Origin of the sequence: Phaeovulum vinaykumarii, from assembly GCF_900156695.1 — a bacterium.
GTDB classification, from domain to species: domain Bacteria; phylum Pseudomonadota; class Alphaproteobacteria; order Rhodobacterales; family Rhodobacteraceae; genus Bieblia_A; species Bieblia_A vinaykumarii.
Genome location: NZ_FTOM01000003.1, coordinates 56,397 through 113,506, shown reverse-complemented (window position 1 = coordinate 113,506; position 57,110 = coordinate 56,397). Strand labels below are relative to the sequence as shown.

52 protein-coding genes and 1 tRNA gene (2 of these 53 cut by a window edge) are annotated in these 57,110 nt (G+C 67.2%); 32 read left to right on the top strand and 21 right to left on the bottom strand.

Features of this window, described 5'->3' with window-relative positions:
- Positions 1-315: the final stretch of an RNA polymerase sigma factor RpoH gene (rpoH, locus tag BW949_RS08600; protein ID WP_076365142.1), read on the top strand. The gene continues 591 nt to the left of window position 1, outside the view; 315 of the gene's 906 nt are visible here — the last part of the coding sequence; its start codon lies off the left edge, out of view; it ends in the stop codon at positions 313-315.
- A 151-nt stretch (positions 316-466) separates the two neighbouring features.
- Here the strand turns inward: rpoH and BW949_RS08595 are convergent, their stop codons facing one another.
- The 6 genes from BW949_RS08595 to BW949_RS08570 form a co-directional block, all read right to left on the bottom strand.
- Positions 467-1,762 (bottom strand): branched-chain amino acid ABC transporter permease, encoded by a 1,296-nt coding sequence (locus BW949_RS08595; protein ID WP_076365140.1) that lies wholly within the window; start codon positions 1,760-1,762, stop codon positions 467-469.
- Complete coding sequence (locus tag BW949_RS08590; RefSeq protein ID WP_076365138.1) at positions 1,759-2,769, bottom strand: branched-chain amino acid ABC transporter permease; 1,011 nt, start codon at positions 2,767-2,769, stop codon at positions 1,759-1,761. The genes BW949_RS08595 and BW949_RS08590 overlap by 4 nt, the downstream gene beginning before the upstream one ends.
- A 122-nt stretch (positions 2,770-2,891) precedes the next feature.
- Positions 2,892-3,602: an ABC transporter ATP-binding protein gene (locus tag BW949_RS08585; protein WP_076365136.1), complete on the bottom strand. Its 711-nt coding sequence runs from the start codon at positions 3,600-3,602 to the stop codon at positions 2,892-2,894.
- The gene (locus BW949_RS08580) at positions 3,595-4,377 is read right to left on the bottom strand and encodes an ABC transporter ATP-binding protein (RefSeq protein ID WP_076365134.1); all 783 of its coding nucleotides are present in this window, start codon (positions 4,375-4,377) and stop codon (positions 3,595-3,597) included. Before BW949_RS08580 ends, BW949_RS08585 begins: the two co-directional genes overlap by 8 nt.
- 135 nt (positions 4,378-4,512) lie before the next feature.
- The gene (locus tag BW949_RS08575; protein ID WP_076365132.1) at positions 4,513-5,697 is read right to left on the bottom strand and encodes an ABC transporter substrate-binding protein; all 1,185 of its coding nucleotides are present in this window, start codon (positions 5,695-5,697) and stop codon (positions 4,513-4,515) included.
- A gap of 119 nt (positions 5,698-5,816) precedes the next feature.
- Positions 5,817-6,923, bottom strand: a complete 1,107-nt coding sequence (locus BW949_RS08570) for a GlxA family transcriptional regulator (protein WP_083947674.1) — start codon at positions 6,921-6,923, stop codon at positions 5,817-5,819.
- Between the two features lie 291 nt (positions 6,924-7,214).
- Here BW949_RS08570 and BW949_RS08565 point away from each other — a divergent pair, with 291 nt between their 5' ends.
- Positions 7,215-8,585, top strand: a complete 1,371-nt coding sequence (locus BW949_RS08565) for a class II 3-deoxy-7-phosphoheptulonate synthase (protein WP_076365130.1) — start codon at positions 7,215-7,217, stop codon at positions 8,583-8,585.
- Between the two features lie 178 nt (positions 8,586-8,763).
- Here the strand turns inward: BW949_RS08565 and BW949_RS08560 are convergent, their stop codons facing one another.
- The gene (locus tag BW949_RS08560) at positions 8,764-9,567 is read right to left on the bottom strand and encodes a PAS domain-containing protein (protein ID WP_076365128.1); all 804 of its coding nucleotides are present in this window, start codon (positions 9,565-9,567) and stop codon (positions 8,764-8,766) included.
- A 181-nt stretch (positions 9,568-9,748) separates the two neighbouring features.
- Between BW949_RS08560 and BW949_RS08555 the strand changes: the two genes are divergently transcribed.
- Genes BW949_RS08555 through BW949_RS08545 form a run of 3 tightly spaced genes read left to right on the top strand, consistent with a single transcriptional unit; the run spans position 9,749 to position 11,849 of the window.
- Complete coding sequence (locus BW949_RS08555) at positions 9,749-10,687, top strand: YicC/YloC family endoribonuclease (RefSeq protein ID WP_076365126.1); 939 nt, start codon at positions 9,749-9,751, stop codon at positions 10,685-10,687.
- Between the two features lie 2 nt (positions 10,688-10,689).
- Entirely contained in the window at positions 10,690-11,331 is a 642-nt protein-coding gene (gene gmk, locus BW949_RS08550) for a guanylate kinase (protein ID WP_076365124.1), read from the top strand.
- The gene (locus BW949_RS08545; RefSeq protein ID WP_076365122.1) at positions 11,328-11,849 is read left to right on the top strand and encodes a gamma carbonic anhydrase family protein; all 522 of its coding nucleotides are present in this window, start codon (positions 11,328-11,330) and stop codon (positions 11,847-11,849) included. The genes gmk and BW949_RS08545 overlap by 4 nt, the downstream gene beginning before the upstream one ends.
- A 60-nt stretch (positions 11,850-11,909) precedes the next feature.
- Here the strand turns inward: BW949_RS08545 and BW949_RS08540 are convergent, their stop codons facing one another.
- Complete coding sequence (locus BW949_RS08540; protein ID WP_143524427.1) at positions 11,910-12,293, bottom strand: response regulator; 384 nt, start codon at positions 12,291-12,293, stop codon at positions 11,910-11,912.
- 214 nt (positions 12,294-12,507) lie between these two features.
- Between BW949_RS08540 and BW949_RS08535 the strand changes: the two genes are divergently transcribed.
- A complete protein-coding gene (locus BW949_RS08535; RefSeq protein WP_076365118.1) occupies positions 12,508-13,560 on the top strand; it encodes an ATP-binding protein in 1,053 nt (350 codons plus the stop codon).
- A 54-nt stretch (positions 13,561-13,614) separates the two neighbouring features.
- On the opposite strand, the gene BW949_RS08530 is transcribed toward BW949_RS08535, so the two are convergent.
- On the bottom strand, positions 13,615-15,231 hold the full coding sequence (locus BW949_RS08530) for an alpha-amylase family glycosyl hydrolase (protein ID WP_076365116.1): 1,617 nt from the start codon (positions 15,229-15,231) through the stop codon (positions 13,615-13,617).
- Between the two features lie 146 nt (positions 15,232-15,377).
- On the opposite strand from BW949_RS08530, the gene BW949_RS08525 reads away from it, so the two are divergent.
- The 8 genes from BW949_RS08525 to BW949_RS08490 all read left to right on the top strand — a co-directional run bounded on the left by BW949_RS08525 (position 15,378) and on the right by BW949_RS08490 (position 27,782).
- Entirely contained in the window at positions 15,378-17,774 is a 2,397-nt protein-coding gene (locus BW949_RS08525) for a glycogen/starch/alpha-glucan phosphorylase (protein ID WP_076365114.1), read from the top strand.
- A gap of 12 nt (positions 17,775-17,786) precedes the next feature.
- Positions 17,787-19,970: a 1,4-alpha-glucan branching protein GlgB gene (gene glgB / locus BW949_RS08520; RefSeq protein ID WP_076365112.1), complete on the top strand. Its 2,184-nt coding sequence runs from the start codon at positions 17,787-17,789 to the stop codon at positions 19,968-19,970.
- A gap of 58 nt (positions 19,971-20,028) precedes the next feature.
- Positions 20,029-21,300, top strand: coding sequence for a glucose-1-phosphate adenylyltransferase (gene glgC / locus BW949_RS08515; RefSeq protein ID WP_076365110.1), 1,272 nt, complete (start codon positions 20,029-20,031; stop codon positions 21,298-21,300).
- Positions 21,301-21,305: 5 nt separating this feature from the next.
- Positions 21,306-22,742, top strand: coding sequence for a glycogen synthase GlgA (gene glgA, locus BW949_RS08510; RefSeq protein ID WP_076365108.1), 1,437 nt, complete (start codon positions 21,306-21,308; stop codon positions 22,740-22,742).
- Between the two features lie 2 nt (positions 22,743-22,744).
- Entirely contained in the window at positions 22,745-24,781 is a 2,037-nt protein-coding gene (gene glgX / locus BW949_RS08505) for a glycogen debranching protein GlgX (protein ID WP_076365452.1), read from the top strand.
- A 13-nt stretch (positions 24,782-24,794) separates the two neighbouring features.
- Positions 24,795-26,420 carry an alpha-D-glucose phosphate-specific phosphoglucomutase gene (locus tag BW949_RS08500; protein WP_076365106.1) on the top strand — a complete coding sequence of 542 codons (1,626 nt, stop codon included), beginning with the start codon at positions 24,795-24,797 and terminating at the stop codon, positions 26,418-26,420.
- Positions 26,421-26,467: 47 nt separating this feature from the next.
- A complete protein-coding gene (locus BW949_RS08495) occupies positions 26,468-26,881 on the top strand; it encodes a hypothetical protein (protein ID WP_076365104.1) in 414 nt (137 codons plus the stop codon).
- A gap of 103 nt (positions 26,882-26,984) precedes the next feature.
- Complete coding sequence (locus BW949_RS08490; protein WP_076365102.1) at positions 26,985-27,782, top strand: sulfotransferase family protein; 798 nt, start codon at positions 26,985-26,987, stop codon at positions 27,780-27,782.
- A 163-nt stretch (positions 27,783-27,945) separates the two neighbouring features.
- Here the strand turns inward: BW949_RS08490 and BW949_RS08485 are convergent, their stop codons facing one another.
- From BW949_RS08485 to cbbR, 3 genes are all read right to left on the bottom strand, one after another.
- Entirely contained in the window at positions 27,946-28,920 is a 975-nt protein-coding gene (locus BW949_RS08485; RefSeq protein ID WP_076365100.1) for a quinone oxidoreductase family protein, read from the bottom strand.
- A 12-nt stretch (positions 28,921-28,932) separates the two neighbouring features.
- Positions 28,933-29,343, bottom strand: a complete 411-nt coding sequence (locus BW949_RS08480) for a carboxymuconolactone decarboxylase family protein (protein WP_076365098.1) — start codon at positions 29,341-29,343, stop codon at positions 28,933-28,935.
- A 182-nt stretch (positions 29,344-29,525) separates the two neighbouring features.
- Positions 29,526-30,506, bottom strand: coding sequence for a LysR family regulator CbbR (cbbR, locus tag BW949_RS08475; RefSeq protein WP_076365096.1), 981 nt, complete (start codon positions 30,504-30,506; stop codon positions 29,526-29,528).
- Between the two features lie 168 nt (positions 30,507-30,674).
- Here cbbR and BW949_RS08470 point away from each other — a divergent pair, with 168 nt between their 5' ends.
- The 12 genes from BW949_RS08470 (at position 30,675) to BW949_RS08415 (ending at position 42,403) form a co-directional block, all read left to right on the top strand.
- A complete protein-coding gene (locus tag BW949_RS08470) occupies positions 30,675-31,673 on the top strand; it encodes a class 1 fructose-bisphosphatase (RefSeq protein WP_076365094.1) in 999 nt (332 codons plus the stop codon).
- 15 nt (positions 31,674-31,688) lie between these two features.
- Positions 31,689-32,561, top strand: coding sequence for a phosphoribulokinase (locus tag BW949_RS08465; RefSeq protein ID WP_076365092.1), 873 nt, complete (start codon positions 31,689-31,691; stop codon positions 32,559-32,561).
- A gap of 13 nt (positions 32,562-32,574) precedes the next feature.
- Positions 32,575-34,542, top strand: coding sequence for a transketolase (gene tkt / locus BW949_RS08460; RefSeq protein WP_235816250.1), 1,968 nt, complete (start codon positions 32,575-32,577; stop codon positions 34,540-34,542).
- Positions 34,543-34,561: 19 nt separating this feature from the next.
- The gene (gene gap, locus BW949_RS08455) at positions 34,562-35,563 is read left to right on the top strand and encodes a type I glyceraldehyde-3-phosphate dehydrogenase (protein ID WP_076365088.1); all 1,002 of its coding nucleotides are present in this window, start codon (positions 34,562-34,564) and stop codon (positions 35,561-35,563) included.
- A gap of 15 nt (positions 35,564-35,578) precedes the next feature.
- Positions 35,579-36,643 (top strand): class II fructose-bisphosphate aldolase, encoded by a 1,065-nt coding sequence (gene fba, locus BW949_RS08450; RefSeq protein WP_076365086.1) that lies wholly within the window; start codon positions 35,579-35,581, stop codon positions 36,641-36,643.
- 18 nt (positions 36,644-36,661) lie between these two features.
- Complete coding sequence (locus BW949_RS08445; protein WP_076365084.1) at positions 36,662-38,038, top strand: ribulose-bisphosphate carboxylase; 1,377 nt, start codon at positions 36,662-36,664, stop codon at positions 38,036-38,038.
- A gap of 88 nt (positions 38,039-38,126) precedes the next feature.
- Positions 38,127-38,819: a ribulose-phosphate 3-epimerase gene (gene rpe, locus BW949_RS08440; RefSeq protein WP_076365082.1), complete on the top strand. Its 693-nt coding sequence runs from the start codon at positions 38,127-38,129 to the stop codon at positions 38,817-38,819.
- A 227-nt stretch (positions 38,820-39,046) separates the two neighbouring features.
- Complete coding sequence (locus BW949_RS08435; RefSeq protein WP_076365080.1) at positions 39,047-39,595, top strand: thioredoxin family protein; 549 nt, start codon at positions 39,047-39,049, stop codon at positions 39,593-39,595.
- A complete protein-coding gene (gene gph / locus BW949_RS08430) occupies positions 39,595-40,251 on the top strand; it encodes a phosphoglycolate phosphatase (RefSeq protein ID WP_076365078.1) in 657 nt (218 codons plus the stop codon). Before BW949_RS08435 ends, gph begins: the two co-directional genes overlap by 1 nt.
- Positions 40,242-40,937 carry an HAD-IA family hydrolase gene (locus BW949_RS08425; RefSeq protein WP_076365076.1) on the top strand — a complete coding sequence of 232 codons (696 nt, stop codon included), beginning with the start codon at positions 40,242-40,244 and terminating at the stop codon, positions 40,935-40,937. Before gph ends, BW949_RS08425 begins: the two co-directional genes overlap by 10 nt.
- A 101-nt stretch (positions 40,938-41,038) precedes the next feature.
- On the top strand, positions 41,039-41,473 hold the full coding sequence (locus BW949_RS08420; RefSeq protein WP_159440055.1) for a protein tyrosine phosphatase family protein: 435 nt from the start codon (positions 41,039-41,041) through the stop codon (positions 41,471-41,473).
- Between the two features lie 147 nt (positions 41,474-41,620).
- Positions 41,621-42,403, top strand: a complete 783-nt coding sequence (locus BW949_RS08415) for a helix-turn-helix transcriptional regulator (RefSeq protein ID WP_179747538.1) — start codon at positions 41,621-41,623, stop codon at positions 42,401-42,403.
- A 341-nt stretch (positions 42,404-42,744) separates the two neighbouring features.
- Here the strand turns inward: BW949_RS08415 and BW949_RS08410 are convergent, their stop codons facing one another.
- The 3 genes from BW949_RS08410 to BW949_RS08400 form a co-directional block, all read right to left on the bottom strand.
- A complete protein-coding gene (locus BW949_RS08410) occupies positions 42,745-43,056 on the bottom strand; it encodes an H-NS histone family protein (protein WP_328585814.1) in 312 nt (103 codons plus the stop codon).
- 175 nt (positions 43,057-43,231) lie between these two features.
- Positions 43,232-43,750 (bottom strand): disulfide bond formation protein B, encoded by a 519-nt coding sequence (locus BW949_RS08405; RefSeq protein WP_076365074.1) that lies wholly within the window; start codon positions 43,748-43,750, stop codon positions 43,232-43,234.
- Positions 43,747-44,325 carry a YqaA family protein gene (locus BW949_RS08400; RefSeq protein WP_076365072.1) on the bottom strand — a complete coding sequence of 193 codons (579 nt, stop codon included), beginning with the start codon at positions 44,323-44,325 and terminating at the stop codon, positions 43,747-43,749. Before BW949_RS08400 ends, BW949_RS08405 begins: the two co-directional genes overlap by 4 nt.
- A 195-nt stretch (positions 44,326-44,520) precedes the next feature.
- Here BW949_RS08400 and BW949_RS08395 point away from each other — a divergent pair.
- Together BW949_RS08395 and BW949_RS08390 are read left to right on the top strand one after the other, a co-directional pair.
- Positions 44,521-44,604: transfer RNA gene (locus BW949_RS08395), tRNA-Leu, on the top strand.
- A gap of 278 nt (positions 44,605-44,882) precedes the next feature.
- Entirely contained in the window at positions 44,883-45,329 is a 447-nt protein-coding gene (locus tag BW949_RS08390; RefSeq protein ID WP_143524426.1) for a hypothetical protein, read from the top strand.
- Between the two features lie 150 nt (positions 45,330-45,479).
- Here the strand turns inward: BW949_RS08390 and BW949_RS08385 are convergent, their stop codons facing one another.
- The 6 genes from BW949_RS08385 to BW949_RS08360 all read right to left on the bottom strand — a co-directional run bounded on the left by BW949_RS08385 (position 45,480) and on the right by BW949_RS08360 (position 54,329).
- The gene (locus tag BW949_RS08385) at positions 45,480-48,245 is read right to left on the bottom strand and encodes a methyl-accepting chemotaxis protein (protein WP_076365068.1); all 2,766 of its coding nucleotides are present in this window, start codon (positions 48,243-48,245) and stop codon (positions 45,480-45,482) included.
- 67 nt (positions 48,246-48,312) lie between these two features.
- Positions 48,313-49,653, bottom strand: a complete 1,341-nt coding sequence (locus BW949_RS08380; protein WP_210187214.1) for an ABC transporter substrate-binding protein — start codon at positions 49,651-49,653, stop codon at positions 48,313-48,315.
- A gap of 49 nt (positions 49,654-49,702) precedes the next feature.
- Positions 49,703-50,137 (bottom strand): nucleoside deaminase, encoded by a 435-nt coding sequence (locus BW949_RS08375; protein ID WP_076365066.1) that lies wholly within the window; start codon positions 50,135-50,137, stop codon positions 49,703-49,705.
- 26 nt (positions 50,138-50,163) lie between these two features.
- Complete coding sequence (gene guaB, locus BW949_RS08370) at positions 50,164-51,612, bottom strand: IMP dehydrogenase (RefSeq protein WP_076365064.1); 1,449 nt, start codon at positions 51,610-51,612, stop codon at positions 50,164-50,166.
- 226 nt (positions 51,613-51,838) lie between these two features.
- Positions 51,839-53,068 (bottom strand): TDT family transporter, encoded by a 1,230-nt coding sequence (locus tag BW949_RS08365; RefSeq protein WP_083947668.1) that lies wholly within the window; start codon positions 53,066-53,068, stop codon positions 51,839-51,841.
- Between the two features lie 295 nt (positions 53,069-53,363).
- Positions 53,364-54,329 carry a GNAT family N-acetyltransferase gene (locus tag BW949_RS08360; RefSeq protein ID WP_076365062.1) on the bottom strand — a complete coding sequence of 322 codons (966 nt, stop codon included), beginning with the start codon at positions 54,327-54,329 and terminating at the stop codon, positions 53,364-53,366.
- Between the two features lie 154 nt (positions 54,330-54,483).
- Between BW949_RS08360 and BW949_RS17550 the strand changes: the two genes are divergently transcribed.
- The 4 genes from BW949_RS17550 to BW949_RS08345 form a co-directional block, all read left to right on the top strand.
- Positions 54,484-54,618: a hypothetical protein gene (locus BW949_RS17550; protein WP_268875845.1), complete on the top strand. Its 135-nt coding sequence runs from the start codon at positions 54,484-54,486 to the stop codon at positions 54,616-54,618.
- Positions 54,619-54,720: 102 nt separating this feature from the next.
- The gene (locus BW949_RS08355) at positions 54,721-55,860 is read left to right on the top strand and encodes an outer membrane protein transport protein (protein ID WP_076365060.1); all 1,140 of its coding nucleotides are present in this window, start codon (positions 54,721-54,723) and stop codon (positions 55,858-55,860) included.
- A gap of 213 nt (positions 55,861-56,073) precedes the next feature.
- Positions 56,074-56,952, top strand: coding sequence for an ATPase (locus tag BW949_RS08350; protein WP_076365057.1), 879 nt, complete (start codon positions 56,074-56,076; stop codon positions 56,950-56,952).
- 121 nt (positions 56,953-57,073) lie between these two features.
- Positions 57,074-57,110 carry the beginning of a homoserine O-succinyltransferase gene (locus tag BW949_RS08345; protein ID WP_076365055.1) on the top strand. It continues 884 nt past the right edge of the window, so the window shows 37 of its 921 coding nt (coding positions 1-37); it begins with the start codon at positions 57,074-57,076; the stop codon falls past the right edge of the window.

Here is a 57,110-nt window from a genome sequence, read left to right as displayed (position 1 = left end):
GGGGCGACGCAATGGCAGGACTGGCTTGAGGATACCGAGGCCAACACCGCCGAAAGCTATGCCGAGGAAGACGAGCTGCGCGCCCGCCGCGAGATGCTGGGTGCGGCGATGGATGTGCTCAACGAACGCGAACGCGACGTTCTGATGGAACGGCGGCTGCGCGACGATCCGCTGACGCTCGAGGATCTGTCGGCGCGCTATGGCGTCTCGCGCGAGCGGATCCGCCAGATCGAGGTCCGCGCCTTCGAGAAGCTTCAGGCCCGCATGCAGGAGATGGCGCGCGAGAAGGGCATCCTGGAGAGCGCCGAGGCCTGAGGCCCGCGCCGCGCGCGCCCCAATCCCGCACGATCTGACGCGCGCGCCTGTCCCGGCGCGCGCGTTTTTCCGTGTCCGGCCCGCCCCAAGGAAAAACGCCGCGAGGGGGGGGAACCCTCGCGGCGTTTCGTTTCGGGACAGGGCGCTGGCCTCAGCGGCCGGGGATCAGCCCGCGCGGCGAGAAGCGCAGCACCAGCAGCAGGATCAGCCCCATCGTCATCAGCCGCATATGCGCCGCCGAGGCCAGCAGATGCGCCTTGAGCGCCGAGCCATCGGCCATGCCCGAGGTGATCAACTGCATCAGCGCCTGGCCCCAGGGTTCGACCTTGACCCACAGGAACCACACCAGCATGCCGCCCAGCACCGCGCCCCAGTTCGAGCCCGAGCCGCCCACGATCACCATCACCCAGATCAGGAAGGTGAAGCGCAACGGGTTGTAGGTGCCCGGCGTCATCTGCCCGTCCAGCGTGATCAGCATCGCGCCGGCCAGCCCGCAGACCGCCGAGCCCAGGATGAAGATCTGCAAGTGGCGCGCGGTGACGTTCTTGCCCATGGCGGCGGCGGCGGTCTCGTTGTCGCGGATGGCGCGCATCATGCGTCCCCAGGGCGATTTGAGCGCCATTTCCGACAGCCAGATCAGCGCCCCCAGCACCACGATGAACAGCGCCGCATAGCCCAGCTTGACCGCCAGCGTCGAGGCCGTCACCGGATCGAGCCCGAAGGCCGCGGCGCGTTCGACGAAGGCGGGCGAATTCTGGAGGTCGATCTCGTAGGGGACGGGCCGCGGGATGCCGTTGACGTTCTTGACGCCGCGGGCCAGCCAATCCTCGTTGCGCAGGATCGACACGATGATCTCGCCGATGCCCAGCGTGGCGATGGCCAGATAATCCGAGCGCAGCCCCAGCGCGGTCTTGCCGATGACCCAGGCGCCGCCCGCAGCCAGAAGCGCGCCAACCGGCCAGGACAGCAGGACCGGCAACCCCAGCCCGCCCAGATAGCCGGTGCCGGCCGGGTTGATCGCCTCGACCAGGGCGACGGCCGGATCGAAGATCGCGCGATAGAGGAAGAAGCCCGCCCCCAGCACCGCGATCATCGCCAGCGCGCGGGCCGCGCCCCGAAGCCTGCGATTGAGCCAGATCGCCACCGCCAGCGTGACGATGGCCACCGCAAAGGCCAGCAGGATCCCCCAGCCGCCCGCCGAAAAGGCGCCCGGCGTCGGCGGCATGGCAATCAGCACCGGCGCCAGACCGCCCAGCGCCACGAAGCCCACGACGCCGGCGTTGAAGAGCCCGGCATAGCCCCATTGCATGTTGACCCCGAGCGCCATGATGGCCGAGATCAGCCCCATGTTCAGAAGCCCGAGCGCGGTGTTCCAGCCCGAGATCATCCCCTCGAGCACGATCAGCGCCGCCATGGCGGCGAACATCGAAACGGCGCGCAGGTTCATACCGATTTCCCCTTGAAGATGCCCGTCGGCCGGAAGAGCAGCACCACCACCAGGATGGCGAAGCTGACCGCGAACTTGTATTCGGTGGACAGAAGCTGGACCAGGCCTTCGGGTTCCCAGCCCTCGGGCGCCAGATACCCCAGCACCTTCTTGAAGGCATAGGTGATCGAGACCTCGGAATAGGCGATCAGGAAGCCGCCGGCGATGGCGCCGAGCGGGTTGCCCAAGCCCCCCACGATCGAGGCCGCGAAGATCGGCAGCAGCAGGTGGAAGTAGTTGAAGGCCTTGAACGCCTTGTCCAGACCATAGAGCGTGCCCGCCGTGGTGGCCAGCGCCGCGGCAATGATCCAGGTCACGGCCACCACGCGCTCGGGGTCGATGCCCGACAGAAGCGCCAGATCCTCGTTGTCGGAATAGGCGCGCATCGACTTGCCGGTGCGGGTGTGGTTGAGAAACCAGAACAACGCCCAGACCATCAGCCCGGCGGTGACCACCGTCAGAACCTGCGTGCCGCGCAGCGCCAGCCCTTCGGAAAGGCCGGTCGCCTGCTTGAATTCGCGCGCCGAGATCAGGAAGCGCACGCCATCATCGAAGCGGATCTCGTCCACGCCGATGACAAAGCGCGTCAGCCCGTTCATCACGAACATGACGCCGACCGAGACCATCACCATGACCACCGGCGCGGCCTTTTCGCGGCGGTAGAAGCGATAGACCGTGCGGTCGGTGCCCAGCACCAGAAGCGCCGTGGCGGCAATGCCAAGGGGCAGCGCCAGCAGCGCGGTCGGCAGCGGCCCGGCCGAGACGCCCAGCGCCTGCAAGCCCCAGGTGGCCAGGATCACCATCGCGGTGCCGAAGGCCATCGTGTCGCCATGGGCAAAGTTCGAAAAGCGCAAGATGCCATAGACCAGCGTCACCCCCAGCGCGCCCAGGGCAAGCTGTGCGCCATAGGCGGTGGCCGGGATCATCACATAGTTCAGCAGGGCAACGAATGCGTTCAGGATATCCATCAGTTCTCCTCCCGCCGGGCGCGCGCGGGGATGGCGGCCGGGGCCGGGCGCGGGGCGCAGATGTCGGGGCAGGGGTGGTGCGGCGGTCGTGCCGCGCGCGGCGTCAGGGCGCGGGTCATCGCTCAGCCCCCCAGGAAGGTGCGCCGGACCTCCGGGTCGGCCAGAAGGGCCGCGCCGGTGTCGGTATAGCGGTTGGCGCCCTGCACCAGCACATAGCCGATGTCGGCGATCTCGAGCGCCTGGCGGGCGTTCTGCTCGACCATCAGGATCGAGATGCCGGTGCGCGCCACCTCGATGATCCGGTCGAACAGCTCGTCCATCACGATCGGGCTGACGCCGGCGGTGGGCTCGTCCAGCATCAGAAGCTGCGGCTGGGTCATCAGCGCCCGGCCCACGGCCACCTGCTGGCGCTGCCCGCCGGACAATTCGCCCGCCGGCTGGTTGCGCTTGTCGCGCAGCACCGGGAACAGGTCATAGACCTGCTCGATCGTGGGGCGGAAATCGTCCTGGCGCAGGAAGGCGCCCATCTCGAGGTTTTCCTCGACGCTCATCGAGGGAAAGACGTTGTGGGTCTGGGGCACGAAGGCCATGCCCTGGGCCACGCGTTCCTGCGGGCTGAGCCGGGTGATGTCGCGCCCGCCCAGCCGCACATGGCCCCCGCGCAGCTTCAGCATGCCGAAGACGGCCTTCATTGCCGTCGACTTGCCCGCCCCGTTGGGGCCCACGATCACCGCGATCTGGCCCTTCTCGACCTTCAGCGTGCAGCCGTGCAGGATGTCGGCGGCGCCATAGCCCCCGGTCATGCCCTCGGCCAGAAGATAGGGCTCAGCCATTGGCCACCACCTTGTTCTTGAGCCCGGTGCCCAGATAGGCCTCGATGACGGCTTCGTTTTCCATGATGTGATCGGCGCTGCCCTGCGCCAGAACCTTGCCCTCGGCCATGACGATGACCGGGTCGCACAGGCGGGCGATGAAATCCATGTCGTGCTCGATCACGCAGAAGGTATAGCCGCGCTCCTTGTTGAGACGCACGATCGCATCGCCGATGGTGTTGAGAAGCGTGCGGTTCACGCCGGCGCCCACCTCGTCGAGGAACACGATCTTGGCATCCACCATCATCGTGCGGCCCAGCTCCAGCAGCTTCTTCTGGCCGCCCGACAGGTTCCCCGCCAGCTCGTCACGCAGATGCGAAATGGTCAGGAAGTCAAGAACTTCGTCGGCCTTCTTGAGAAGCTCGGCCTCCTCCTGGGCGATGCGGCGGCGCGCGGTCCAGGCGTTCCACAGCGTCTCGCCCGACTGGCGCGCGGGCACCATCATCAGGTTCTCGCGCACGGTCATCGAGCTGAATTCATGCGCGATCTGGAAGGTGCGCAGCAGCCCCTTGTGGAACAATTCATGCGGCGCCAGCCCGGTGATCTCTTCGCCATCCATCATGACGCGCCCCGAGGTTGGTTTCAAAACCCCGGCGATCACATTGAAAAGCGTGGATTTACCGGCCCCGTTCGGACCGATCAGGCCGGTGATCGAGCCGGTCTGGATCTCGAGGCTCGCGCCGTCTACGGCACGGAAACCGCCGAAATGGCGGTGCAGGTTCTCGACCCGGATCATGTTTTCCCCTGATTTCTCGCACGCGGAGACCCACCGCGCGAGCCTTGCCCTTGACGGGCTTGTTCTTCCAAGTTCTTCCAAGACGAACAGCCCGGATCGCTCCGGGCTGTTCGGGGGTTTGGGGAGGGGCGCCGCTCAGCGGTAGCCGACCACCTTCATCTCGCCGTTCTCGAAGGTGACCTCGCGGAACGAGCCGGCGCTTTCGCCGCCGCCGATCATCTCGACCGAGGCGCCGCCGACATAGTCGACATCGCCGCCGTTCTTGAGGATCTCGAGCGCCTTGGCCAGCTCGCCGGGCAGGATCTTCTCGCCGGGGGCGTTGGCCACATCCATGACCTTGTCCTTCCACACGGCCGGATCGGTCGAGCCCGCGGCCTGCATGGCCAGCATCATCAGCGCCGCCGCGTCATAGGCTTCGGCCGCATAGGCCGAGGTGCCGTCGAAGCCCGCTGCCGAGGCCAGTTCGAGGAAGCGGTCGCGGCCGGCATCGCCCGAGGCCGGGTTCTGGCCGAACGAGCCGTCGATCTCGGAGCCGAAATCGTCGACCAGCTTCTGGCCGACCATGCCGTCGGGGAAGGCGAAGGTGTCAAAGGCGCCGGTGTCGAGCGCGCCGCGCAGCACGCCCGAGCCGCCCTGGTCGACATAGCCCGCAATCACCAGCGCATCGCCGCCGGCCGCGGCCAGCGCGCCCACTTCGGCCGAATAATCGGCCTTGCCGTCGTCATGCGCGGCGTTGATCGTGACCGTGCCGCCCTTGGCTTCGAAGGCCGAGGCAAAGCTGTCGGCCAGGCCCTTGCCGTAGTCGTTGTTGGTGTAGGTCACGGCCACCGAATTGATGCCGTGTTCCAGGATGATGTCGGCCATCACTTCGCCCTGACGCGCATCCGACGGCGCGGTGCGGAAGAACAGGCCGTTGTCTTCCAGCGCCGACAGTGCCGGCGAGGTGGCCGAGGGCGAGATCATCACGACGCCGTTCGGCATGGCGACGTTTTGCAGGCTGGCCGTGGCCTCGCCCGAGCACATGCCGCCGACGATGCCGTTGACCTTCTCGACGGTGATCAGGCGCTCGACGCCCGCGGTCGCGGCGGCGGCGTCGATGCAGGTGCTGTCCGAGCGCACCGGCACGATGGTGTCACCGCCCAGCAGCAGACCCGAGTCCGACACTTCCTTGAACGCCAGTTCCGCACCCTGCGCCATCGGGCCGGCCATCGATTCAAGCGGGCCCGTGAAGCCCAGCGAGATGCCCATCTTGATCTCTTCGGCCGAGGCTGCGCCCACAAGCGCCAGACCGGCCGCCGAGGCCATCAGCAGCTTCTTCATCACGTCACTCCCATGTTGACCCGGCTGGAGCCGGTGTTCTGGGCCGCGAGGTTATCCCGCGTGCCGGCAAAAGAAAAGATCGCCGCGACGGGGAGACGGGCAATAACCTGTCCGTTCAGTCAGGAAAAGTCCGCCTCCGGCTGCGGCGCATCGTCCCATTCGGGGTCGAAGGCGCCCTCCCAGGTTTCCTCGGCGTCCGGCATGCCGCCCTGACCCGCCGAGGTGCCGCGCTCGCGGTAGGGGGTGGTCGAATATTGCGCCCGGTAACACTTTGAGAAATGGGACGGGCTGGCAAAGCCGCAGGCCAGCGCCACGTTGATGATCGACATGTCGGTCTGCATCAGAAGGTTGCGCGCCTTCTGCAAGCGGATCTCCATGTAATAGCGCTTGGGCGAGCGGTTCAGGTAGCGGCGGAACAGGCGCTCGAGCTGGCGGGTGGACATGCCCACTTCGGTGGCCAGACGTGCGGGGCTGACCGGGTCTTCGATATTGGCCTCCATGCGCCCGATCACCTGCGCAAGCTTGGGGTGGCGCACGCCGATTCGCGTCGGGATCGACAGGCGCTGGCTGTCCTGATCGGTGCGGATGGCGGTATAGATCATCTGGTCGGCCACGGTATTGGCCAGCCCCTCGCCGTGATCGGCGGCGATGAGGCGCAGCATCAGGTCGATCGCGGCGGTGCCGCCGGCCGCCGACAGCCGCCCGCCATCGACCACGAAGACCGCCTTGGACAGGTCGACCTCGGGGAAGGCCTCAAGGAAACTGTCGTGGTTTTCCCAGTGGATCGTGGCGCGCCGCCCGTCCAGAAGGCCCGCCTTGGCCAGCGCCCACGCGCCGGTGCACAGCCCCCCCACGGCGGCCCCGCGGCGGACTTCGCGGCGCAGCCAGTTGACGACCGGGCGGGTGGTGGCCTCGGCCACGTCGACACCGCCGCAGACCAGGACGGTATCGTCGCGCCCGATCTCGTCCAGCCCCATGTCGAGCGCCAGCCGCACGCCGTTCGAACAGCTGGCCTCGAGCCCGTTCGGCCCGGCCAGCGTCCAGGTGTAAAGCGTGCGCCCCGCCACCCGGTTGGCCAGGCGCAGCGGTTCGAGCGCGCCAGCAAAGCTCATCATCGTGAACCGGTCGAGAAGCAGGAAGACGAAGCGGCGCGGCCGTGTCTCCGGCGCGGCGCGCAGCGGGCGTGAGGCGGAGGAACGGGGCGAGGAGGAACGCGGAGCGGTCATGGCGAACGGTTCGGCTGGAGTGAGTTCATCAAGCAGCCTTTCCAGGCACGCGCAAGCACAGTCTGTTCCGGCTGTCGAAAACTTGTCATGTGTGCCTTTCCGCCTTGGTGAATGCTCATTTCCTGATCACGCAGAAAACTCGGCCTCTGACCGGCCGCCCGGTGCGGGATTTCCGGTGGACCGGCCCTGCGGCGTCTTGCGGGCTTTCCAATGTTTACAGCCCCGCGCGCGGGCGTGTAAGGACAGGCAACCGCCGCACTGCGGCGCCGAGAGGCAAGGGAGAGAGACGAGATGACCGAGGTCTGGCAGAAATCGGACTGGCGCGCGCGGCCGCGGGTGCAAATGCCCGATTATCCCGATCCGCAGGCCGTGGCCGCCGTCGAGGCGCAATTGTCGAAATACCCGCCGCTGGTCTTTGCCGGCGAGGCGCGCCGTCTCAAGGCCGATCTGGCCGCCGTGGCCGAGGGCAAGGGCTTCCTGCTTCAGGGGGGCGATTGCGCCGAAAGCTTCACCGAATTCTCGGCCGACAATATCCGCGACACCTTCAAGGTGATGTTGCAGATGGCGATCGTGCTGACCTGGGGCGCCAAGGTGCCGGTGGTCAAGGTCGGGCGCATGGGCGGCCAGTTCGCCAAACCGCGCTCGGCGCCGACCGAGGTCATCAACGGGGTCGAGCTGCCCTCCTATCGTGGCGACATCATCAACGGCTTCGACTTTACCGCCGAGGCCCGCGTGCCCGATCCGGGCCGGATGCTCCAGGCCTATACCCAGGCCGCGGCCAGCCTGAACCTGCTGCGCGCCTTCTCGACGGGCGGCTTTGCCGATATCCACCGCGTGCAGAGCTGGATCACCGGCTTCACCGATGTCGACGAAGCCGAACGTTATCGCGCCATTGCCGAACGCATCTCGGATGCGATGGACTTCATGGCCGCGGCGGGGGTGACCTCGGCCACCGCGCATGAGCTGGGGGCGGTGGATTTCTACGTCAGCCACGAGGCGCTGCTTCTGGAATACGAGGAAGCGCTCTGCCGTGTCGACAGCACCACGGGCCTGCCGATCGCGGGGTCGGGGCATATGCTGTGGATCGGCGATCGCACCCGCCAGCCCGACGGCGCCCATGTCGAATTCTGCCGCGGCGTGCAGAACCCGATCGGGCTCAAATGCGGCCCCTCGATGACGTCCGACGATCTCAAGCGCCTGCTCGAGAAGCTGAACCCGCACAACGAAGCCGGGCGGCTGACGCTGATCGCGCGTTTCGGCGCGGGCAAGGTGGCCGAGCATCTGCCGCGGCTGATCCAGACCGTGCAAGCCGAAGGCGCCAATGTCGTCTGGACCTGCGATCCGATGCACGGCAACACGATCAAGTCGGCCAGCGGCTTCAAGACCCGGCCCTTTGATGCGGTGCTGCGCGAGGTGCGCGAATTCTTCGCCGTCCACAAGGCCGAGGGCACGATCCCCGGCGGCGTGCATTTCGAGATGACGGGCCAGGACGTGACCGAATGCACCGGCGGCGTGCGCGCGGTCACCGACGAGGATCTGTCCTCGCGCTATCACACCGCCTGCGATCCGCGTCTCAATGCCTCGCAATCGCTGGAGCTGGCCTTCCTGGTCGCCGAGGAACTGCTGGACCGGCGCAAGATGCAAAAGGCCGCCGGGCTCTGATCCCGGCCGCCGGAGGGGGGCACCCCTCCGGCTTTGCCTTTCGCGTTCAACGTCATGCGCGGCGATCTTTTCGCGGGACATGAAGCCTTGGACCATGAAAAAGGGCGCCGCATCACGCGGCGCCTTCTTTCGTTCTGTGCAGGAAACCGGCCGGCCGCGGGGCAACGCGGCGTCGGGGTCAGTCCTCGCTCTTGACCAGGCGCAGCATGGCGCGGCGTTCCTCGGGGGTCAGCACGCGGCGGGCGCTGTCAAAGGCGCGTTGTTCCTCGGCGAAGCCGGCCGGTTGCGGCGCGGGTTTGCGCGGCTCTTCGGTCTTGGCGCGGTTGCCCGGCAGGCTGAAGGGCGAGCGGAAGGTCGAGGCGGGGCGCGCTGCGGGCGCCGGGGTTTCCGGTTGGGTCGGGCGCGGGCGGATGGCGGCGGGCATGTCCACCGGACGGCCGGCGATCACGGGCTTGCTGTCCACCGAGACCACGTCGAAGCGGCGCGGCGTGCGCCCGATCTCCCCGGCCGAGACCAGGCAGCCCAGAACGCGGGTGATGTCGCCCAGATCGGACTTGAGCGGCAGGAGCAGCAGGCGGGCATTCATCGACGGCTTGCCGATGCCGGCTTCGGCGGTCAGCGTCAGCTCGGCCACTTCGGGGCCCTGGAACACGCGCTCGAGCGCCTCGGCCACCTGGCGGCGGGCGACGGGGGTGAAGAAGGCGGTCAGCGGCATGCCGCGAACTTCCATCCCCATCAGGTCCGACAGATGCATGCCGGCCAGACGGAAGCGCGCCATGCCGGGCGCCACGCGTTCCAGGATGAAGGTATATTCAAGGGCGCGTTCGATGCCGCGGGGATCGACGTCCGAGCGGGCCGGGACCGGACGCCCGCCACGCAGCGCTTCCCAATAGCCGCGCAGGTCGCTGATCACGCGCTCATGGGTGTTGCCAAATCCACCAAGGGTCACGACACCGTCCTTCAGGCTGTCTTCGTAGTTCATCTTACCAGTTTCCCTCTTGCGGCAACAGCCATTCGATCGCCGAAACGTCCTTGCCCGGACTGTCTCGGCGGCGGCTTGCTTGAAGCGTGGCTGCCACCATGATTACCTGAACCTTAACATACGCCAATTGTGGCGGGATGGGGGCGCAAAGTTGACAAATGGTTAACCCTCGGAGGCACGAATGAGACAGGATCACGGCAGCGGTTCGGCCGTTTCGATGACCGGGGTGGCCACCCGGTCGGGCAGCGGTCACGGGGCCGCCTGGGGGTGGGAAATCCGCGGGGTAAACGGCAAGGGGCTGGATGTGCGGCTGCGCCTGCCCGAGGGGATCGACGGGCTGGAAGCCGGGGTGCGCGCCCGCGCGACAGCCCGCATATCGCGCGGAAATATAACGATTTCCCTGCGTCTGACCCGCGATGAGGCCCACGAGGCCGCGCGTCTGAACACCGCCGGTCTGGACCGCGTTCTGGATCAATTGGCGCAGATCGAGCAAGCCGCAGCCGCGCGCGGGCTGGTGCTGGCGCAGACCTCGGCGGCACAGATTGCGCAGCTGCGCGGCGTGCTCGAGACCGGCGCGCAGGTGGTGGCCGATCCGGACGGGCAGGGCCCTCTGCGGGCCGCACTTCTGACCGATTTTGACGAACTCCTGACAGAATTCGATGAATCACGGCGAAAAGAAGGCAGCGCCCTGGTCGAGATCCTGCGCCAGCGACTCGTCGATATCGAAGGAATTGTTAACCAGGCGCGCTTCGTGGCCGAGGAACGCCGCGCCGAGACCGGGCATGCGCTCGATCATGCGCTGGCGCGGCTTGAGGAGGCCCGCGGGGGGCGGGCGCTGCCGATCGAGCCCGAGCGCGTGGCCCAGGAGCTGGCGCTGGCCGCGCTCAAGGGTGACGTCACCGAGGAGCTGGACCGTCTGTGCGCGCATGTGCTGGCCGCGCGCGCGCTTCTGGGGGACCATGCGCCCATCGGCCGGCGGCTGGATTTCCTGGCGCAGGAATTCACCCGCGAGGCCAATACGCTGTGCTCGAAATCGGGCTCGACTGCCTTGACCGCGCTCGGGCTTGACCTCAAGCACGCGATCGACCAGATGCGCGAGCAGATCCAGAACCTGGAGTGAGCATGTCCCAGACCCGCCGCGGCCTTCTTGTCATCCTGTCCTCGCCCTCGGGGGCGGGCAAGTCCACCCTGGCGCGCCGGCTGATGGCCTGGGACCCGACGCTCAGCTTCTCGGTCTCGGCCACGACGCGGGCGCCGCGCCCCGGCGAGGTGGACGGGCGCGAATATTATTTCCTGTCGCGGGCACAGTTCGAGGCCCGGATCGAGGCCGGCGAGATGCTGGAACATGCCGAGGTCTTCGGCAATTTCTACGGCTCGCCCCGCGCCCCGGTCGAAACCGCGCTGGCCGAGGGGCGCGACGTCCTGTTCGATGTGGACTGGCAGGGCGCCCAGCAGATCCGCACCTCGGCGCTTGGCGATGATGCGCTGTCGATCTTCATCCTGCCGCCGTCGATCCCCGAGCTGGAACGCCGGCTGCATACCCGCGCCCAGGACAGCGAGGCGGTGATCGCCGGGCGCATGTCCAAGGCGCGCGACGAGATCAGCCATTGGGCGGAATATGATTACGTGCTGGTCAATGCGGATGTGGACCGCACCGAGGCCCAGTTGCGCGCGGTGATCGAGGCCACGCGCCTGCGCCGCCGCCAGCAGCCGTGGCTGGGCGAACATGTCCGCCGTCTCAACAAGGAGTTCGACACGCGATGATCTACGACCTGGACGGAAGCGCGCCGCAGATCGGACCGGGGGCCTGGGTCGCGCCCAGCGCCGATCTGATGGGCCGCGTGGTGCTCGAGGAGGACGCCTCGGTCTGGTTCGGCGCGGTCCTGCGCGGCGATAACGAGGAGATCCGCGTCGGACGCGGCAGCAATGTGCAAGATGGCTGCGTTCTGCATACCGATATGGGCTATCCGCTGGTGATCGGCCCCGATTGCACCGTGGGCCACAAGGCGATCCTGCATGGCTGCATCCTTGAGGCCGGCGTGCTGGTCGGCATGGGGGCGGTGGTTCTGAATGGCGCGCGGATCGGGGCGGGCAGCCTGATCGGGGCGGGCGCGCTGGTGACCGAGGGCAAGGAGATCCCGCCGGGGTCGCTGGTCATGGGCCAGCCGGGCCGGGTGGTGCGCAGCCTTGATGACGCGGCGCGGGAACGGCTCTTGCAATCGGCGGCGCATTATCGCGCCAATGCGCGCCGCTACGCGCAAGGCCTGCGCGCCTGCCCCTGAGCCGGGGCGCGCTTGTGTCGGTCTTGGCGCTTGGGTCTTGGCGCACGGGTCTTGGCGGTCTCAGTTGAGGTTCAGGACGATCAGCTCGAAGCTGACCTCGGGGCAGGCATGGGCCACCTCGCGCCGGATCAGGTCGGGGTCGGGCACGCTGGAGCAGAAGGCGCGCAGCGCACCGCGATAGCCCATGTCATGCAGCCGCCGCGCCAGGTCGATCACGTCATGGCCGGGCATGAACAGCGGGCACATCACCACATCCGGGTTCACCTGTGCCAGCAGCTCGGCGTCCAGCGCATGCCACCGGCTGATGGTCACGGCGACCCCGCTCACCCCGCGCAGGGCGGCCGGCAGGGATTGGTTGGGTTCAACCACCAGGATGCGGCGCTGTTGCGGCCCGGAGGTCGGATCCGACACCGGCTTCGAGCCGGGAGGAGGGGCGTTTGTCATGTCTCTCCTGTCATCTTCGTGCTCTAAAGCAGTAACATCATGCCAGAATCCCGACTTTTTGTCGTGGCTGTCATGCGGATGCCGTCACACAAGGGCTAACGGGATTTAATAATGTCGTGAAATGCGACTCAAGCGAGATGGCAAGATATGGTTTACAATGCACGGGAGAGTAACCCGTCCCCGCCCCGACGCCATAGCGAAGGAGGGCGCCGCCGTGCATGACGCCTCGGGCGAAAGCCAGATCCGGGCGCTGGCCGAGGCGGTGCCGCTGGCGGTGCTGGTCGTCTCGCGCGCCGAGCGCATCGTCGTGGCCAATGCGGCGGCCTGCGCGATGCTGGGCTCGAACCCCGAGGGGCGGCCCTTCGTGACCTTCCTGCGCCAGCCCGCCATCGGCGATGCGGTCGAAGGTGCGCTGCGCGAGGGGCGCGCCGCCAAGGTGCGCGTGACCATCGCCGGGGGGCGCGATGCGCGCGGCGAGATCGTCACCCAGCTGTCGGTGGCGCCGCTTTCGGGCAGCCATGCCGCGCTGGTCTTCGAGGACATCTCGGCGCAGGAGAATGCCGAGGTGATCCGGCGCGAATTCGTCGCCAATGTCAGCCACGAGCTGCGCACGCCGCTGACCGCGCTTCTGGGCTTCATCGAGACGCTGAAGGGCGCGGCCAAGGATGACCCCGTCGCGCGCGAGCGGTTTCTCGACATCATGGCGCGCGAGGCGGGGCGGATGAACCGGCTGGTGGCGGATCTTCTGTCGCTGAGCCGGGTCGAGGCCGAGGAGCGCCGTCGCCCCACCGGGCGGGTGGATGTGGTCGGGTTGGTGCAATCCTCGCTCATGACCTTGCGCGCGCAGGCCCGCGAGGCCGGGGTCGATCTGCATGCCGAGGGGATCGAGGCGCCGTTGCCGGTGCCGGGCGACCCCGATCAGCTGACGCAGGTCATTCACAACCTGATCGAGAATGCGGTGAAATACGGCGGCTCGGGCGGCGAGGTGCGGGTGCGGCTGAGCCGGGTCGAACACGAACCGGTGCTGCGCGGCCCCGCGCTCCAGATCGAGGTGATCGACCGCGGCGAGGGCATCGACCCGATCCACCTGCCGCGGCTGACCGAACGGTTCTATCGCGTCGACAACCACCGCTCGCGCGAGAAGGGCGGGACCGGGCTGGGGCTGGCCATCGTCAAGCACATCATCGCCCGCCATCGCGGCCGGATGAAGATCGACAGCGAGAAGGGCCGCGGCAGCCGGTTCATCGTGCTCTTGCCGATGGGCTGAAGGGGCCCCAACGCCGCAGGCCCCCCAAAAACAGGGCCCCGGCGCCGTTCTCGGTCAGCACCACAGGCAGGCGTTCGGGTCCAGCCGCAGCTGCCCGTCCAGCCAGTGCCAGCCCTGCGCGGGGCCCTGGGCCACCGGGGCGTCGGGCCAGTCCAGCGTCACCGTCCCGGCCGACAGGTTGAACAGGCAGGTCAGCCCGTCGCGGCGAAAGCCCAGCACGGGGTCGGGCAGGTCCAGCGCCTCGAAGCTGCCCAGGCGCAGTTCGGGGCGCGCGCGGCGGAAGGCCAGTGCCGTGCGATAGGCGGTCAGTGTGCCGTCGGGGCCCTGGGTCGAGACCGCGCGCGCCAGATGCGGCGGCGTCACCGGCAGCCAGGGTTTGGCGGTGGAAAAACCGCCGTGGAGCTGAGCGGCGTCCCAGGGCATCGGCGTGCGCGCCCCGTCGCGGCCCTTGTCGTCGGGCCAGAAGCGCAGCCCCACCGGGTCGGTCAGATCGCTATAGGCCAGCTCGGCCTCGGGCAGGCCCAGTTCCTCGCCCTGATAGATCCCGATCGTGCCCGGCAGCGACACCAGAAGCCCGATCGCCTGGCGGGCGACGGCCTCGGGCGCGCCCATCGCGGCCCAGCGGCTGACATGGCGGGGCACGTCGTGGTTCGAGAACGACCAGGCCGGCCAGCCATCGGGGGCGGCGGCGAAGAAGGCGGCCATCGTGTCGCGGAAATGGGCGGGGGTGCACAACGGGCTCAGCATGTCGAAGCTGTAGGCCATGTGCAGCCGTCGGTTGCCGGCGGTATAATCGCCCATGATCTTGAGCGCGCGGCCCTCGGTCTCGCCGACCTCGCCCATCAGGCAGGCGCCGTATGCGTCGGCCAGCGCCCGCAGCCGTTCCAGGAAGGCCAGGTTCTCGGGGCGGGTCTTGTCGTGCAGATGGCGCTGCATGTCATAGGGCACGACCGGGGGCCAGCGCAGGCCGGGCACGGGGCGCGCGGGCGGGTTGTCGGTCAGCGCCTGGTCGTGGAAGTAGTAGTTCACCGTGTCCAGCCGGAACCCGTCCACGCCGCGCTCGAGCCAGAAGCGCACGGCCCCCAGAAGCGCCTCCTGAACCTGCGGCTCGTGCAGGTTCATGTCGGGCTGTGCGGCCAGGAAATTATGCATGTAATATTGCCGCCGGCCCGCATCCCATTGCCAGGCCGACCCGCCGAAGACCGATTGCCAGTTGTTGGGCGGGCTGCCGTCGGGGCGCGCATCGGCCCAGATATACCAATTGGCATGCGCCCCGCCGCGACGGCTGTCCAGAAACCAGGGGTGCTGGTCCGAACTGTGCGACAGCACCTGATCGAGGATGACGCGCAGCCCCAGATCATGCGCCCGCGCGATCAGGGTGTCGAAATCCTCGAGGGTGCCGAACAGCGGATCGACGTCGCAATGGTCGCTCACGTCATAGCCCATGTCGGCCATGGGCGACCGGAAGATCGGGCTGATCCAGACCGCATCCGCGCCCAGATCCGCGATATGCTCCAGCCGCGCGGTGATGCCGGGCAGGTCGCCGATGCCATCGCCGTTGCTGTCGAGAAAGCTGCGCGGGTAGATCTGATAGATCACCGCGCCGCGCCACCATTCGTCACCTGCCTGTGGGCGGAACGCGATGCGCTGCCCCGGTTGCCTGCCTGTCATTCCAGCCTCTTTCCTGCGGTCCTGCCCAGATCATAGCCATTGCTGCAACGCCGCGAAATTGATTTGCGCGTGAGCGCGGGGCGCCTTGACGCCTCACCCTTCGCGCGGTGAAGAAGGGGCAACGCGCCACATCCGGGAAGCCTGCCGTGAAAGACACTGCCCCCGTCACCGCCGAAGACCTGCGCGCGGAGATCCTGCGCCATCTGACCTATACCATGGGCAAGGATGCCGCCCATGCATCGGTCTATGACTGGCGGCTGGCTCTCTCGCATGCGATCCGCGACCGGATCGTCGAACCCTGGTTCGCCGCCACGCGCCGCACCTGGGACGAGGGGCGCAAGCGTGTCTATTACCTGTCGATGGAATTCCTGATCGGCCGTATCCTCGAGGATGCCGCGATCAATCTGGGGCTGCATGCGGCGGCCGAGGCGGCGCTGGCCTCGCTGGGCGTCGATTTCCGCGCCGTGGTCGAGGACGAGCCCGACGCGGCCCTGGGCAATGGCGGGCTGGGGCGTCTTGCGGCGTGCTACATGGAAAGCATGGCGACGCTGGGCTGTCCGGGCTATGGCTACGGGATCCGCTATGAGCACGGGCTGTTCCGCCAGCGCTTCGACGACGGCCGCCAGGTCGAAAGCCCCGAGGATTGGCTGACCCAGCGCCACCCCTGGGAATTCGAGCGCCCCGAGGCCAGCTATGAGATCGGCTTCAAGGGCGAGGTCACCCGCGTCGACGGTCGCGCCGTCTGGCGCCCGGCCGAGACGGTCCTGGCCGAGGCCCACGACACCCCCGTCGTGGGCTGGAGCGGCGCCTGGGCCAATACGCTGCGGCTCTGGGCGGCCAAGCCGACCACGCTCTTTGATCTGGAGCGCTTCAACCGCGGCGATTACACCGCCGCCGCCGCCCCCGAGACGCTGGCGCGCACGCTGGCGCGGGTGCTCTACCCCGACGACACCACCTATGCCGGCAAGGAATTGCGGCTGAAGCAGGAATATTTCCTGACCTCGGCCGCGATCCAGGACATCCTGCGCCGGCATCTGGCGGCCGGCTTTGCGCTGGATGATCTGCCCGCGCATGTCGCCATCCAGATGAACGACACCCACCCCGCCATCGCCGGTCCCGAGCTGATCCGGCTTCTGGTCGATGTGCACGGGATGGAATTCGAGGCGGCGCTGTCGATCACCACGCGCTGCCTGGGCTATACCAACCACACGCTTCTGCCCGAGGCGCTGGAACGCTGGGCGCATTACCTGATGGGGGCGGTGCTGCCGCGCCATCTTCAGATCATCGAGGAAATCGACGCCTGGCACCTGCGCCAGCACCCCAAGCGCCCGCATTGGGTGGGGATCGTCAAGCACCACGAGGTGCGGATGGGCGATCTGGCCTTCATCACCGCGCACAAGGTCAACGGGGTCTCGGCGCTGCACAGCGATCTGGTGCGCCAGAACCTCTTTCCCGATCTCGACCGGCTGCATCCGGGGCGCATTCTCAACGTCACCAACGGGATCACGCCGCGGCGCTGGCTGCGGCTGGCCAACCCTGCGCTGTCGGGGCTGATCTCCGACACGATCGGCCCGGGCTGGGAGGCCGATCTGGACCGGCTGGTCGATCTTGAGGCGCATCTGGGCGACGCGGGCTTCCTGTCGGCCTTTGCCGCCGCCAAGCGCACCAACAAGGTGGCGCTGTCGAACTGGATCGCGCGCAGCCAGGGGCTCGAGGTCGATCCCGACGCGCTGTTTGACGTGCAGGTCAAGCGCATCCACGAATACAAGCGCCAGCTTCTCAATATCCTCGAGACGATCGCCCATTGGCACGCCATCCGCGCCAATCCCACCGCCGGCTGGGTGCCGCGGGTCAAGATCTTCGGCGGCAAGGCCGCGCCGGGCTACATGGCCGCCAAGGAGATCATCCGCCTGATCAATGACGTGGCCAATGTGCTGAACAACGACCCCTTCACGCGCGATTTGCTGAAGGTGGTCTATCCGGCCAATTACAACGTCTCGATGGCCGAACGTCTGGTGCCGGCGGCGGATCTGTCCGAGCAGATCTCGACCGCGGGCAAGGAAGCCTCGGGCACCGGCAACATGAAATTCGCGCTGAACGGCGCGCTGACCATCGGCACGCTGGACGGCGCCAATGTCGAGATCCGCGCGCGCGTGGGGGCCGAGAACTTCTTCCTGTTCGGCCTGACCACCGAGGAAGTGGCCGAGGTCCGCAAGGATCCCGATCACGCGCGCAACGCCATCCTGGCCAGCCAGCCGATGCAGGACGTGTTGCAGATGATCGCCGAGGGGCGCTTCTCGCCCGATGATCCCACGCGCTATCACGGGCTGGTCCACAATATCTGGCATTCGGATTATTTCCTTGTGGCGTCTGATTTTGCCGCATACGCCGAGGCACAGAGGCGTGTTGACGAAACCTTCGCCGATCCGTCACGCTGGTGGCCTATGGCTGCCCTGAACACGGCGCGGATGGGATTCTTCTCGTCGGATCGCGCGATCCGCAGCTACATGTCCGAGATCTGGGAGACCGGCTCGGCCCTTTAGAGAGAGGTTTGCATGACGCTCATCGATCCCGCCGCAGCGCAGGCACTGGCCGAGGGGCGTCATTCCGATCCGTTCTCCGTTCTGGGGCTGCATCCCGATGGCGCGGGCGGCTGGCGCATTGCCGCGCTGGTGCCGGGCGCGGCGCAGCTCTGGGCATTGCCCGAAACGGGCGGCGATCCGGTCGAGATGACCTGCGTCGGCCCCGCGCTCTTCGTCTGCCGCTGGCCCGGGCCTTGGGCCGAGGGCGGCGCCTACCGGCTGCGCGGCTTCGGTGCCTGGGGGGCGTGGGATTTCGATGACCCCTATCGCTTTGGCCCCGTTCTGGGCGAGATCGACGAATATCTGATCGGCGAGGGGCGCCACCGGCGGCTGTGGCAGGCGCTGGGGGCGCATCCGATCACCCATGAAGGCGTCGAGGGGACGCATTTCGCCGTCTGGGCCCCCGCGGCGCGGCGCGTCTCGGTCGTGGGCGAATTCAACCACTGGAACGGGCTGACCCATCCGATGCGCGCCCGCGGCGCCACCGGGGTGTGGGAAATCTTCCTGCCCGGCGTCCGCGAAGGCGCGCGCTACAAGTTCGAGATCAAGGGCCCGGACGGCTGTCTTCTGCCGCTCAAGGCCGACCCGGTGGGCTTTGGCGCCGAGCATCCGCCGCTGACGGCCTCGGTCGTGCGCCGTCTGGGCACGCATGGCTGGGGCGATCACGACTGGCTGAGCCGACGCGAGGCCGCCAACCGCTTTGACGCGCCGATCTCGATCTACGAGGTGCACCTGGGCAGCTGGCGGCGGGTGATGGAGGAGGGCGGGCGCCCGCTGTCCTATCACGAGCTGTCCGAGGCACTGTGCGATTACGTGCGCGACCTGGGCTTCACCCATATCGAACTGATGCCGATCCACGAACACCCCTTCGACGGCTCGTGGGGCTATCAGCCGGTCGGGCTCTATGCGCCCACGGTCCGGCACGGCACGGCGCAGGAATTCGCCGGGCTGATCGATGCTGCCCATCAGCGCGGGCTGGGCGTGATCCTTGATTGGGTGCCGGGGCATTTCCCGACCGATGCGCATGGGCTGGCGCGCTTCGACGGCACGGCGCTTTATGAACATGCCGACCCGCGCGAGGGCTTCCACCGCGACTGGAATACCTTGATCTACAATTTCGGGCGCCGCGAGGTGGCCAATTACCTGCTGGCCAATGCGCTCTACTGGCTTGAGGAATATCACGTCGACGGGCTGCGGGTGGATGCGGTGGCCTCGATGCTCTACCGCGACTATTCCCGCCCCGAAGGCGAATGGGTGCCCAACATCCACGGCGGCCGCGAGAACCTCGAGGCGATCGAATTCCTGCGCGCGATGAATGCCGCGGCCTATGGCGGCGCGCCGGGGATCATGACCGTGGCCGAGGAAAGCACCGCCTTTCCCAAGGTCTCGGCGCCGGTCCACGAGGGGGGGCTGGGCTTCGGCTTCAAGTGGAACATGGGCTGGATGAACGACAGCCTGCGCTACATGGCGCGCGAGCCGATCCACCGGCGCTGGCATCACAACGAGATGACCTTCGCGTCTTCCTATGCCTGGACCGAGAACTTCATCCTGCCGATCAGCCACGACGAGGTGGTGCACGGCAAGGGCAGCATGCTGGGCAAGATGCCGGGCAGTTGGGAGGAGAAATTCGCCAACCTGCGCGCCTTCTACGCCTTCATGTGGGCGCATCCGGGCAAGAAGCTTCTGTTCATGGGCCAGGAATTCGCGCAGGTGCGGGAATGGGCGCAGGCGGGGCAGCTGGACTGGAGCCTGCTCGATTATCCGCTTCATGCCGGCATGCGCGACCTGATCCGCGACCTCAACCGCCTTTACCGCGACCGGCCGGCGATGTCCTGGGGCGACGGGCGCCCCGAGGGCTTTGCCTGGATCGACGCCGATGATGCCGAACATTCGGTCTATGCCTTCGAGCGCCGCGCGCCGGGACAGCCGCCCGTTGTCTTCGTCGTCAACTTCACCCCGATCGAGCGCAGCCATTCCCTGCGCCTGCCGCAGCCCGGCCCCTGGCGCGAGATCCTGAACACCGACGCCGGCCCCTATGGCGGGGGCAATCGCGGCAACATGGGCCGGATCGAGGCGCGGGAAGGCGAGGGCGGCGCCCGGGCCGAGATCTGCTTGCCGCCGCTGACGGCACTTCTGCTCGAACCCGAAGGGGCCTGATCGAGACACGCCCCATAACCACAGAAGAAACCACAAGAACACGAACCGGGAGGTCGCCATGAAACCCAGACCCAACACGCGGCTTGCCAGCCAGGCCATGGCCTTCGTTCTTGCCGGCGGGCGCGGCTCGCGCCTCAAGGAATTGACCGACCGGCGCGCCAAACCCGCGGTCTATTTCGGCGGCAAGACCCGCATCATCGACTTTGCCCTGTCGAATGCGGTCAATTCGGGCATCCGCAAGATGGCCATCGCCACGCAATACAAGGCCCATTCCCTGATCCGCCACATGCAGCGCGGCTGGGGCTTCTTTCGCGCCGAACGGAACGAATATCTCGACATCCTGCCGGCCAGCCAGCGCGTGTCGGAAAGCCAGTGGTATCAAGGCACCGCCGACGCGGTGACGCAGAACATCGACATCGTGGACGATTATCAGGTGCGCTATGTGGTGATCCTGGCCGGAGATCACGTCTACAAGATGGATTACGAGGTGATGTTGCAAGAGCACGTGAACTCGGGCGCGGATGTCACCATCGGCTGCCTGACCGTGCCCAGGGCGGATGCCTCGGCCTTCGGGGTGATGGAGGTTGACGCCAAGGGGCGCATCACGCGCTTTCTGGAAAAGCCCGCCGATCCGCCCGGCATGCCCGGTGCGCCCGATCAATGCCTGGCCTCGATGGGGATCTATGTCTTCGATTGGGCCTTCCTGCGCGACCTGCTGATCCGCGATGCCGCAGACCCGAATTCGACCCATGATTTCGGCCATGACATCATTCCGGCCATCGTGCGCAACGGCAAGGCGATGGCGCATCTGTTCTCGGAAAGCTGCGTGACCTCGGGGCTCGAGACCGAACCCTATTGGCGCGACGTGGGCACGATCGACGCCTTCTGGCAGGCCAATATCGACCTGACCGATTTCACGCCCAAGCTCGACCTTTACGACAACGCCTGGCCGATCTGGACCTATGCCGAGATCGTGCCGCCGGCCAAGTTCATCCACGACGAGGACGGGCGTCGCGGCTCGGCGGTCTCGTCGCTGATCGCGGGCGATTGCATCGTGTCGGGGGCCGAGGTGCGCAATTCGCTGATGTTCACCGGCGGGCGGGCGCATTCGTGGTCCAGCCTCGATCACGTCGTGGCGCTGCCTTACGTGCAGGTGGGGCGCAAGGCCGAGCTGACGCGCTGCGTGATCGACCGGGGCGTGGTGATCCCGCCGGGGCTGGTCGTGGGGCAAGACCCCGAGGAAGACGCGCGCTGGTTCCGGCGCAGCGAGGGCGGCGTGGTGCTGATCACGCAGCCCATGCTGGACCGGCGCGCCGCGATGCTGGAGTGAGAGGGATGCGCAAGGTTCTGTCGGTTGCTTCGGAATGCGTGCCGCTGATCAAGACCGGCGGGCTGGCCGATGTGGTGGGGGCGCTGCCCGCGGCGCTGGCGCCCGAGGGCTGGGAGATGCGCGTGCTGATCCCCGCCTATCGCGGCGTTCTGGATAAGCTGAAGGATATCAAGCAGGTCTGGGCCGAAGATGATCTTTTCGGTGGCCCCGGACGGGTGCTTGCGGGCCGTCACGGCAGGCTGGATGTGTTGGTGCTCGAGGCGCCGCATCTCTTTGACCGGGCGGGCGGGCCCTATTCGGTCGAGGGGCGCGATTTCGGCGACAATGCCGAACGCTTTGCCGCGCTCAGCCATGCCGCGGCGTCGATCGCGCGCGATGGCGATGCCGAGGGCTGGCGGCCCGAGGTTCTGCATGCCCATGACTGGCAGACCGGACTGGCGCCGGCCTATCTGCGCTGGCACGGCGGGGCCGAACGCGTGGCCAGCCTGATGACCATCCACAACATCGCCTTTCAGGGCCATGCGCGCCCCGACCGGCTGGGCGCGCTGCGCCTTCCGCCTGAAAGCTTCAACGCGGATGGTGTTGAATATTGGGGGAATATCTCGACGCTGAAGGCGGGTCTGACCTGTGCGGATGCGATCACCACCGTCTCGCCGCGCTATGCCGACGAATTGATGCGCGGCGAATTCGGACTGGGCCTGGAAGGGGTGATCGCGGCCCGCGCGGGCCAGTTGCACGGCATCCTGAACGGAATCGACACCGAGATCTGGAACCCGGAAACCGACACCTCCATTACGCCCTTTTCTGCGCGCAAGACGTCAGGAAAGGCCAAGAACCGCAAGGCATTGCTGAAGGAATTCGGGTTGGGCGACGTGCCCGGTCCGCTGGCGGTGCTGATCTCGCGGCTGACCCCGCAAAAGGGTATCGACCTGGTGGCCGAGGCCGCGGGTGACTTCGTGGCGCAGGGCGGCGGGCTGTGCGTGCTGGGCTCGGGCGATGCCTGGGCCGAGGAAGCGATGCGCGGCCTTGCGGGCTATTTCCCGGAAAGGGTAGGGGTCAGAATAGGTTATGACGAAGACCTGAGTCACCTCATGTTCGCGGGGGGCGATGCGGTTCTGGTGCCCTCGCGGTTCGAGCCGTGCGGGCTGACCCAGCTTTACGGGCTGCGCTATGGCACCATCCCGGTGGTGGCCGCGACCGGGGGGCTGGCCGATACGGTGATCGGGGCGACGCCCGCCACCCTGGCCGCGGGGGCGGCGACGGGGGTCGTGTTCCACCCCGTCGACACGCTGGCGCTGCGCCAGGCCCTGCGCAAGCTGGTCGCGCTCCATGCCGACACGCCGACCTGGAAGGCCATGGTCCGGCGCGCGATGGCGGCCGATTTCGGCTGGGCGGCCTCGGCGGCGCGCTATGCCCGGCTTTACGAAAGCATTGCCCGTTGAACCTGACGATCCGGCCTGGAAACCCGCATGAGCTGGGCGCACATTTCACCGGCGAAGGCGTTAATTTCGCAGTGTTTTCCGCCCATGCCGAGCGGGTCGAGCTGTGTCTTTTCGACACCACCGAGACGCGGCTGACCCTGCCCGAACGTGACGGCGACATTTGGCATGGCTTCGTGCCCGGATTGATGCCCGGCACGCGCTATGGCTTTCGTGTGCACGGCCCCTATGCCCCCGAGGCCGGGCATCGCTTCAACCCCGCCAAGCTGCTGATCGACCCCTATGCGCGCCAGCTTTCGGGGCGGCTGGTCTGGCATGATGCGCTGATGGGCTATCGGATGGGGGATGCGCAGGCGGACCTGAGCTTCGATCCCCGCGACAGCGCGCCCTATGTGCCCAAATCCGTGGTCTGTGCGCCGATGCCCGCGGCGCCGCGCACGGGGCCGGGCCACCCTTGGGCCGACACGGTGATCTACGAGGCGCATGTGAAGGGCTTGAGCGCGCGTCATCCGGGCATCGCGCCCGAGCTGCGCGGCACCTATCTGGGCATCTCCTCCGAACCGATCCTGGCGCATCTGACCCGTCTGGGCGTGACCGCGGTCGAGCTGCTGCCCGTCCATGCCTTTCTTGACGACCGCTTTCTGGTCCGTCAGGGGCTGGTCAATTACTGGGGCTATCAGAGCATCGGCTTCTTTGTCCCCGAGCCGCGCTATCTGGCGCAGGGCGGATTGTGGGAATTCCGCGCCATGGTCGAGCGGTTCCACGCCGCCGGGATCGAGGTGATCCTGGATGTGGTCTTCAACCATTCGGGCGAGGCCGACGAGCGCGGCCCCACGATCCTGTTCCGCGGGCTCGACAACGCCAGTTATTACCGGCTGCGCGACGGGCGCCATTACATCAACGACACCGGCACCGGCAACACGCTCGATCTCAGCCATCCGATGGTGCAGCGGATGGTGATGGACAGCCTGCGCTACTGGGTGCGGGTGATGGGGGTGGACGGGTTCCGCTTTGACCTGGCCACGACGCTGGCCCGCGGCAAGCGCGGCGCCTTCTCGCCCCATGCGGCCTTTCTGGCGGCGCTGCGTCAGGATCCGGTTCTGGCCCGCGTCAAGCTGATCGCCGAGCCCTGGGACGTGGGGCCGGGGGGCTATCGGCTGGGGGGGTTCCCGCATCCGCTGGCCGAATGGAACGACCGCTTCCGCGACGGGATGCGGCGGTTCTGGCGTGGCGACGGCGACCGGGCGGAACTGGCGCGGCGCGTGGCCGGCAGTGCCGAGGTCTTCGACCATCCCGGACGCGCGGCGACCTCGTCGATCAATCTGCTGACCGCGCATGACGGCTTCACGCTGGAAGATGTGGTCAGCTATTCCCGCAAGCACAATGCCGCCAATGGCGAGGACAACCGCGACGGCCATTCCGAGAATTTTTCCGACAATTTCGGCACCGAAGGCCCCGATCCGGCGCTGAAGCCCGCCCGCGACGCCCGCAAGCGCGCGATGCTCGCGGCGCTGATGTTCTCGCAAGGCACGCCGATGCTGCTGGCGGGTGACGAGATGGGCCACAGCCAGGGCGGCAACAACAACGCCTATGCCCAGGACAACGAAACGACCTGGATCGACTGGGAGGCGGCCGATCCCGCGCTGGTCGAATTCGTCGCGCGGGTGGTGGCGTTGCGTCGGCGCCACCCGGTGCTGGGGCAGCGGTGGTATCTGCATGCCCGGCTGCGGCCTGACGGGCAGCGCGACGTGATCTGGCGCCTGCCCGACGGGCGCGAGCCGCATGGCGCGGATTGGCACGACCCCGAAGGCCACATGCTGGCCGTCGAGATCCGCGGCGCGGCCGAAGCCCCCGAGGATCTGCCCGGCGCAGCCTTCCTGATCTTCAACGCCGGCCGCGCGGCCGCGCGTCAGGTGATGCCCGAGGGCACTTGGCGCCTGGCGCTCGACACCGCCACCCCCGACGCCCCCGAGCGCGCTCATGCCGCGCCCGATACCCTTGTGGCCGCGCAATCGGTTCAGCTATTCATTTCCGAGCACTAGGAAAGGACGCGCCATGACCCGCACGCCCACGACCCCCTTCGAGGGGCAGAAACCCGGCACCTCGGGCCTGCGCAAGAAGACCCGCGTCTTCATGCAGCCGAATTATCTGGAGAATTTCGTTCAGGCCACCTTCGATGCCGTGGGGGGCGTTTCCGGCAAGACGCTGGTCCTGGGCGGCGACGGGCGCTATTTCGGCCGCGAGGCAGCTGCGATCATCGCGCGCATGGCCGCGGCCAATGGCGCGGCGCGGCTGATCGTGGGGCAGGGCGGCTGGCTGTCGACGCCCGCGGCCTCGAACCTGATCCGCCAGCGCAAGGCCGACGGCGGGATCATCCTCTCGGCCAGCCACAACCCCGGCGGCCCGGACGAGGATTTCGGCGTCAAATACAACATGGCCAATGGCGGCCCCGCCCCGGAAGCCGTGACGGCGGCGATCCACGCCCGCAGCCAGGAAATCGACGGCTATCTGATCCTCGAGGGCGGTGCGCCCGATCTTGAGACGCAGGGCACCGCCGATCTGGGCGGCATGGCGATCGAGGTGGTGGACCCGGTCGCGGCCTATGCCGATCTGATGGAGACGCTCTTCGATTTCGACGCGATCCGCGGCCTGTTCGCATCGGGCTTCCGCATGCGGATGGATTCGATGAACGCGATCACCGGCCCCTATGCGGTCGAGCTGCTCGAGCGCCGGCTGGGCGCGCCCGCGGGCACCGTGGTCCATGCCACCCCGCTGCCCGATTTCGGCGGCATGCATCCCGACCCGAACCCGACCTGGGCGCATGAGCTGATGGCCGAGATGATGGGCCCCGCGGCGCCCGATTTCGGCGCGGCCTCGGATGGTGATGGCGATCGCAACATGATCCTGGGGCGCGGCGTCTATGTCAGCCCTTCGGACAGCCTGGCGGTTCTGGCGGCCAATGCCCATCTCTGCCCCGGCTATGCGGGAGGGCTGAAGGGGGTGGCGCGCTCGATGCCGACCTCGGCTGCGGTCGACCGCGTGGCCGAAGCGCGCGGCATCGAATGCCACGAGACGCCCACCGGCTGGAAGTTCTTCGGCAACCTGATGGATGCCGGCCGCGTCAGCCTGTGTGGCGAGGAAAGCTTTGGCACCGGCTCGGACCATGTGCGCGAGAAGGACGGGCTCTGGGCGGTGCTGATGTGGCTTAACATCCTGGCGGTGCGCGGCCAGTCGGTGGCCGAGATCATGGCCGATCACTGGGAGGAATACGGCCGCAATTATTACTCGCGCCACGATTACGAATGCCTGCCCAATGACATCGCCGACCTGATGCTGAGCATCCTGCGCGGCGAGCTGTCGGGCCTGCCGGGGCGCGCGGAGGCCGGGCTGGTGGTCGCTGCCGCCGACGAATTCGCTTATACCGATCCGATTGACGGGTCGGTGTCGCAGGGGCAGGGGTTCCGCATCCTCTTCGAGGGCGGTTCGCGCGTGGTGTTGCGGCTGTCGGGGACGGGCACCGAAGGCGCCACCTTGCGCGTCTATTACGAACGCTACGCGCCGGGCCCCGAGGGTCTGGACCGCGACCCGCAGGAGGCCCTGTCCGACCTGATCCGCGCCACCGAGGCGATCGTGGGCATCGAGGGCTTCACTGGCCGCGAAGACCCCGACGTGATAACCTGAGGCCGTCGCCCGTGGGGGCGGCTGCTGCGGGTGCAGGAGGATCGCAGATGGGCATTCCGCGTCGGTCGCTGGCCGTGGTGCTGGCGGGTCTTCTGGCAGCGCCCGCGGCGGCGCAGCCTGCGTGCAGCTATCACGCCTGGATCGGTCCGGACGATCTCTACAATTCCCGCGGAATGCGCCTGGAGCAGCCTTGGCAGGTGCTGCGCCAGGACCGGGCCAATTCCCACAAGGGCCTCCGCCAGCGGGGCGATGAATGGGAGGGCTGCTTTGCAACCCCCGAAGCCCGCGCCGAGCTGGAACGCCACCTGCGCCGCATCGACTGGTATCCCCCCGAAGCTGCGGCCATTGTCGGCGGCGGTGTCCTGGTCGAGCTAATGCCACATCCGCTGCCAAATATCCCGTTTCAGAGGGCTTTCAGCGGCTCTGGAAGCTGGCGGCGCTGCGCGGTTTGGCCTATCTAGGAGTCAATCGACGTACCAAGCGCCCGCGGTGGCGATGAGGTCCAGCGCCGCCCTCTGCGTGAACACGAGACGCGAACACAAGAGAAGACAAGAGAAGAGATGCATGTCTGACAACAGCCAGAACACCCACGCTCAGAATCCGGTCGTCTTCGTGGGGGGCGCGCCGCGCTCCGGCACGACGGTGACCCATGCGCTGCTGTGTACCTCGGCCAAGGCGAATGATTATTGCCCCGAGGTGTCGTTCCTGCGTCCCATCGTCAATGCCTATGCGGTGGGGATGCAGAACTGGGATGACCATACCAATGCCTTCTTCCGCACCCACGAGGATTTCCGCCAGCACATGTTGGGACATGTCCAGCATTCGCTGGCGCTGATTTCGAAGGTGATGGGCAATCCGCAGGTGCTGACGGTCAAGGATCCGCTGATGACGCCGCTCTTCTACTGGCTGCACCGTCTCATGGGCCCGAAGGCGCGTTTCGTGACCGTGGTGCGCAACCCCAAGGATGTGGTGCGCTCGCGCCAGGAGGTGCTGCGCAAGATGGGGCGGCCGTTCACCCCCGCGGCCGCGCGCGCGATCGCGTCGGAATACATGCAGAGCTATGCCCATCTCAATGTCGACGTGCTGCGTGAGGCGGTCTTTGCGCTGCGCTATGACGATCTGACCAACGAGGGCGTGCTGGCGCAGCTGCGCGCCTTCACAGGACTGGACGATATCGACGTGAACAACGTCTGGGCCGAACAGAATACCGATACGACGGTCGTGGCCAGCAATCCGTGGTTCTCGCCCAAGTATCACCAGCCGATCAACATGGAAAAGCGTCTCAGCCCGCTGGCGCCCGAATTCGCCGATGTGGTGGCCGAAGTCTGCGCGCCGCTGATGCAGCGCTTTGGCTGGTCCTGAACAGGGCAGGACATCACCGGGACTGGTGCGCGCGCTCCGAAAGGGGCGCGCATTTTCTTTTTAAATCAAAGGAGCACGCGCGATTTTTCAGGAAAACGGGGGACAGTGAGCGCCCCCCGTTTTACCCATGTTTCTGTCCGATAATCTGTATTATGTAAACGAGCTAGGGCAGCAGGACGGTCGAGCCGCTGGTTTCGCGGGCCTCCAGCGCGACGTGGGCCTGACCCACCTCCGCCAGTGCAAAGCTCTGACCGATCTCGATCTTGAGCCGCCCCGAGGCGATCAGCGAGAACATGTCCGCCGAGGCCTTGAGCAACCAGTCGCGGTTGCGCGAATGGTGAAACAGCGTCGGGCGCGTCAGCCGCAGCGAGGCGCGCGCCAGATGGCTGATGCGGAATTCCTCGCACATCCCCGAGGATTGGCCAAAGGCGACCAGCGTGCCGAAGGTCTGCAAGACCTCGAGCGATTGCAGCAGCGTGTCCTTGCCCACGGAATCATAGACCGCCGCAACGCCGCGGCCCTCGGTCAGCTCCATCACCTCGCGCACGAAATCCTGTGCCCGGTAGTCGATGACATGGGCATAGCCGTGTTCGGCCGCCAGCGCGCATTTGGCCGACCCGCCCGCCGTGCCCAGCGCCTTGACCCCGCGGGCCGAGAGCCATTGCCCGGCCAGCAGGCCGACGCCCCCGGCTGCGGCATGGAAAAGGACGGTTTCACCGGGGCTTGCCGGGTAAGAATGATGTATCAGGTAATGCGTGGTCAGCCCCTTGAGCATGACCGCCGCAGCAATGTCATCGGTGATCACATCGGGCAACGGCACGGCCTGTTCGGCCGGCAAGGTCCGGTGGCTGGCATAGGCGCCGCCGGGGAATGTATAGGCCACGCGCTGGCCGATCGTCAGGTGCTCGACGCCCTCGCCCAGCGCCTCGATCACGCCGGCGCCCTCGGAGCCGGTGACCAGATCCCGTGCGACCGGCCAGGGATAGGTGCCGGTGCGGAAATAGACGTCGATGAAGTTGAGCCCGATCGCGGTCTGGCGGATCATCACCTCGCCGGGGCCGGGTTCGGGCGGCGCGATCTCGACACGCCGGAAATTCTCGACGCCCCCCGGCGCCGCGAGCATCATTGCGTAAGCCATCTTGTCCCCGCCTCAGTCTTCTTGTGCCATCTCGAAGGCCGCATCCACCGGAACGCGTAACCCGTTGAGAAGCATGTTGGTCTTGCCGGCCGATCCGACCACGCGGAAGAAATCGGCCTGTTCCGCGGCGCTCATGCCCCTGGCCCGCGCGGCGGCCAGGTGGCTATGGGTGCAATAATCGCAGCCATTGGCAATGGAAACAGCTGCATAGAGCATTTCCTTCACCTTGGGGTCCAGCGCCGAAGGCGTGGCCATCACCGATTTGACCTCGGCCCAGGTGGTTTCCAGAAGGCCGGGATCAAAGGCCAGATAACGCCAGACATTGTTGATGAAGTCGGTCCCGCGCGTGGCGCGGATATCGTCGAACACCGCCTTGACCCGAGGATCGGCCTCGGGGTCGGCGGGGGCTGTGACGGTGGCCATGAGACCTGTCCTCCCTGTTCCTGGGGCCCGGTTCTTCCGTCCGGGTGTGGGTCCGGGCGCCCTGCCCGGCTGCCGCTCTGGGGCGGTCGTGCGGCGAAGTCTTGCACCGCAGCCGCGCCGGGTCAATTGCGCCTGCGCAGGCCCCCGGGCGTTGGCGGGCCGCGGGACGTCAGGGGGCTGCGTCACTCGGCCGGGGCTGACGGGTCGGCTGCCAGCATCGCCGCGGCCAGCCCCGGCGCCGCGATCCGCGGCAGGAAGCTGCCGTTGAGGGCGCGGATCGCCTCGGCCAGGCGCAGCGCAACGGGCCGTGGCGCCTCGACATCGGGGCGCACCAGGAACCAGTGGCGCACCACCGGCAGGCCCGGCGCGGAAAACTGGATCAGCCGCCCCGCGCCCAATTCCTCGACCACCGTGTGCAGCGACACGAAGGCCACGCCAAGGCCCGCCATCACCGCCTGCTTGATCGGTTCGTTGCCGTCCATCACGATCGTCTCGACGGCGCGGCCGGGGGCGACCCGATCGAGCCAGCGCCCCATCAGGATGCGTGTTCCCGAACCGTCCTCGCGCGCAAGGAAGGTCTGCGCCAGCAACGCGTCGCGGCCGATATAGCTTTCGCCGGCCAGCGGATGGTCGGGGGCGGCGATGATCCCGTGGGGATGCGGCCCCAAGAGGTCGGCCACCACCGCCGGGCGCCGCGGCGGGCGGCCCATGATCGCCAGGTCGAAGGCGCCGCGTTCAAGCCCGGCGATGATCGCCTCGCGGTTGCCGATGCGCAGCACGACATCGATCCCCGGACACGAATCCTGAAGCTGTTTCATCAGGCGCGGCGCATAATATTGCGCCGTCGAGACCACCCCCAGCAGCACGCGGCCCGCCCGCCCTTTTTCCAAAGCGCCCAGATCGGAGGCAATCTGCGACAAAGCGTCATCAATTTTGACCGCTGCGGCGCGCACGACCATGCCGGCCTCGGTCAGTTCCGAGCGCCCGTTTGCTGCGCTGCGGCGAAGAACGCGCGTGCCGCAGGCGGCCTCGAGCCCCTTTATCTGTGCGTGAATGGCCGGGGTGGTCAGGCCCAATGCTGCACCCGCAGCCGAGAGCGACCCCTCGCGGGCGACGGCGGTAAGGGCACGGATCTGCTTGAGGGTGAGGGCGTCGGTCCGCATGGATTTCAGAATTTTTGAATACGAGTTCACGCTATTCGAATTCAATTCGCTCAACAAGCCGTTAATGGTGCCGCCAGCCGCATGGTCCGGATGGCGCGACCGCCCTACCGGACCCGTTCGCCGGCCCAAGCCGAAACCCGGATGGCGCCGGGCCAACAGGAGGAAACGATGTCACTGGATCTGACGGGCCTGTCCCTGCCCCCTGCCCTTGGCGATGTTATGACCCGCCTGGCGCGGGTCGGCGTCGATCTGGCGCGCACCATTGCCCGCAACGGGATCGACATGAACCTGGCCGAAGCCCGCGGCGTCAACATGGGGGGCGACGGCCAGAAGGCGCTGGACGTGATTGCCGACGAGGCCTTCATGGAGGCGCTTGCGGGGTCGGAGGTGCGGTATTACGCCTCCGAGGAGCAGGACGAGGTGGTCGCGCTCAACGACACCGGCAGCCTGGCGCTGGCCATCGACCCGCTGGACGGGTCGTCCAACATCGACGTGAACGTGTCGATCGGCACGATCTTCTCGATCTTCCCGTCGCTCGAGGATCCGAACGAAAGCTTCCTGCGTCAGGGCACCGAACAGCTGGCCGGCGGCTATATCATCTACGGGCCGCAATGCTGCCTGGTGTGCACCTTCGGCGATGGCGTGGTGATGTGGGTGCTTGACCCCGACACCCACAGCTTCCGCCGCGTGGCCGCGCCGCAGGCGATCCCCGAGGACACGACCGAATATGCGATCAACGCCTCGAACTATCGCCATTGGCCGCATCCCGTGCGCGCCTTCATCGACGATTGCGTCGCCGGGGCCGAGGGGCCGCGCGGCAAGAATTTCAACATGCGCTGGGTCGCCTCGCTGGTGGCCGAGACGCATCGCATCCTGACCCGCGGCGGCATCTTCCTCTATCCGGGCGATGACCGGAAGGGCTATGCCCGCGGTCGTCTGCGCCATGTCTACGAATGCGCCCCCATCGCGTTTCTGGTGACGCAGGCGGGCGGCGGGGCCACGGATGGCGCCGAGCCGATCCTCGAGGCCCTGCCCGACGCGCTCCATGCGCGCACGCCCTTCGTCTTCGGCTCGGCGTCGAAGGTTGCCCGCGTCGTCGCCTATCACGACCTGCCCGAGGAAGAGACCTCGGCGCTGTTCAATACCCGCGGCCTGTTCCGGAGCTGAGGGAGGGAGGAACCCATGAGCAAGAAACACCCGATCATCTCGGTCACCGGCTCGTCCGGCGCCGGCACGTCCACGGTCAAGCACACCTTCGACCAGATCTTCCGCCGCGAAGGCGTCAACGCCGTCTCGATCGAGGGCGACGCCTTCCACCGCTACAACCGCGCCGACATGAAGGCCGAGCTGGACCGGCGCTATGCCGAGGGCGACTATACCTTCAGCCATTTCTCCTATGAGGCCAATGACCTCAAGGAACTGGAAAACGTCTTCCGCGAATATGGCGAGACCGGCAAGGGCCGCACCCGCCATTATGTCCACGACGCCCGCGAGGCCGAGAAATACGGCGTCCCGCCCGGCCATTTCACCCAATGGACCCCGTTCGAGGATGACACCGATCTGCTGTTCTACGAGGGGCTGCACGGCTCGGTCGTGAACGACGAGGTGAACCTGGCAGCGCTGGCCGATCTCAAGATCGGGGTGGTGCCGGTCATCAACCTCGAATGGATCCAGAAGATCCACCGCGACCGCGCCACCCGCGGCTATTCGACCGAAGCCGTCACCGACGTGATCTTGCGCCGCATGCATGCCTATGTGCATTGCATCACGCCCCAGTTCACGCGCACCGACATCAACTTCCAGCGGGTGCCGGTGGTCGATACCTCGAACCCGTTCGTGGCGCGCTGGATCCCCACCGCCGACGAAAGCCTGGTGGTGATCCGCTTCAAGAACCCGCGCGGCATCGACTTTGCCTATCTGACCAACATGATCGCCGGTTCCTGGATGAGCCGCGCCAATTCGATCGTCGTTCCGGGCGGCAAGCTCGACCTGGCCATGCAATTGATCCTGACCCCGCTGATCGAGCGGCTGGTCCGGGACAGCAAGCGCGCGTGAGGAAACCATGCAGATGAACGTGACCCCGAACGAGAAACTGATGGCCAATGCCATCCGCGCCCTGGCGATGGATGCGGTGCAAAAGGCCAATTCCGGGCACCCCGGCATGCCGATGGGCATGGCCGATGTGGCGACGGTGCTGTTCAACCGCTTCATGCGGATCGACCCGGCGGCGCCGAAATGGGCCGACCGTGACCGCTTCATCCTGTCGGCCGGCCATGGCTCGATGCTGATCTATGCGATCAACCATCTTCTGGGCTATGCCGATATGGACATGGACCAGATCCGCGCCTTCCGCCAGATGGGTGCGCGCACCGCCGGCCACCCCGAATACGGCCATGCCGAGGGCATCGAGATGACGACCGGCCCGCTGGGTCAGGGCATCGCCACCTCGGTGGGTTTCGCGCTGGCCGAACGTCTGGCCAATGCCCGCTTCGGCGACGATCTGGTCGATCACTACACCTATGTGATCGCCGGGGACGGCTGCCTGATGGAAGGCATCAGCCACGAGGCGATCGACATGGCCGGCCACATGAAGCTGGGCCGGCTGATCGTGATGTGGGACGACAACAAGATCACCATCGACGGCGACACCGAGGTGGCCACCTCGACCGACCAGATGGCGCGCTTTGCGGCCTCGGGCTGGCATGTGCAGGCCTGCGACGGCCACGACCCCGAAGCCATCGCCGCCGCGATCGAGGCCGCGCGTCAGGATCCGCGCCCCTCGATGATCGCCTGCCGCACCATCATCGGCTTTGGCGCACCCAACAAGCAGGGCGGCCATGACGTGCACGGGGCGCCGCTGGGCGCCGAGGAGATCGCCGCCGCGCGCGCCTTCCTGGGCTGGACCTGGGAACCCTTCGAGATCCCGGCCGAGGTCTATGAGGGCTGGCACGCCATCGCCCGGCGCGGCGCCGAGGCGCATGCCCATTGGCAGGGCCGCCTGGCCGCCAGCCCCCATCGCGCCGAATTCGAGGCCGCCCAGGACGGCGCCGTGCCCGCGCTTGGCCCCGCGATCGAGGCCTACAAGGCCAAGCTGTCGGCCGAGGCGCCCAAGGTCGCCACCCGCAAGGCCAGCCAGATGGCGCTTGATGTCGTCAACGCGGCCGTGCCCACCAGCATCGGCGGTTCGGCCGACCTGACCGGCTCGAACCTGACGAAATCCAAGGGCATGAAATCGGTCACGGCCGATGATTTCTCGGGCAATTACATCCACTACGGCGTGCGCGAACACGGCATGGCCGCGGCGATGAACGGGATCGCGCTGCATGGCGGCTTCAAGCCCTATGGCGGCACCTTCTTCGTCTTCTCGGATTACTGCCGGCCCTCGATCCGCCTGGCCGCGCTGATGGGCGTGCCCGCCATCTACGTGATGACGCACGATTCGATCGGCCTGGGCGAGGATGGCCCGACCCACCAGCCGGTCGAGCATCTGGCCGTCAGCCGCGCCATCCCGAACCTGTCGGTGATCCGTCCCGCCGATGCGGTCGAGACCGCCGAGGCCTGGGAAATGGCGATGACCTCGCGCACGACGCCCACGATGCTGGTGCTGTCGCGCCAGAACCTGCCGACGCTGCGCACCGCGCATACCTCCGAGAACCTGACCGCCAAGGGCGCCTATCTGATGCGCGACCCCGAAGGCCGGCAGATCACGCTGATCGCCACAGGCTCCGAGGTCGAGATCGCCATGAAGGCCGCGGACATGCTGTCGGCCGAGGGGATCGAGGCCGCCGTCGTCTCGGCGCCCTGTTTCGAGGCCTTTGCCGCGCAACCCGAGGATTATCGCGCCGCGGTTCTGGGCGATGGACCCAGGATCGGCATCGAAGCGGCCCTGCGCATGGGCTGGGATGCCTTCCTCGGGCGGGAAGACGGCTTTATAGGGATGACGGGCTTCGGGGCTTCGGCGCCCGCGCCCGCGCTCTATGCGCATTTCAACATCACCGCCGAGGCCGTCGTGGCCAAGGCGAAAGCCATGATCTGACGAGGGGAAGAGAGAGAAAATGACCGTTAAAGTTGCCATCAACGGCTTTGGTCGCATCGGCCGCAACGTGCTGCGCGCCATCGTGGAATCGGGCCGCACCGATATCGAGGTCGTCGCCATCAACGATCTCGGCCCGGTCGAGACCAACGCCCACCTGCTGCGTTACGACAGCGTGCACGGCCGCTTCCCCGCCACCGTCACCGTCTCGGGCGACACGATCGACGTCGGCCGCGGCCCGATCAAGGTGACCGCGATCCGCGATCCCAAGGAGCTGCCCTGGGGCGACGTGGATATCGCCATGGAATGCACCGGCATCTTCACCGCCCGCGACAAGGCCGCGCTGCATCTCGAGAACGGCTCGAAGCGTGTGCTGGTCTCGGCCCCGGCCGACGGCGCCGACAAGACCATCGTCTTCGGCGTCAACCACGAGACCCTGACCGCCGCCGACATGGTCGTGTCGAACGCGTCGTGCACCACCAACTGCCTGTCGCCGGTGGCCAAGGCGCTCAATGACGCCATCGGCATCACCAAGGGCTTCATGACCACGATCCACAGCTACACCGGCGACCAGCCGACGCTGGACACGATGCACAAGGATCTCTACCGCGCCCGCGCTGCCGGCCTGAGCATGATCCCGACCTCGACCGGGGCCGCCAAGGCCGTGGGTCTGGTGCTGCCCGAACTCAAGGGCAAGCTCGACGGTGTGGCCATCCGTGTGCCGACCCCGAACGTGTCGGTCGTGGATCTGGTCTTCGAAGCCGCCCGCGACACCACGGTCGAGGAAGTCAACGCCGCCATCCGCGCCGCCGCCGACGGCCCGATGAAAGGCATCCTGGGCTACACCGACGAGAAGCTGGTGTCCTCGGACTTCAACCACGATCCGCATTCGTCGATCTTCCACATGGATCAGACCAAGGTCATGGAAGGCCGCATGGTCCGCATCCTGACCTGGTATGACAACGAATGGGGCTTCTCGAACCGCATGGCGGATACCGCCGTCGCGCTTGGCAAACTGATCTGATCGGGAGACCCGGACATGGCTCTTATCACGCTGCGACAGCTGCTGGATCACGCCGCCGAGAACGACTACGGCGTGCCGGCGTTCAACATCAACAACATGGAGCAGGGCCTGGCGATCATGGAGGCCGCCAAGGCCTGTGACGCGCCGGTCATCATCCAGGCGAGCCGGGGTGCGCGCCAGTATGCCAACGACATCATGCTGGCCAAGATGATCGAGGCGCTGGCCCAGATCTATCCCGACATCCCGCTGTGCATGCATCAGGACCACGGCAACAACGAAGCCACCTGCATGTCGGCGATCCGTCACGGCTTCACCTCGGTGATGATGGACGGCTCGCTCGAGGCGGATGCCAAGACCCCCGCCTCCTATGAATACAACGTCGACATCACCCGTCGCGTGGCGGAGATGGCGCATTGGGTGGGCGCGTCGGTCGAAGGCGAGCTGGGCGTTCTGGGCAGCCTCGAGACCGGCGAGGGCGAAGCCGAGGACGGCCACGGCGCTGTCGGCAAGCTTGACCACAGCCAGCTTCTGACCGATCCCGACCAGGCGGTCGATTTCGTCAAGAAGACCAAGGTGGACGCGCTGGCCATCGCCTGCGGCACCTCGCATGGCGCCTACAAGTTCACCCGCAAGCCCGACGGCGAGATCCTGGCCATGTCGGTGATCGAGCAGATCCACAAGAAGCTGCCCGACACCCACCTGGTCATGCATGGCTCGTCGTCCGTGCCGCAGGAGCTTCAGGACATCATCAACGCCTATGGCGGCGGCATGCCCCAGACCTTCGGCGTGCCGGTCGAGGAAATCGTGCGCGGCATCAAGATGGGTGTGCGCAAGGTCAACATCGACACCGATTGCCGGATGGCCATGACCGGCCAGTTCCGCAAGATCGCGCAGGAGAACCCCAAGGAGTTCGACCCGCGCAAGTTCCTCAAGCCCGCCATGGAAGCCATGCGCGATCTGTGCAAGCAACGCCTCGAGGCCTTTGGCACCGCCGGCAACGCAAGCAAGATCAAGGTCATCGCACAAGACGAGATGGCCAAGCGTTACGCTTCGGGCGCGCTTGATCCGAAAGTCGCCTGATCGAAAGGGAGTAAGATCATGGACCAGTCCAATCGCTACGCGCGGCTCGACCTGAACGAGGACGAGCTGATGGCCGGGGGCAAGCATGTCCTTGTCGCCTATATCATGAAGCCCAAGGCCGGGTATGGCTTCCTCGAGACGGCGGCGCATTTCGCGGCCGAAAGCTCGACGGGCACCAACGTGGAAGTGTCGACCACCGACGACTTCACGCGCGGCGTGGATGCGCTGGTCTATGACATCGACGAGTCCACCGGGTTGATGAAGATCGCCTACCCGGTGGAGCTCTTCGATCGCAACATCATCGACGGCCGCGCCATGCTGGTGTCGTTCCTGACGCTGTGCATCGGCAACAACCAGGGCATGGGCGACGTCGAATACGCCAAGATGCACGACTTCTGGGTGCCGCCGGCGTTCCTGCGTCTGTTCGACGGTCCGGCGATGAACATCGCCGACATGTGGCGCGTGCTGGGCCGTCCGGTCACTGACGGCGGCATGGTGGTCGGCACGATCATCAAGCCCAAGCTGGGCCTGCGTCCCAAGCCCTTCGCCGATGCCTGCTATGACTTCTGGCTGGGCGGCGACTTCATCAAGAACGACGAACCCCAGGGCAACCAGGTCTTCGCGCCGCTGAAGGAGACGATCCGTCTGGTCGCCGACGCGATGAAGCGCGCCCAGGACGAGACCGGCCAGGCCAAGCTGTTCTCGGCCAACATCACCGCCGACGATCATTACGAGATGCTCGCCCGTGGCGAATACATCCTCGAGACCTTTGGCGAGAACGCCGATCACGTCGCCTTCCTGGTGGATGGCTATGTGGCCGGTCCGGCGGCCATCACCACCTGCCGCCGCGCCTTCCCGCGCCAGTTCCTGCACTATCACCGTGCCGGCCACGGGGCGGTGACCTCGCCGCAGTCGATGCGCGGCTACACCGCCTTCGTGCTGTCGAAGATGTCGCGCCTGCAAGGGGCGTCGGGCATCCACACCGGCACGATGGGCTTTGGCAAGATGGAAGGCGAGGCCGCCGACAAGATCATGGCCTACATGCTGACCGACGACGCCGCGATGGGCCCCTATTTCCATCAGGAATGGCAGGGCATGAAGGCCACCACCCCGATCATCTCGGGCGGCATGAACGCGCTGCGTCTGCCGGGCTTCTTCGACAACCTGGGCCATTCCAACGTGATCCAGACCTCGGGGGGCGGTGCCTTCGGGCATGTCGACGGCGGCACCGCGGGGGCGACCTCGCTGCGTCAGGCCGAGCAATGCTGGCGCGAAGGCGCGGATCCGATCGAATTCGCCAAGTCGCACCGTGAATTCGCCCGCGCCTTCGAGAGCTTCCCGCAAGATGCCGACAAGCTCTATCCGGGCTGGCGCGAGGCGCTCGGCGTCGCCTGAGCCGCGGCCGCAGTCCCAAAGATCCGGGCGGGCCTGTTTGGGGCCCGCCTGCCCTGTCCCTTTCGGCCATCCCACAAGGAGTTGCGCGATGACCTTCGACCGCCGCATCAAGATCGCCCCCTCGATCCTCTCTGCCGATTTCGCCAATTTCGGCCAGGAGATCGAGGCCATCGAGGCCCAGGGCTGCGACTGGGTGCATGTCGACGTGATGGACGGGCATTTCGTCCCCAACCTGACCTTCGGCCCGCCGCTGGTCAAAGCCATCCGCAAGCACGTCAAGACCTTCATGGACGTGCATCTGATGATCGCGCCGGTCGATCCCTATATCGAGGCCTTTGCCGAAGCGGGGGCGGACATGATCACCGCCCATGTCGAGGCCGGCCCGCATATCCACCGCACGCTTCAGGCGATCCGCGCGCAAGGCGTGAAATCGGGCGTCGTGCTGAACCCCGGCACCCCGGCCGAAGTGGTCGAGCCGCTGCTCGATCTGTGCGACATGGTGCTGATCATGACCGTAAACCCCGGTTTCGGCGGTCAGAAATTCATCCATTCCGGCGTCGAGAAGACCCGCAAGGTCCGCGCCATGATCGGCGACCGCCCGATCCATATCCAGATCGACGGCGGCATCACCCCCGAGACCGCGCCGCTGGTGGTCGAGGCGGGTGCCGATTGCCTGGTCGCGGGCTCGGCTGTCTTCAAGGGCGGTTCGGTGTCGAACCCCGACGTCTATGGCGCCAATATCCGCGCCATCCGCGAGGCCGCCGAGGCCGCGCTGAACTGAACCCCGGTGTCAGGGGGCCTGCGGGAAGCGTGACGCGTGCCGGACGAGGAGACGCGCGCACCACTTTTCCGCAGGCCTGTGCGGGGGGCGGGAGGGGAGGCCCGCCCCCCGACGCAGCCCCCCGCGCCCCCCGAGGCCGCCCCTGCCGCGCGGCCCCTTTCCCTCGGCCGCGGCGGCCCTAGCTCTGGGGCATCGCGCGCATCCCGCATGCAAAGGAGAAAAGGACCATGGCCGTTTCCCCCCCCGTCTGCGATTTCGGCTGGCAAGCCCCCGCCTTCACCCTGCCCGGCACCGATGGCCGCCGCTGGAGCCTGGATCAGATCCGCGGCCCGCGTGGCACGCTGATCATGTTCATCTGCAACCATTGCCCCTACGTGCAATCGGTGCTGGACCGGATCGTGCGCGACGCCCGCGCGCTGATGGCCGAGGGGATCGGCCTCGCCGCCATCTCGTCGAATGATGTCACCGCCTATCCCGAGGACAGCTTCGACAACATGGTCCGCCTTGCGACGGAACGCGCCTTTCCCTTTCCCTATCTTTTCGACGAAACTCAGGATGTGGCGCGCGCCTATGGCGCGGTCTGCACGCCCGACTTCTTCGGCTTCGATGCCGCGGACGGGCTGCAATATCGCGGGCGGCTCGATGCCTCGCGCAAGGAAGCGGCGCCGGACGCCCGGCGCGAACTCTATGAAGCCATGCTGATGGTGGCGCATACGGGCCGCGGCCCGGCCGAGCAGGTGCCCTCGATGGGCTGCTCGATCAAGTGGAAGGCCTGATGGCAACAATCGTATTCGACCTCGACGGCACGCTGATCGACAGCGCGCCCGATATTCACGCCGCCTCGAACGCCGTCCTGGCCGAGGCGGGTTTCGATCCCCTGACCTTCGACGAGGTGCGCAGCTTCGTCGGCAAGGGCGTGCCGCATCTGGTGGGCTGCCTGCTCGAGGCCCGCGGCCAGCCGCGCGAGGGGGAATTGTTCGACCGGCTCTATGCCGATTTCACCGCCCGCTATCACACCGCCGTCACGCTGACGCAGCCCTATCTTGGCGTGATGGACGCGCTCGAGATGCTGCGCACGCGCGGCCATGTTCTGGGGGTGTGCACCAACAAGCCGGTGGCGCCCGCGCGTGCGGTGCTCGATCATCTGGGGATGTCCGACTATTTCGGCGCCGTTCTGGGCGGGGATTCGCTGCCCGTGCGCAAGCCCGACCCCGAGCCGCTTCTGGCGACCTTTGCCGCCCTGGGCGGCGGCCAGCCCGTCTTCGTGGGCGACAGCGAGGTCGACGCCCAGACCGCCGAGGCCGCGCGCATTCCCTTCGCGCTCTATACCGGCGGCTATCGCAAGACGCCGGTCACCGAGATGCATCACGACGCGCTGTTTGATGATTTCGACGCCCTGCCCGAATTGGTGGAATGGCTCGCATGGCTCTGAAGGCGCTGATCTTCGACGTGGACGGGACCCTGGCCGAGACCGAGGAGGCGCATCGAAAGGCCTTCAACGCGACCTTTGCCGCGAATGGCATTCCCTGGCACTGGAGCCGCGAGGATTATCGCATTCTTCTGAGCACGACGGGCGGCAAGGAACGCATGGCCGCCCATCAGCGCGACCTGCCCGAGAAGCTGACGCCCGAGCAGATCGTGGCGCTCCATGCGGAAAAGACCCGCCGCTACGCCGAGATCCTGGCCGGCGGCGGGCTGCGCCTGCGGCCGGGCGTGGCCGATCTGGTGGCGCGCGCGCGCGCGGCGGGGCTGAAATGCGCCGTGGCCACCACGACGAACCTGCCCAATGTCGCGGCGCTGACCCGCGCGACCTGGGGTGCCGCGCCCGAGACGATCTTCGATGCCATTGCTGCGGGCGATCAGGTCAAGGCCAAGAAGCCCGCGCCCGATGTGTTCCTGTTGGCGCTCGAACGGCTGGGGCTGCCCGCCGACGCCTGCCTGGCCTTCGAGGATTCGCGGCCCGGTCTGGCTTCGGCGCAGGCGGCGGGGCTGCGGGTTCTGGTGACGCCGTCGGTCTATACCGACGGCGAGGATTTTTCCGCCGCCGATCACGTTCTGCCCGATCTGACCCATCCCCTGCCCGATCTTCTGGCCGAAGCGCTGGACGCGCGCGCCTGATCCCGTTACGGCTGGCCCGGCCCGACAGCTGCGGCTTGCGCTTGCGCCTCGGGTTGCTCAAGATGACCCGGCGCGGGAGAGGCGCCGACAGGGAGACGGGAATGCTGGAACTTCGGCCGATTGTGCCGGGATTTGCGGTTGCGCCGCAGATCGCCATTGACGATTTCGACGCGATCAAGGCCGAGGGCTTTCGCCTCGTCATCAACAATCGGCCCGACAACGAAGTCGGGGCCGATCTGGCCTCGGACAAGATGCGCGATGCGGCGCTGGCGGCCGGGCTTGATTATGTCTATCTGCCTTATTTCTCGGGCAATCTGACACCGCCCCTGGCCGATGCCTTCGCCGAGATCCTGTCGCAGCACGCCGGCCCGGTGCTGGCCTATTGCCGGTCGGGCACGCGGTCGTCCTATCTGTGGGGCATGGCGCAGGCCGGACAGCGCCCCACGCCCGAGATCCTGTCGATCCTGCTGCGCGCGGGCTACGAGGCCTCGGGGCTGGCGCCGGCAATCGAGGGCCGCGCGGCACGGCTGGATTGAATCGTCGTAAATTTGGAGTTAAACGAATCAACATGGCACGCGCCGCGTGGCGTGTTTGACCTTGCGCGGTGCAGGCCGCCGTTTTTTCGGCGGGCGAAAGAATTTTGCCAATTCATTTCCGGTTCTGCACGACGAGAGGTTATTTCGTTGCTCGATCATATTGAAAAATTGTTCCAGGCGCGGTCGCTCGACGAGGTCTGGGCGCTGCACACCGCCAAGATGAAGCGTTTTGGTTTCGACCGTCTGCTTTACGGCTATGTACGGTTCCGGAGCGCGATCGACACGGCCAGTCTGGACGATACGCTGATCCTGTCGAACCACACCAATGCTTATCTCGAAGCCTTCTTCGGCGCGGGGCTTTATCGTCATGCGCCCATGGTCGATTGGGCCGTCAGCAACGAGGGCGTGCGCAGCTGGCGCGAGGTCGCCGAGGCGGCCGCGCAGGGCAAGCTGTCGCCGATGACGATGCGCGTTCTCGAGGTCAATGCCGCCCATGGCGTGGTGGCGGGCCTGTCGATCAGCTTTCAGGCCGAAAGCCCGCGGTCAAAGGCGGCGATCGGGCTTTGTGCCGCGCCGGGCCTCGACCAGGACGCGGTGGACCGGATCTGGGCCCGCCACGGCCGCGAGATCCTGGCCCTGAACAACCTGATGCACATGCGGATCACCGCCCTGCCCTTTGTCTGTGCCAGCCGCCTGCTGACGCCGCGTCAACGCGAGGTGCTGGAATGGGTGGGCGATGGCAAGACCGCTGCCGACATCGGCGAGATCCTGAATGTCTCGGTGGCCACGGTGGAAAAGCATCTGCGTCTGGCGCGCGAGGTTCTGGGGGTCGAGACGACGGCCCAGGCGGTGCTCAAGGCCTCGATGCAGCGGCAGATCTTCCTGGTGCCGGACGAAAGCGAACCGCAGCGGGGCTTGCCGCTGCCGTGATTGGGTGCGGTCTTGTGTCGCAAGTCAGGTTTCCCTGACTGGAACTTTGGGCGTCGGGGCTGTCATCTATGCAGGTGACGCGCTTCTGGGTTGAACCCTGTTTTGTCAGTGATCCTTTTGCTTGCAGCGCGGATCTGATTTCCGGTGCTTTGTCCGGCGCCGGGGATTTTTGGGCGACGCTCGGGCCACCACCCCGGTCTGGTCGAGCGTGACTTGGCGGAGCCTCTGGCTCCGCCTTTTTTCTGGCGGCCCGGGTCTTCTGAAAGGCCCGGTTCTTCTGAAAGGGTGGCGCCTAGCGGACCTGTTCACCCCGGAGACAAGATCCGGGGGAACAGGCGCAATCAGATCCGGAACGTCTCGATATCGACGCCGCGGTCGATGGCTTCGGTGATCCAGCGCGGTTTGCGCCCCCGCCCCGACCAGGTCAGGTCCGGGTTTTCGGGATGGCGGTATTTCGGCGGGTTGACCGATTTGCCCTTGGCGGGCACGTCGATGATCTCGTTGAGGGAATAGCCCATCTCGCGCGCCTGGGCTTCAAGCTTCTGCCGGGCTTCAAGAAGCTTGCGCGTCGAATAGGAACGAATTGCGCGCGCGACGTCCTTTTCAAGTTTCTTGAGGTCGTCGAGCGACATGTTTTCGAGGTCAAAGTCCACGATATTGCCTTCTTGTCCGGTATTATTGTTCGGCACGTTTCTGGTATGCCATGATTTATCCTATATCGTTTTATAACAGGATGAAAGGATAATTCCGGCGTAATTCACGCGCAAAACGGCGCTTGCGCGTATTGACGCCGGGGGAAGGCGGTGGGGGAAGCGGAAACTGGCCGCCTCAGCCGCGGCGCGCGGCGGCGATCCACAGCCCGGCCAGCACCAGCGACACGATCGCGTTCCAGCTGGCCATCGACAGGCCCATCAGCGTCCACACCACCTCGTCGCAGCGCACCAGCGGCGCCGACATGATCTGCGCCATCAGCTGATCGGCGTCCAGTCCGCTGACCCCGCTTGAGGTGCAGGCACTGGGCCCCGCCCAGAAATGCCGTTCAACGCCCGTATGATAGACGCCAAGCCCGGCCGAGATCAGCATCACCGGGCCGCCGGTCAGACGGGCCAGCCGCGCCCCCGGACCTGCCCCGCGCCCCGACCTGTCGCCCCCCGACCCGTCGCGCCCCGCGATCGCGGCCAGCGCCAGCCCCAGCGCGATCGCATGCGGCCAGCGTTGCCAGATGCACAATTCGCACGGCGCATAGCCCATGGCCTGAAAGACGAAGGCGCCGGCCAGCACCAGGGCCGACCCCGCCCCGGCCAGACCCGCCAGCATGCGACCCGAGGTCAGGAATTCCGGTTTCATATATATTTCACCATGTAGAAGCCTCCGATCAGAAGCGCCAGTGCCGCCGTGATAAGCCATCCCAGCCAACGTTCGATGAAGATCCGGATCGGCGCGCCGAATTTCCACAACAGACCGGCCACGATGAAGAAACGCAAGGCGCGCGCCAGGATCGAAACCGCGATGAACAGACCCAGATGAAGCCCGGTCGCCCCTGAGAATATGGTGATGACCTTATAGGGAAAGGGCGTGACGCCGGCAATCAGAACCGCCCAGGCGCCCTGTTCGTTGAACCGCGCGGCCAATGTGTCAAATGCGTCGGCCTTGCCGTAGAAATCCAGAACGAAATGGCCCAGACTTTCCATCAGGCCCCAGCCGATCGCATAGCCCAGAAGCCCGCCCAGCACCGAGGCGACCGTGGCCACCGCGGCAATGACGAAGGCGCGGTCGGGGCGGGCCAGGATCATCGGGATCAGAAGGACATCGGGCGGGATCGGAAAGACCGAGCTTTCGATGAAGGCCACGAAGGCCAGCGCCCAGAGCGCATGACGATGCCCGGCAAGTCCCAGCGTCCAGTCATAGGCGCGTCTCAGCATGGAGGGCTCCTTCAGGGTGCAGCACACGGGCGCAAAAGCCGGCCCTTGTCCTCGGCGACATTGCCCGCCTTGTCGCCGAGGTCAAGGAAAAGGGGGCGCGGCGGGTGCGCCGGATCTCTTGAGTCCGCGCCCGACAGGCCCTATAGCTTGCCTGCGCTTCGCCCGGTCCGGGGCCTGCCATCGAAGCGCAAGCCTGCGGGTGTGGCGAAATGGTAGACGCGAGGGACTCAAACTCCCTTTCCGCAAGGAGTGTCGGTTCGAGTCCGACCACCCGCACCACGAAATCCTCTCAAAATGGTGTTCACCTGGCAGTTTGGCCGGCGGCGGTCGGTCGGGCAACGCGCGCATGCGGGCAATGTCGGTAGTCCTGACTGGACGCGGGCTCACCCGGCGCGGGCAGGAACGGTCTCGGCGTGAACTCTAAAACATGTGTGGGGACGCGCTCCGATCCCTGTCCGCGGTCGCAATCCCATGGTCCCCGCATGTCGGAGCTATCGCGTGTGTCGTTGAAACGCGCCGTTTCGCCGAGATGCGGTCCAATTGATCCGGAGGAATATGTGAAGAGAAGTCTTGCTTTGGTTCTGGGCGCTGCGCTGGTCAGCGCCTGTCAGACAACGCAGATGCCGTCGACGGAACCCGCCGCGTCATTTGTCGTGTCCCGAGTGGATATCGCGCCGATGGCGCAGCAGAACCTGTGCCGTCAGCTCGGCGGGCAGGCGGTTCAACCGGGTCTCACGATCTCGCATACCAAGCTTGAAGGCGTGCCGATCATGGTGCGCATGTATGACGTCATAAGCGATGGGAGCAGGGTGGAACACCGGCGCGTCCGGGTTCTTTCCGAGGCCGATGGGACGACGGAGGTGTCATCGGGCTTCCTGCCGCCGTGTAACAGGACCCACGGTCGCACGAATTCCAGCTATCGTTTCGATATCCGCGCGGGGAGGCAGAAGACCACGATCCGGTGGGGGGATTACAATTCCGCCAACGGGACGATCTCCGGCTGATCCGTCCGGATCGCAGGGGCGCCGAAGCTTAGGGCTTTCGTGCCAGTCAGATGAAGGCGCCCCACCCATGGCATGAGCACGGGTGGGGCTGTCATTGGGCGCGCGGGCTGCTCGTTACGCTCGAGGAGCGCGCGCGCCGTCTGGAACGGCTCAGGAGGCGCGGCGATATCCGTTGTCGGCCTCCGCCGCGCTGCGATCGTCGCGCAGCGAGAAGCGCGAGACCAGCTGCGTCAGATTGTTCGTCTCTTGCGAGAGCCCCTGCCCCGCCGCGGTCGTTTCCTCGACCATGGCGGCGTTTTGCTGGGTTGCCTGATCGAGCTGGCTGACCGCGGTCGAGATCTCGGAAATGCCGGTCGATTGCTCGCTGGCGGCGGCCGCGATTGCCGAGACCTGCTGGGTGATGTTCTCGATCGACTGGACGATCTCGCCCAGCGAGCTGCCCACCTGCCCCACCATCGACACGCCGCGGCTGACGTGATTGCCGCTATCCGAGATCAGCTGGCCGATCTCGCGCGCGGCCTCGGAGGACCGCTGGGCAAGGCCGCGCACTTCGGAGGCAACAACCGCAAAGCCGCGCCCGGCCTCGCCCGCACGGGCCGCCTCGACCCCGGCATTGAGCGCGAGAAGATTGGTCTGGAAGGCGATATCGTCGATCACGTCGATGATGGTCGAGATCTTGCGCGAGCTGTCCTCGATGGCGTTCATGGCCTCGACGGCGCCGCCCACGACCTCGTTCGAGCGTTCGGCGCGGGCGCGCGCATCCAGCACCGCGCGATCGGCTTCGCGGGCCCCCTTGGCCGAAGAGGCCACGGATTCCGTGATCTGGGTCAGCGCGGCGGCAGATTCCTCCAGTGTCGCAGCGGTGGTTTCGGTGCGCTGCGACAGCGCCAGAGAGGCCTGCGCGATATCTTCGGCGCCGCCGTTGATGGTGATGATGCCATGCGAGATGGCCCGGATCGCCGTTTCAAGGGTGCTGACGGCCTCGTTGAAATCCGCGCGCAGCTGTTCGTAGCCGTCCGAGAAGGGTTCGTCGATCTGCACGCGCAGATCCCCGTCGGCCAGGCTGCGCAGGGCGTTGGCCAGCGCCGTCACCACGCGGGCTTGGGCTTCGGCCTGGGCGCGGCGTTCGGCCTCCGCGGCGGCGCGCAGACGTTCCTTCTCGGCTTCGGCCGCCTGCTCGCGCTCGTGTTCGCGGCGTTCGGCTTCGGCCAGCGCCTGGCGCTCGGCCTCCTCGCGCGCGACCTTGTCGCGGAGCGCCTGCGCCTCGGCCTGGGCGCGCGCCTCGGTCTGGCGGCGGTCCTCTTCCTGAAGGCGGGCGTTCTCGACGATCCCGTCGCGGAAGACGCCCAGCGCGGCGGTCATCATGCCGATTTCGCCGCGCTTGACGGGCAGGCTGTCGACGATCTCGAGATTGCCGCGGGCCAGTTGCCCCGTGGCTTCGCTGACGCGGCCCAGCGGACGGATGATCGAGGTCCAGGCAAACAGCATGGCCAGACCGGCGAAGACGGCACAGGCGGCGACCACGAGGCGCAGCTGGAAGATGGCTGCATCCATCTCGGCGCGCAGCTCCACGCCGGCGGTATAGATCCGATCCAGCGCGGTGGCATTGGCCTGGGCGGCGATGGCCGCGACCTCGTGCAGGGCCTCGGCGGCGGCATCGGAAATCGTGGCGGCCTCGGCGCGCGCCTTCAGCACCGCCGCGCGCGAGGCGGCGATCCCGGTGCCATCGGCGGCGAAGGTCTGGAGCTTGCGCACGAGCGGGTTGAGGCTGGCGGTGCCGTCGGTCAGCTCGGTCTCGAGCTTGGCCGCCGCCGCGACCAGTTCTGCCTGACGCGCCTTGAGCGTGTCGGCATCATCGGCCACGGCCACCTGAAAGGCCTTGGCGATGAAGCCCTTGATCGTGTCGGAGAGCGCGGAAAGCTGACGCAGGCTCACGACATCGGCGCGCAGCATCTCGAATGCGGCGCGGTTCTGCGAGGCGGCGCGTTCGCTTTCCATGCGCAGATCGAAGATCAGGTCATCCTGGACCACGGCCAGTTCGGTCTCGAGATCCTTGCGCATCGACAGAAGCTCGGCGCTGCGGTCCGCCCCGGCGGCCGTGCCGGTGATGTCGGCAAAAAGCGACATCGCGCGGTCGATCACGTCGCGGCGGCTGCCCAGCGCCTCGGTGCGCAGGATCGCCGGCAACATCAGTTCGAGCCGCGCCAGCGCCGAATTCGACAGATCGCGCAGGATGGTCGAGACGGCCGGGTCCGAAACCGTGCCCAGCGCCATGGCCACGCCCGAGAGGAGGTTGATTTCCGAGCGCACCTGGAGGGCCAGACGCACCTCGGCGAATTCCTGGCGCACGATCCGGTCGAAGGTGCCGCTGACCACATCGGCGGTTTCCTGGCCGGTGCGGTCGACGGCGCGGAAAGTGGCGTCCGACATCTCGGCCAGGCGGGCGTCGATCTCGCGCGAGAGGGTGTCGAGCGCGCTCAGCGCGGCGCCCAGTTCGGCATCCAGCGCGAATTCCTCGGCGCGCACGCGGCCCAGCGCCTTGATCCGCGCATCCGCCTGCGTCAGCGCCTCGTCGAAGGCGGCGCGGGCGTTTTCGGGCAGGTTGCGAATGGCCTCGTCGAGCGCGGCGCGCGCGGCTTCGGTTTCGCTCCGGCGGGTCTGGAGGCGGTCGGGATCAGAGGCCAGCAGCATCTCGGTGAGGCTTTCGCCCAGCACCTGGCTTCGGTCGATGACGCGGGCGCCATCGCGCAATGCAGGGACGCGTTCGGTGCGCATCACGTCGAGATCCTCGGCGGTCTGTTGAAAGACCAGAAAGGCCAGAAGGACCGCGGCCGCAGTGGTGGCGGCAAGGCTGAGAACGATCAGCAAGATGCGACCGGCAATTCCGTGAAGGGCAAGGTCGACGAGTTTGCGCATCGGCGTGTTTCCATCTTGTCATCCCGCCGCGGCGGGCGGGGGCCGGCGCGGGGCGCCGGTCATCGGATCAGTTGGTCAGATCCTCGATCCGGCCATCGGCCGAAAGGCGGGTCAGGAACACCGCATCGAGGCCCTGGTTGTCGTCGGGGCCGAAGTGAAGGGTGAGATCCTCGACGGGAACCTCGGTCAGCCCTGCCATCGCCTTGAGGAAGCGGGCGCGGTCGGGGTCGGGTCCGGCCGCGGCCAGCCCGGCAAGGACCAGCCGGCCGACCATGTAGCCTTCAAGCGAGATGAAGGCGGGCGCGGCCTCGGGCTCGACAGCGGCCAGCGCCTCCAGATAGCGGGCCACGACGGGGCGGTCGGTTTCCCAGGTGGGGGGGACGACCTGCGAGAAGATCACCCCCGCGCCCATGGGGCCCAGCTCGGCGGCCAGCGCATCGGCGCTGAGAAAGGACAGCGTGGTGAAGACCGTGTCGGGCAGGCCATGTGCCCTGGCCAGGCGGATCGCGGTGCTCAGCGGCGCCTGCGTGCTGATCACGGCGATGGCCTCGACATCGGCATCGCGCATGTCGAGGAAGGCGGCCTTGACGGCAGTGGTGTTGCGCACATAGCCGCCGATCGCGGCGGTCTCGAGGCCGCGCCGGGCCAGCGCTGCGCGCACGCCCGCCAGGCCCGAGCGGCCGAAGCCGTCATCTTGATAGAGCACGCCGATACGGGTGAAGCCGCGCTGGTCCACCAGATGCGCCACCCAGGCCTCGGCCTCGGCGGCATAGGAGGTGCGCAGGTTGAACACATTGCCCAGCGCGGTGTTGCGGGCAAACCCCGCCCCCGTCAGCGGGCCGACCAACGCCATCCCGGCGTCCGCGGCTACCGATTGCAGCGCGGTCGAGGTGGCGGTGCCGTAGCTGCCCACGAAGGCCAGCATGCGCGGATCATCGGCAATCTGGCGGCCGGCGGCGATGGTCTGGTCGGGTTCGTAGCTGTCATTGACGCCGTGGAGCGCCAGCGTCAGCCCGTTGACACCGCCGGCGCGATTGGCTTCCTCGAAGGCGGCGCGGATGCCCAGGTTGAAGGTCTGCCCGGCCATGCCCGAGCCCCCTTCGAAGGCGGCCACCTGCGCGAAATGGGCAATGCCATCGGCGGTCGGGCGGGCGGCCCTGTCGCGCGGCGCCGCCATCACGGGCGCATCGGCCACGGGCTGCGGCACGGTCGCGGGTTGCGGCACGGGCTCGGGCAAAGGGGCCATCTCGGCAAGGGCGGACGTGGCCAGACCAGCCAACACCAGGGCAGGCACAAGGGCCTTGCGCAGACCCGCACGCAGGAGGGGGTGCGATCGTTCGGGGGCCGCCGAATGGCCGGGGAAAGTCTGCCGGGTCATGATGTCCTCGAAAACGTAATCGAGGCTCACCATCCCGGAATACTTCTAACAAGCCCTTACTGGGGGCCTAAAAACCGTCCTAGCCGCGCCGCTGGGCGAAGAAGGCCCTGAGCAGATCCTCGGATTGCGCGGCCGAGAACCCGTCGAAGACCTCCGGGACATGGTGACATTGCGGATGCGTGAAGATCCGCGGCCCCTGCGCCACGCCGCCCGATTTGGGGTCTGCCGCGCCATAGATCAGCCGGGCGATGCGCGCGTTCGAGATGGCGGCGGCGCACATCGGGCAGGGTTCCAGCGTGACGAAGAGCGCATGCCCCGGCAGCCGCTCCGAGCCCGCCGCCGCGCAGGCCGTGCGCAAGGCCAGGATCTCGGCATGGGCGGTGGGGTCGTGCAGTTCGCGCGTGCGGTTGCCCGCGCGCGCCACGATCTCGCCGGCGGGGGACACGACCACCGCGCCCACCGGCACCTCGCCCCGCCGGGCCGCCGCGCGCGCTTCGGCCAGCGCGACGGCCATATGCGGGGCAAAACCGCGCACGCAGATCAGCCCAGCCGGTAGTTGGGGCTTTCGCGGGTGATCTGGACGTCGTGGACGTGGCTTTCCTTGAGCCCCGCGCCGGTGATGCGCACGAACTGGCAGCCGCCGCGCATGTCGGCCACGGTGCGGTTGCCGGTATAGCCCATCGCCGCGCGCAGGCCGCCGACCAGCTGGTGGATCACCGCGCCGGCCGAGCCCTTGTAGGGCACCTGGCCCTCGATGCCTTCGGGGACCAGCTTGTCCGAGGCCGCGTCCTTCTGGAAGTAGCGATCCGCCGAGCCCCGCGCCATCGCCCCCAGCGAGCCCATGCCGCGATAGGATTTGAACGACCGGCCTTGATAGAGGATCACCTCGCCGGGGCTTTCGTCGGTGCCCGCGATCGCCGAGCCCACCATCGCGCAGGACGCCCCCGCCGCGATCGCCTTGGCGAAATCGCCCGAGAACTTGATGCCGCCATCGGCAATGATCGGGATGTCGCCTGCCACCGACGCGGCATCCATGATCGCGGTCAGCTGCGGCACGCCCACGCCCGCCACGATCCGCGTGGTGCAGATCGAGCCCGGCCCGATCCCCACCTTGACCGCATCGGCGCCGGCGTCGATCAGCGCGCGCGTGGCCTCGGCGGTGGCGACGTTGCCGGCCACCACCTGCACCGTGTTCGACAGCGCCTTGATGCGTTCGACCGCGCGCGCCACGCCCTCGGAATGGCCATGCGCGGTGTCGATCACGATCAGGTCGCAGCCCGCGTCGATCAGCGCCTCGGAGCGCGCAAAGCCCGCATCGCCCACCGTCGAGGCCGCCGCCACCCGCAGCCGTCCCAGGTCGTCCTTGCAGGCCAGCGGGTTCAGAACCGCCTTCTCGGTGTCCTTCAGCGTCAGCAGGCCGGTCAGCTTGCCGGCGCCATCGGTGACCAGCAGCTTTTCGATGCGTCGTGCCTTCATCAGGCTCTTGGCGGCATCCAGATCGACCGGCTCGGTCAGCATCGCCAGGTTCTCGGCGGTCATCATCACCCGCACGGGCGTCCGGTCGTCCGAGGCAAAGCGCATGTCGCGGTTGGTGACGATGCCGACGACATGGCCTTCGGCGTCCACCACCGGAAAGCCGGTGACGTTGTAGCGCTCCTGAAAGGCCTTGGCATCGGCCAGGGTCTGGTCGGGGGTCAGCGTGATCGGGTTGTAGACGACACCGGATTCAAAGCGCTTGACGCGGCTGACCTCGGCGGCCTGCTCCTCGACGCTGAGATTGCGGTGGATCACGCCCATGCCGCCGGCCTGGGCCATGGCGATGGCCATGCGGGCCTCGGTCACGGTGTCCATGGCGGACGAGAGCAGCGGGATGTTCATGCGGATCGCGCGGGTGACATGGGTGGTCACGTCGGCATCCGACGGCAGCACCGAGGATGCGGCCGGAACAAGAAGGACATCGTCGAAGGTGAGCGCCTCGCGAATCTGCATGGGTGGCTCCTTGGCAGGCTTCGTTTGGCGGTTCCCTGTTTCATGCCGGCGGCGGCTTGGCAAGCCCTAATGCGGCGGTCCGTCGCCCGTCCCGTCCGGGCTGCGCGGGATCTGGCGCAAGCGGAAATGGCCCGGCGAGAGGCGGGTGTCGCGCGTCGGTCGGGCCCCGGTGAACCGGGGCCCCCTGCGCAAGGTCATGCGCGATGTCGTGCGAATTCGGTCGCGCTCAGGCCGCGGCGGCGGCGGTGGTGCGGGCCATGCGGCCTTGCACCCAATCGCGCAGCGACGACAGGCTGATCGGCAGGATCACCAGCGTCGTGCCCACCAGCGCCAGATCCCCGAACAGCCGCCAAGGTCCGTCCAGCGTCAGCCACAGCCCCGCCGTGACCGCCAGCGGAAAGCCCATCGTGCCCCACATCGGCCCCGGCCCCGCCGCCAGCAGCCAGCGCGAGGACACCGCAAAGAGCGCCGTCAGCGCCAGCGCGGCCAGACCCATGCCCTGCGCCAGAAGCGTATATCCCGCACCATGCGCCACCAGCCCCATCAGCGCCAGCGGCGCCAGATGCAGCACCATCAGCGGGCGCAGAACCTCAGGCACGCGCATGTGGCGCAGTTGGAGCGCGCAGAGCGCCCAGATCGACAGCGCCACCGGCAGCGTCAGCCAGAAGAGCGCGCGGGACAGCTCGTCCAGGCCCAGCCCCTGCCCCACCCAGGCCACGACCAGCGGGCCGGTGAATTGCAGATGCCACACGGGGCTGGCGCGGCGCTGTTCGGCCACGCCCACATGGAAGGTCCAGACCGCGGCCGCCACCAGCGCGACGTGCAGGCCCAGCCCCACCATCAGCAGCATGCGCGCCACGTCGGGCAGATAGGGCCCGAGTGCGGCTGCACACAGATCGACGCCCAGCACGGCGGCCGCCACCCCGGCACGGCCGGGCAGGATGCGCAATTCCTCGAACAGGACACGCGGACGGCGGGCCAGCTTGATCACATAGGCCACGAAAAGCGCGGCGAACAGGAAGGTCAGCGCCCCCAGCCCCATCGAGGCCAACGCGCGCGGCAGGGCGAAATCTCCGATCCCCTGGCGCCAGACCAGCCCCAGCGTCACCAGACCCAGCACCGGCAGGAAAACGGCCGGCGGCATCCGTCGCCCCAGCCCGGTGCCGGACAGGTCACGCCGCGCCGCAGACGCGCCGCAGCCCAGCGAGAACCCCTCGAGATCGCGGGCCGAGACCTCGGCCCCCGAGGGCGACAGTCGCGCAATCTCGGGCACCGCATCGCGGGTCCGGGCCGCCGCCTGTGAACCGCCCTGGCCGCAGCCCGACAGGCCGGCCAACGGGCCGCCCGCGGCTTGCGCGCCGCAGCCGCATCGCTCTGCGGGTCCGTTCCCGGTCATCTTCTCCCCCGTCCCGAGCCCGGAATCGGTCTCGAAGCGGTCACCACGCCTGCTGGTCATTGACGATCCCCGATCCTTCCGTCCTGCGGCTTTCGCTGCGGCATAACCGCCCGACTGCCGCGACGCAACCGCGTCCCCCGTCACGCAGCACAGATGTTGCACGCATTTTGTCGAAAGTGAAAGATTGTCGCAGGCCTGAGGCGAAAAAACTTTTGCAACAGATGTTTGAGGAATGTCCGGTAACGGATTTGTGAGCGGAAATGGTCAGAATGTGCCCGTTTTGCGTGCAATATGAAAAGCGTGTGACACGCAAGGCGCGTCCGCTGCGGCATCACGCCCCGCCCGGATCGCGCCGCTAGAGACGCGCCAGGGGGGCGATGACCCAGAGCGTCGGGCCCAGTTTCTGCGGCATGGCGCCGCATCCCAGCTTGAAGCGCGCCAGCCCCGGCGACCGCTCGTCGTCGAGATCGCCCAGGTCGATGTGGTGCACCCCCCGCGCGGCCAGATCGCGCATCGCCCGCCATAAAAGCAGGTTATGGGCATGCCGCTGGCGCCCCTCCACGCCCGACCAGCCGATGTGATAGGTGGCGCCGTCGCCGTGGCGCAGGAACAGCATCATCGCCAGCGGATCGGCTGTGCCGCGGCCGCGGGCCAGATAGAGCCACAGATCCTTGGGCGCGACAGCCGCCCAGCCGGCCAGAAACCCCGCCCCCAGGCTGCGATAGCCGCGCGCGCCGGCCTGGGCGCTGTCCAGCGCCAGCAGGCGCGCCAGCTCGGGTTCGGCGGCGTGGCCGGTCAGCCGTGCGACCTTGAGGCCCTCGGCCTCGGCCTTCACGAGGCGGTTGCGCCACTTGCCCTGCATGGCCGCGCGCATCTGGTCCTCGGGGCCCAGCGCCAGCCGCGCCTGGAATCGCGGCGTCATCAGCGGCACGAGGCCCGGCCCCGACGCGGCCTCTTCCGGGGTGGCCACGCTCAGCCCGCGCCCCAGCCGCCCCAGAACCCGGCGCCGCAGGCGCGCGTCGGTCGGGGCCTGCGCATCCCAGGCGGGGCCGCGCAGGATCACCCGCAGGCCGCGGCGGCGCAGGATCTGGCAGGTGCCCCAGGCCACGGCCTGCGGGCCCGCGATCTGCCAGCGTTCGACCGCGCGTCCCAGACCGGTGGCCACGGTCCCGTAGGTGGCGCTCTGGCTCAGCGCGGCGCCCGCGGGCACCAGCGCGCCCCAGGCTGCGGGCGCCATGTCATGGCAGGCGCGCAGGGTGCAGGCGCGCAGGGTGATGTCTGATGCGCGCGGGGCGTTCTGCCCGGCTTCGGGGTCCGTCATTGCGCCTTGCCTTTCTGCGCTGCGGGTCGGTGTCCTGGGGTGGCGCAGGGGGCCGATCCCGCCCCGCGCGCCCAGGGCGCATTAGGAAATCGGAAACCTTGTCGTTGTCTTAATGGTCGGGGATGTTCCACCCCTTTTTCCGAAAGATCGACCGATGCCGCGCCCCTCGACCCGCCCCCGCTTTCCCGCCCCGCGCCTCACGCTCTGGGTGCCGATTCTCGCCGCGACGGCGCTGTCGGCCCTCTATCTTGCCGGATTGGCGCTTGTGCAGGGGCTGTTCTTGGGCTGACGTGGCATTTGGACGCGACGTCAGGCGGCGCGCGCGATTGATCGCTCACGAACCGTTGATAGTGTTTTAACCTTAGGTCATGGGGAGCGAGAGGGAGGAACCATGAAGACATCCAGCTATACCACGGCACTGGGGGCCGTTGCCCTGACGTTGAGTGCCGCGGCCGCCGGGGCCGGCGGAATTGATCGCAGCAGCCAGTCGGTCGGCATCCTGTTCGAGGAGGGACGGTATGTCGAACTGAGCATGGGCGGCTTCGCCCCCGAGGTCTCGGGGTCGCTGGGCGGTGCGGCTTCGGGCGACATGGCCGGCGACTGGAGCAGCGTCTCCATCGCCTACAAGCAGGCCTTCGGCGACAAGATCGACGTGGCGCTGATCTTCGACCAGCCGATCGGGGCGGATATCGATTACCCGGCCGGGACGCCTTACCCCTATAGCGGCTCGACCGCGACGATCGACTCGAACGCGATCACGGCGCTGATGCGCTACAAGCTGCCGTCGAATTTCAGCATCATTGGCGGGATGCGGGCGCTGCGCACCTCGGGCAAGGTGATGCTGCCGCCGGTCGTGGGCTACCGCATGTCCACCTCGACCGAGACCGATGTCGGCTATATCGTCGGGGTCGCCTGGGAAAAGCCCGAGATCGCGGCCCGCGTCGCGCTGACCTACAATTCCAAGATCACGCATGATTTCGACGCCACCGAAACCACGCTGGCGCCGCTGCCCGGTCTGGCGGCGGGCACCTACAACACGGCCTTCTCGACCAATGTGCCGCAATCGGTGAACCTGGAATTCCAGAGCGGCATCGCCAAGGACACGCTGCTGTTCGGGTCGGTCCGCTGGGTCGACTGGAGCGATTTCGTGATCCGCCCGACGACCTATGTCGGCGCGATCAACGGCCTTGTCACCGCCGGGGCGATCCCCGCGGGCACGAACCGCAACCTGGTCGATTACAACAAGAGCACCATCACCTATACGCTGGGTCTGGGGCGCAAGTTCAACGAAACCTGGTCGGGCGCCGTGATCGCCAGCTATGAACCCCAGGGCAACAGCCCCACCGGCAACCTCGGCCCGCATGACGGCATGGCCGCGCTGGGGGTGGCCGCGACCTGGAAGCACGAGAACGTCAAGGTCACCGGCATGGTCCGCTATGTCTCGATCGGGGATGCGACCACCCAGCAGGGCGCGCGCTTCTCGGGCAACAGCGGCTGGGGTGCGGGGGTGCGCGTCGGGATCTCCTTCTGAGGCCCCGCTCTTTCCCCTTGGGCCCGTGACACATGGCCCCGCCCCCGTTCGGGCGGGGCCTTTCCGTTTGCGCCCCCCTTCCGCCACGCACCCGGCCCCGTGCCGCAGGGCTTTGACGCGCGCGCGGCCCGGCGCTAGACCTGTGGCGCAGCAGGCCCCGGCAGCGGGGCCGGTTCGGGCGGCCAGAGGCGGGCCAGCAAGGCGGGAGCGAGGATGATCTACGAAAACGCGGCGGAATGGCGGGCGGCGGCGCATCGCAAGGTGCTGGTCTTCGGCATGTCCGGTCTGGGCAAGACCCATGTGTCGAACCTGCTGCGCGCTGACGGCGGCTGGTTCCATTATTCGGTCGATTACCGGATCGGCACCCGCTACATGGGCGAACATATCGCCGACAATTTCAAGCGCGTGGCGATGAAGGTGCCGCTTCTGCGCGATCTGTTGATGACGGATTCGGTCTATATCGCCTCGAACATCACCTTCGACAATCTGGCGCCTCTCTCGACCTATCTTGGCAAGCCCGGCAATCCCGACAAGGGCGGGCTGCCCTTCGCCGACTATCTCGAGCGCCAGGACCAGCACCGCACCGCCGAGATCGCGGCGCTTCTCGACACCCCGCATTTCATCCGCCGCGCCGAGGAAATCTATGGCTACCGGCATTTCATCTGCGACACCGGCGGCTCGATCTGCGAGGTGGTGGACCCCGACGACCCCGAGGATCCGGTGCTCAAGGCGCTGTCGGAAAACCTGCTGATGATCTGGATCGAAGGGTCCGAAGCGCATACCGCCGAATTGGTGCGCCGATTCGTGCGCGCGCCCAAGCCCATGTATTACCAGCCTGAATTCCTGCATGACGCCTGGGAGGCCTATCGCGCCGAGAAGGGCGTGTCGGAATCCGAGGTCGATCCCGACGATTTCGTGCGCTGGACCTTCGCGCGGGCGCTGGCGCATCGTCAGCCGCGCTACCGTGCGATTGCGCGCAACTGGGGGCTGACCGTGCGCGCCGAGGACATGGCAAAGATCCGATCCGCTGAGGATTTCGAAACCCTCATCGCCGATCTTCTGGAAGCGCACGCGGCTTCGGGCCCCGGCTAGAGGGCCGCCCCGCCGCGCGCTGTGCCGCGCCTGCCGCCTGCCCGTCCCTTTCGCGTCGCGTTTCGCGGCGCCCCTTGCGGGGATCTCCCCGCCGCCTATCTTCCTGCCGAAGGATATACGGATGCCGATCACCCTGCCCGAGAACCTGCCCGCTTATG

Coding starts and splice junctions, on each gene's coding strand:
- BW949_RS08540 (WP_143524427.1), bottom strand. CDS start 12,293: ATGACAAACGCCCCTCCTCCCGGCTCGAAGCCGGTGTCGGATCCGACC.
- gap (WP_076365088.1), top strand. CDS start 34,562: ATGACCGTTAAAGTTGCCATCAACGGCTTTGGTCGCATCGGCCGCAAC.
- BW949_RS08530 (WP_076365116.1), bottom strand. CDS start 15,231: ATGACAGGCAGGCAACCGGGGCAGCGCATCGCGTTCCGCCCACAGGCA.
- BW949_RS08355 (WP_076365060.1), top strand. CDS start 54,721: ATGAAGACATCCAGCTATACCACGGCACTGGGGGCCGTTGCCCTGACG.
- BW949_RS08405 (WP_076365074.1), bottom strand. CDS start 43,750: ATGAAACCGGAATTCCTGACCTCGGGTCGCATGCTGGCGGGTCTGGCC.
- BW949_RS08350 (WP_076365057.1), top strand. CDS start 56,074: ATGATCTACGAAAACGCGGCGGAATGGCGGGCGGCGGCGCATCGCAAG.
- BW949_RS08375 (WP_076365066.1), bottom strand. CDS start 50,137: ATGGCCGTCGCGCTGGCCGAAGCGCGCGCGGCGGCCCGGCGGGGCGAG.
- BW949_RS08595 (WP_076365140.1), bottom strand. CDS start 1,762: ATGAACCTGCGCGCCGTTTCGATGTTCGCCGCCATGGCGGCGCTGATC.
- guaB (WP_076365064.1), bottom strand. CDS start 51,612: ATGCAGATTCGCGAGGCGCTCACCTTCGACGATGTCCTTCTTGTTCCG.
- BW949_RS08420 (WP_159440055.1), top strand. CDS start 41,039: ATGCTGGAACTTCGGCCGATTGTGCCGGGATTTGCGGTTGCGCCGCAG.
- BW949_RS08480 (WP_076365098.1), bottom strand. CDS start 29,343: ATGGCCACCGTCACAGCCCCCGCCGACCCCGAGGCCGATCCTCGGGTC.
- BW949_RS17550 (WP_268875845.1), top strand. CDS start 54,484: ATGCCGCGCCCCTCGACCCGCCCCCGCTTTCCCGCCCCGCGCCTCACG.
- BW949_RS08555 (WP_076365126.1), top strand. CDS start 9,749: ATGAGACAGGATCACGGCAGCGGTTCGGCCGTTTCGATGACCGGGGTG.
- BW949_RS08470 (WP_076365094.1), top strand. CDS start 30,675: ATGTCACTGGATCTGACGGGCCTGTCCCTGCCCCCTGCCCTTGGCGAT.
- gph (WP_076365078.1), top strand. CDS start 39,595: ATGGCAACAATCGTATTCGACCTCGACGGCACGCTGATCGACAGCGCG.
- BW949_RS08580 (WP_076365134.1), bottom strand. CDS start 4,377: ATGATCCGGGTCGAGAACCTGCACCGCCATTTCGGCGGTTTCCGTGCC.
- BW949_RS08495 (WP_076365104.1), top strand. CDS start 26,468: ATGGGCATTCCGCGTCGGTCGCTGGCCGTGGTGCTGGCGGGTCTTCTG.
- BW949_RS08400 (WP_076365072.1), bottom strand. CDS start 44,325: ATGCTGAGACGCGCCTATGACTGGACGCTGGGACTTGCCGGGCATCGT.
- BW949_RS08490 (WP_076365102.1), top strand. CDS start 26,985: ATGTCTGACAACAGCCAGAACACCCACGCTCAGAATCCGGTCGTCTTC.
- BW949_RS08360 (WP_076365062.1), bottom strand. CDS start 54,329: ATGACGGACCCCGAAGCCGGGCAGAACGCCCCGCGCGCATCAGACATC.
- BW949_RS08485 (WP_076365100.1), bottom strand. CDS start 28,920: ATGGCTTACGCAATGATGCTCGCGGCGCCGGGGGGCGTCGAGAATTTC.
- rpe (WP_076365082.1), top strand. CDS start 38,127: ATGACCTTCGACCGCCGCATCAAGATCGCCCCCTCGATCCTCTCTGCC.
- BW949_RS08425 (WP_076365076.1), top strand. CDS start 40,242: ATGGCTCTGAAGGCGCTGATCTTCGACGTGGACGGGACCCTGGCCGAG.
- glgA (WP_076365108.1), top strand. CDS start 21,306: ATGCGCAAGGTTCTGTCGGTTGCTTCGGAATGCGTGCCGCTGATCAAG.
- BW949_RS08585 (WP_076365136.1), bottom strand. CDS start 3,602: ATGGCTGAGCCCTATCTTCTGGCCGAGGGCATGACCGGGGGCTATGGC.
- BW949_RS08575 (WP_076365132.1), bottom strand. CDS start 5,697: ATGAAGAAGCTGCTGATGGCCTCGGCGGCCGGTCTGGCGCTTGTGGGC.
- cbbR (WP_076365096.1), bottom strand. CDS start 30,506: ATGCGGACCGACGCCCTCACCCTCAAGCAGATCCGTGCCCTTACCGCC.
- BW949_RS08590 (WP_076365138.1), bottom strand. CDS start 2,769: ATGGATATCCTGAACGCATTCGTTGCCCTGCTGAACTATGTGATGATC.
- BW949_RS08365 (WP_083947668.1), bottom strand. CDS start 53,068: ATGACCAGCAGGCGTGGTGACCGCTTCGAGACCGATTCCGGGCTCGGG.
- glgB (WP_076365112.1), top strand. CDS start 17,787: ATGACGCTCATCGATCCCGCCGCAGCGCAGGCACTGGCCGAGGGGCGT.
- gmk (WP_076365124.1), top strand. CDS start 10,690: ATGTCCCAGACCCGCCGCGGCCTTCTTGTCATCCTGTCCTCGCCCTCG.
- tkt (WP_235816250.1), top strand. CDS start 32,575: ATGAACGTGACCCCGAACGAGAAACTGATGGCCAATGCCATCCGCGCC.
- BW949_RS08545 (WP_076365122.1), top strand. CDS start 11,328: ATGATCTACGACCTGGACGGAAGCGCGCCGCAGATCGGACCGGGGGCC.
- BW949_RS08435 (WP_076365080.1), top strand. CDS start 39,047: ATGGCCGTTTCCCCCCCCGTCTGCGATTTCGGCTGGCAAGCCCCCGCC.
- BW949_RS08500 (WP_076365106.1), top strand. CDS start 24,795: ATGACCCGCACGCCCACGACCCCCTTCGAGGGGCAGAAACCCGGCACC.
- BW949_RS08465 (WP_076365092.1), top strand. CDS start 31,689: ATGAGCAAGAAACACCCGATCATCTCGGTCACCGGCTCGTCCGGCGCC.
- BW949_RS08385 (WP_076365068.1), bottom strand. CDS start 48,245: ATGCGCAAACTCGTCGACCTTGCCCTTCACGGAATTGCCGGTCGCATC.
- fba (WP_076365086.1), top strand. CDS start 35,579: ATGGCTCTTATCACGCTGCGACAGCTGCTGGATCACGCCGCCGAGAAC.
- glgC (WP_076365110.1), top strand. CDS start 20,029: ATGAAACCCAGACCCAACACGCGGCTTGCCAGCCAGGCCATGGCCTTC.
- BW949_RS08570 (WP_083947674.1), bottom strand. CDS start 6,923: ATGACCGCTCCGCGTTCCTCCTCGCCCCGTTCCTCCGCCTCACGCCCG.
- BW949_RS08565 (WP_076365130.1), top strand. CDS start 7,215: ATGACCGAGGTCTGGCAGAAATCGGACTGGCGCGCGCGGCCGCGGGTG.
- BW949_RS08560 (WP_076365128.1), bottom strand. CDS start 9,567: ATGAACTACGAAGACAGCCTGAAGGACGGTGTCGTGACCCTTGGTGGA.
- BW949_RS08445 (WP_076365084.1), top strand. CDS start 36,662: ATGGACCAGTCCAATCGCTACGCGCGGCTCGACCTGAACGAGGACGAG.